This window comes from Candidatus Krumholzibacteriota bacterium, from assembly GCA_016931295.1.
Taxonomy (GTDB): domain Bacteria; phylum Krumholzibacteriota; class Krumholzibacteriia; order Krumholzibacteriales; family Krumholzibacteriaceae; genus JAFGEZ01.
The window spans coordinates 1-56,312 of the sequence record JAFGEZ010000031.1; the positions used below are offsets into that span (position 1 = coordinate 1).

The window sequence follows — 56,312 nt, forward strand, 5'->3', positions numbered from 1 at the left end:
AACGGCCGGCGACCGCGGCCGGCGACCGGAACGCCGCCCTGCGCGCGCTCGCCGGCGAACTCGACGCCAGGAGCCGCGCAAGCCGCGAGGCGGCCGTCGCGCTCGCCTCGGCCGGCGGCTGGGAGACCCGCCTCGTCTCGCCCGACGGGCGCGTCATGGAACTCCAGGGACTCCAGGACGGCCTCCCCCTCTTCTACATCATGGACAACGCCGACGCGGCACGGTCCACCCGGACCGACAGCGTCCAGCTGCTGATCGGCGGCGGCGCGGGGTTCACGATCGGTCTCTGGGACGGCGACGGGCCGCGCCTCACGCACCGCGAGATCGCGCCGCGCGCGACCTGGAACGATCCCGCCTCCTTCTCCGACGGCACGCACGCCACGCACGTCGCCGGCATCCTCATCGGCGCGGGCGTCGACCCGCGCGCCCGCGGCATGGCGCCCGAAGCGTCCCTGAACTCCTGGGAGTGGACCGACGACCTCGGCGAGATGGCCTCGGCCGCGGCCGGGGGGCTGCGCATCTCCAACCACTCCTACGGGCACGTCAGGGGATGGCTCACGTCGTACGATCCGCCCTACTGGTTCGGCGACGTGGCAATCAGCAAGACGAGGGACTACCTCTTCGGCTTCTACAGCGAGGAGACGCGCGGCTGGGACGAGGTGCTGAGCGCCGCGCCCTACTACCTCGCGGTCGTCTCCGCCGGGAACGACCGCAACGACGCCGTCGAGCCGGGCACGCGGCACCGCTACTGGGACGACGTCGCCGGGACGTGGGCCTACAGCACGGACACCCGCGAGCCCGACGGCGGGGCGCTGGGCTTCGACTGCCTTCCCGACGGCAACGGCACGGCGAAGAATACCCTCGTCGTCGCCGCGGCCGAGGACGTACCCGACTACGGCGGCCCGGACAGCGTCGGCATGTCCTACTTCTCCTCGTGGGGGCCGACCGACGACGGACGCATCAAGCCCGACATCGCCGGCAACGGCGTGGCGCTCTTTTCGGCGAGCAACGCCTCCGACTCCTCCTACGTCGTCTACAGCGGCACATCGATGGCCTCGCCGAACGTCTGCGGATCGCTCGCGCTCCTGCAGGACTATTACACCGACGTCCACGGGACGCCGATGCGCGCGGCCACCCTCAAGGCCCTCGCGCTCCACACGGCCCGCGAGGCGGGCCCAGCTCCCGGCCCCGATTACATGTTCGGCTGGGGGCTCCTCGACGCGCTCGCCGCCTGGCGGCTGATCGCGGCGGACGAGGAGGGCACGAAGGGGCTCATCCAGGAGCTGTCCCTCGACGAGGGCGAACAGATCGAGCTGTACTACGAGAGCGACGGCACGGCGCCGCTGCGGGCGACGATCTCGTGGACCGACCCGCCGGGCGAGGTGCCCGAACCGGCTCTCGATCCGCGCGAGCCCCGGCTCGTCAACGATCTCGACCTGCGGATCGCGCGAGACGGCGGCGGTGGTGAGGAGCATCTCCCGTGGCGGCTCGATCCCGACGATCCGGCCGCCCCCGCGGCGCGTGGCGACAACGCGGCGGACAACGTCGAGCAGGTCGTCGTGGATTTCCCCGAGGCGGGCGTCTACATCCTCCGCGTGACCCACAAGAAATCGCTCGAGGGCGGCGCGCAGGATTTCTCCCTCGTCGTCTCGGGGGGCGTGCGGGCGCGCACCTGGCACGTCTTCCCCGACGGCTCCGGGGACGCGCCGGACGTCGCCTCGGCCGTGGCGGCAGCCGCGCCGGGCGACCAGATCTTCCTCTTCCCCGGCATCCACGAGGCGCACGACGTCGTCGTCGACAAGCCCCTCGTCATCCGGGGGGCCGGCGGGAGGGTGGCGACCGTCGTCGACGCCGGCGGACGGGGCCGGGGCTTCCTTCTCGGCGCCGGGACGGGGCCGGTGCTTCTCGCCGACCTCACCGTCCGCGGGGGCGTCGCGCCCGCGGCGGGGCGCGGCCGCGGCGGCGGCGTGCTCGTGACGGGGCCCGGCGTGACGATCGACAACTGCCTCGTCGCCGATTGCCGGGCGGCGGCGGGCGGCGGGATCGCCGCGGTCGGCGCGGCGCCGGCGATCCGCGGCTGCCGAATCGAGGGCAACAGCGCCGGCGAGGGCGGGGGGATCTATCTTCTCGGCGCCGACGCGGCCGTCTCGAAGTGCGTCATCGCCTGGAACGAGGCGACGATCTCGGGCGGCGGCGTGTATGCCGAGGGGGCCGCGCCGCGGATCGCGAGGAGCACGATCGCCCGCAACCGGGCGCGCGCCGGGGGCGGCGTGGCGGCGGGGCCGAACGCCGAGATCGCCGTCGAATCCTCGATCGTCGCCTTCAACGGGGGCGGCGGTCTCCACGCCGGCCGGATGGGCGAGGTGTCGGTCTCCTGCAGCGACGTCTGGGGCAACGAGGACGGCGACTGGACCGGGGAATCGCGCGACGGCACGGGCACGGACGGCGTCATCGCCGCCGATCCCGCCTTCTGCGGCGAGGAGACGATGGACATCGCCGATTCCTCGCCCTGCCGCCCGGCGGGGAACCCCTGCGGCGTCCTCATGGGTGCCGGCGAGGTGAGCTGCCACACGCGGAGCTACTGGTACGTGCGCGCCGACGGCGCGGGGGACATGCCAACGATCCAGGCGGCGATCGACGGCGCGGCGCCGGGCGACACGATCCTGCTCGCGCCGGGCACGTACACCGGCACGGGGAACCGCGAGATCAACTTCATGGGCAAGCAGCTCGTCCTGCGGTCGGAGGCGGGGCCGGAGTTGACCGTGATCGACTGCTTCGATCCCACCGGGGAGGCCTTCCACGGTTTCTTCTTCAACCACGGCGAGGATACCCTCTCGGTCCTCTCCGGCGTCACGGTAACCGGCGCGGCGGGGGGCGGCGTGGTGATCCAGGACGCCAGCCCGCTCGTCACGGGCTGCATCGTCTCCGGCAACCGCTACGACGGCGGCTACCGCGGGGGCGGCATCTACGTGAACAGCTCCTCGGCCGTCATCCGCGACTGCCGGATCACCGGCAACGCCGCGTCGCCGAACGGCGGCGGCATCTACTGCACCGGCGCCGAGCCGCTCGTCGAGAGATGCATCGTCTCGGGCAACACGGCCACCGATTACGGCGGCGGCGTCGGCGTGCGCAGCTCCTCGGCCATCACCTTCCGCTCCTGCCGCATCGAGGAGAACACCGCCACGGGGAATTCGGGCGGGGGGATCCACGGGCTCTATTCCGACATGGTCGTCGAGGACTGCCTCTTCCTCGGCAACCACGCCGGGGCGATCGGCGGTGGGCTCTACAACGGCATGGGCAACACCTGCGTGGTGACGAACACGATCATCGCGTTCAACACCGCGTCGAGCGCCGGGGCCGGCGTCTACAGCGCGAGGGACCTCTTCATGGAGGCGTGCACCGTGGCCGGCAATTCCTCGCCGTGGTACGGCTCGGGGCTCGAGCTCTACAACGGCGCGGACAACGAGATCGTGCGCACGATCGTCGCCTTCAACGGCCCCGCCCAGGGGATCTACTCGATCTCGGGCGAGGCGGTCGTCTCCTGCTCGGACGTCTACGGCAACGAGGGCGGCGGTTACGGCGGCGGCACTCCCGACCAGACGGGGCTGAACGACAACATCGCCGCCGACCCGCTCTTCTGCGATCTCGACGCGGAATCCTTCGGGCTCCTCGCTTTGTCCCCCTGCCTGCCCGTGGAGAGTCCCTGCGGTGAACTCATCGGCGCCCGCGGCGCGGGGTGCGGCCTGTTGCCCGACCTCGTCGTCTCGACGGTCCGCGCGGAGACGACCGAGGCGGCCGGCGAGGACACGGTGGCCGTCGACGTCGTCGTGCGCAACGAGGGCGACGCCGCGGCGGACACCTTTCTCGTGGAGCTCTCCGCCTACGACGTGATCCAGGAGGAGACCCTCGCCGACCCGCCGGTGAACGAACTTCTCGCGATGGTGCCCGGCCTCGCCCCCGGGGAGAGCGCGACGATGCGCTTCCTCCTCGCGAGGGCCGCCCCCGCTTCGTGGTACGGCACGGCCGTCGCCGATCCGAATGACGATGTCGCTGAATCCGACGAGATGCACAACGAGGGAGCGCCGGTGCGGATCGTGTGGGGCGCCCCCGCAGGCGGCGAGCTCTTCACCCAGATGCGTCCGCCCTGGCCGAATCCGACGTCAGGGGAAACCGGCATCCTCTTCGAGATCCGCGAGCGCTGCCCCGTCGAGATCGTCGTCTACGACGTCGCCGGCCGGCGCGTCCGCGTGCTGCAACGCGGCGTCGTCGAGGCGGGGCGGCACCATGCGGCGTGGGACGGCCGGAACGAGGCGGGACGCGCGGCCGCGCCGGGGATCTACTTCGTCCGGTTCCGGGCGGGGGCGGTCGAACGGACGCGCAAGGTCATTCTCCTCCGCTGAGCACGGTCAGTCTCCGCGCATCTTCGCCTCGCGCGCCGCCTTCCGTTCGCTGTAGCGCTCGTCCAGTTCGTTGTGGAGGAACTGGATGTAGAGCTCCGTCTCCGGCTTCTTCGTGATGCGGCGAAGCGTCACCGACATTCCCGGCGCCTTGAGCCAGTATGTCTTGTACGCCATCTCGATCGTGCCGTCCGGCGAGGTGGCCTCCATGCCGTACCATTCCTCGAGACGCCGGCGCAGCGTGTTGAGCGTGGAAACGTTCGTGTTGCGGAAGTAGACGATCACCTCCATCAGGCAACCGTCGAGAAAGGTGAGACGGGCGTGGTCGATGCCGCGCACGTCGGCCAGGGGCGCCGAGAAGCGATACATCTCGCCGCGCGGGCCGCTGCGCGGATCGGGGAGCCGCTCCCACGAGGCGCGACCCTTCGCGCGGGCGAAGACGTCCGTTTTCGACTCACCGAGATAGAAGCCGTAGACGGCGTTCTCGAGCCGGGCGGCATCGCACGCCGGCTCCCCTTTGCAGGAGGGGAGGAGGAGCGGGAAAAGGGCCAGGAGGATCGTGCCCGTCGCCGCGCGTCTCATGCCGTTTCCTCCCGAGGCTTGCGAAGGAGGGTGAAGAGCCCGCCGACGCCGATCGAGAGCATGATGAACGCCTGGATCCACGTCTTCGGCGGGATCAGGCCCTTCGAGCGCCAGACAAACCAGGGCATCAGGCCGGAGAGGACGATCAGCAGCCCGTAGATGAAGAACATCGCCCCGCGGGCTTTCGCCCGCGTCGCCGTCGTGTCCTCGCCGAAGACCCGGTTGTAGAGCAGCAGCAGCAGCATCGTCGCCACGCCGAGGACGGCGAAGACGAGCCAGAAGTTCCTGAGCGTCGAGACGATCTCCGGCGAGAGCATCCCGAGGGCCGGGTTGAAGTCCGGTCGGCGCAGGAGCGGCTTGAGGATGGCGTTGTAGGCCTCGCCGCCGACGTTCGAGCCGACGAGCGAGCCGATCACGCCGTAGAGGAATGCGTATCCCATGTAGACGGCCTTCTTGTCCTGCGGGGCGACGAGGCCGATGTAGCTGTAGTACTTTGGATGGCAGGTCATCTCGCCGATCGAGAAGACGGCGATACCGAGGATGAAGATCCACGCGTGCTGCGATGAGGCGAGCACGAGGAAGCCGAGCGCGCCGATCAGCACGCCGCCCACCATCGTCGGCAGCGCCTTGAAGCGCTTGACGACGAGGTTGACGAGGACCTGCAGCACCACGATCGTGCCCGCGTTGATCACCGTGACGTGCTCGGGCCCGAGGGCGAACCCGCCGAGCCCGATCCGGGCGAAGAAGCGGTTCACCGGCGCCGGATCGATGAAGTCGCGCAGGTACCAGAGCACCGAGCCGAAATTCTGGAAGTAGAGGATCCAGAAGCAGGAGTAGACGAAGATGAGGAGCATGAACCGCGCGTCGGAGAGGACCATGATCGCGCCGCCGAGCACCTCGCCGAGCGATTTCGTGCTCTTCGGCTTCGGCGGGTCGCGGTAGATGAAGATCGTGGGGATCAGCATCGCGAAGCAGTAGAGGGAGCTGGCGATGAAGACCCACCGCCAGGAGAAGCCGCGGTAGAGCCAGCCGGCCACGAGCGGCGCGACGAGGGCGCCGAGGTTGATCATCCAGTAGTAGACCCCGAACCCGAATCCCGAGTTCTTCTCGGTCGTCGACCGGGCGATCGTCCCCGAGATGATCGGCTTGAAGAGGCCGGAGCCTGTGGCCATGAGGAGCAGGGAGGCGAAGATGATGCCGTAGCTCGTCACGTGACCGGAGATGAAATATCCGGCGGTGAGGAGCGAGAATGCCGCCAAAAGCATCCGGCGGTAGCCGTAGCGGTCGGCGAGCGCCCCCCCGAGGATCGGGAAGACGTACGTGACGGCGTAGACGAAGCCCTGGAGCAGCCCGACCATGTCCTCCCGGAAACCGAGGCCGCCGTCGGCGACCTTGCCGGACAGGTAGATGGCGAGGACGGCGTTGAGGCCGTAGTAGGCCCCCCGCTCGAAGAGCTCCATGACGTTCGCCACCCAGAAGGTGCGCGGGAAGGATCCGATCCCTCCGCTGTTCTCGGTGCGTTCGGGCACGGCAGACACATCCTTTCGCCGGCGGCGCGGCCGCACGGGCGGCGCCCGGCCGATACGGCTGGGTATGATGGCGTTCCGGCACGCCTGAACGTGCCGGGAATGGTCAAGGATACCAGATGGACGCGGGCCGGGGAAAGCGGAATTCCGCCCGGTTTACCGGCCGTGTCGTCGATGGGCGGCCTGATCGTCAGCAGTGGAAGCGGAGCTCGAAATTCCCGATCCGGATCCGGTCGTTGTTCTGCAGGTCGTTCCGGTGAATCTCCCGGCCGTTCAGCGCCGTTCCGTGACGGGTGTTCAGATCCTCGATCTGGTAGCCGCCGCCCCGGCGCCGGATGACGGCGTGCTGCCCGGCGACGAAGGCGTGGTCGAGACAGATGTCGTTGTCGACGGAGGATCCCAGGGTCGTGGCGTCCTTCCGGATGGCGATCTCGAGGCCGGCAAAGCAGCCATTCGTGATCGTCAATCGAGCATTCCGCGTCGCTTTGCGGCGGTTCATCACCGCGGTGCCGTTGCCGCGAGAGCCTTTCTTTCCAGACACTTGCACACCTTTCGAACGAGCGTGGCCGTCGTGCGGCGGGTGGGTTCGGGATGACGGAACGGCAAATACCGCAAGAAACGTACCATCCGGGAACACGGCGGCCTCCCGCGGAGGGCTATCGGGCCGCCGGCTCGAAGACGACCTCGCTGCGGCGGCCGGAGTGGTCGAAGGAGATGCGGGCCTCGCCCCGTTCGAACAAGCGGCGCCAGGTGAGGATGCTGTCCGGGCGCCCCTCCCGTGCGGCCGGCCCGAGGGGAAGGCCGCAGTCCACGGCGAGCTGCCAGCCGGTGAAGACCGATCCCTCGTAGTGCTCGGTATAGCAGCAGCCGGCGATGAGGCTCGCCACGAGGCAGAACCAGTTGTTCTGCTCGAGCTCGTCGTTGGTCGTGATGCTCCAGGTGCGGCCGCCAACGGGGCGCAGCCACCCCTCGGCGCAGTTCTCGACGAGTCGCTCGAGGCCCTCGCAGTCGGTGAAACCGGACCGGTTGTTCGGAAAGGCTTCGTAGTAGATCCCGTTGAGCATGCCGGCCAGCTCGGCGTCGACCTGTGGCAGGTGACCGTTCGCGACCTGGAGAAAGGAGGAGCCGAACCGCTCGTCGAAGGCGCGGACGTATTCCTTCTGCCAGGCGACGAGGAGCGCCTGCTCGTCGGGATCGTCGGCGAAGGGGACGCCGTCGTCGTCGAGGTCGGGATCGCCCTCGACCGTCTCCTCGAGCATCCAGTTCACGTAGAGATAATCGGTGAAGTAGTCGTGGAAGACCCCGTCGAGCACGTACCCGGTGGCCTGCTGGTAGCGTTCGTAGAGCGAGACGATCTCGTCGATGAGGTCGCGGTTCAGTTCGCCGCCGGTGATCGGGTCGAGAAAGATCGCCTCCGGCCAGATCTGGAAGGTGTCGCCGGTGTCGGTCCACGCCCAGTCGTCGCGGACGGCGCGCCAGATGTCGAGCGCGAAGGGGAGGGTCGTTTCGAGGTAGACCGTGTCGGGCCAGAGCAGCCCCTGGTTGAGGACGCCCTGGTAGCCGAGAACCCGGATGTCGGGATTCAGTTCGCGCAGCCTCGCGAGGATCGGGACGCCGACGGGGGAGAAGCAGTATGCGGTGGGAACGACGATGTACTCGGCCTCGGCCGCTTCCGACAGCGTCTTTTCGTCCCAGTCGAAGAAGGAGCGCCAGTGGACGACGCCCTTCCGCGGCCAGGAAACGTTTTCCGGTGCCCCTCCCTGCGCGAGGGGATTGTCGGCCCTCTCCGCTCCGCAGGCGGCGGCGGCGAAGGCGAGCGCGAGCACGAGCGCGACTCTGAGACGCATTATGCGGTCCTTCGATGCGAGCAGTGCAACCTCGGGGCCCCGGGATGCTTCCCGTCCCGCCCCGGGGAGGGCTCTACCAGGAAGTATGGGGAATTCCGGGAAACCGTCACCCCCGATGCCGTACGGCCGTTTGTTCCCCCACGCGGGAGGCTGCAATGGCCGTGCCCGAATTCGGCCGTGAACGGAAGCCCGCTCTCGTGTACAATAGTGCTCCGGCTCGCCGGGGGCAAACGGAACGTCGGCCCGGCCTGGCGCGAAGGGCAACGAAAGGAAGGTTGCATGCAGCAGTATCTCCATCTCGTATACGGATGGCTGCTCTCGAGCGGCCTGCGGATCCTCGTGATCGTCGTGGGATCGTTCATCGTGATCCGCCTCTTCTCGCTCCTGATCCGGCGGTCGAAGCGCCGCATCGAGTCGATGCACGCCGAGGACATCGAGCGCCAGAAGCGGGCCGAGACCCTCGGGCGGATCCTCGAGACGACGATGCGCATCGTCGTGCTGACCGCCGTCCTGCTCATGATCCTCAAGGAGATCGGGATCGACATCGGGCCGCTCCTGGCCGGCGCGGGGGTCGTCGGCCTCGCCGTCGGCTTCGGCGGGCAGAGCCTCGTCAAGGACGTCATCGGCGGCTTCTTCATCCTCCTCGAGAACCACATGAACGTGGGGGACGTCGTCGAGATCGCCGGCAAGAGCGGCCTCGTCGAGTCGATCAACCTCCGAGTGACGACGCTCCGCGATCTCGAGGGGAAGGTCCACGTGGTGCCGAACGGGGAGATCACCACCCTCACCAACATGACGAAGGAATGGTCGCGGGCCCTCGTCGAGATCGGCGTCGCATACAAGGAGGACATCGACATGGTGATCGGCATCCTCGGCGAGGTGGCGGCGGAAATGAGGGAGGACGCCGAGTACGGACCGATGATGCTCGAGCCCCTCGAGGTGCTCGGCCTCGATTCCTTCGGCGATTCCTCGGTGAACATCAAGGTGATGATGAAGACGCTGCCGATCAAGCAATGGGCGGTCGCGAGGGAATTCCGCCGCCGCGTGAAGAAGACGTTCGACGAGCGGGGGATCGAGATCCCCTTCCCGCACGTCACCCTCTACATGGGAGAGGGCGAGAACACCGGCGTTCTCACCGTGGCGAATCGTCGATCGCCGGACACGGAAGGCGGCGCGTAGCGTCGTCGGCTCGTCCGGCGCCGCCGGACCCCGTGCAGCCTCACCCGTATCGGATGTAGACGATCGAGAGGGCCGGCCGGCGCGCCGGGGCGCCCGATTCGCGCATCCGAACGACCGCCGACGCCCCCGGGGCGGGATAGGCGGCGCGGAGCGCCACGCCGTGGTTCGACGCGGGGATCGAGATCCACGACTGGACGAGCGATGCGGGGAGCGTGAAGACCGCCGCCGTGTCCCCCGGCGCGATCGTCGCCTGCGCGATCACGCCGCCCGCCGTATCCCCTCCCTGCACGTTCCACGGCACGAGGCCGTCGATCGTGTTCCAGGAGACTCCGCCGGCCGCTCCTCCCGTTCCCTCGACCCACGTGCCCGGCACGAAGCCGGGGACGGTCGTCTCGTAGAGACTCGCGACGAAAGGTTCGTCGATCGATTCGATCCAGACGGCGAGATCGGCGGAGACGACGTACCAGCAGTTGGTGAGGGAGGCGAGGTCGAATCTCACAAGGACGCGGCTCTCGAAGAAACCGTCGCCAGCCTCGCGCGTTCCGAGCGTGTCGAGGGCGGCCGTGCCGAAGTTGCCGCCGCGGATCTCCTCGGTCGGACCATCCTTGATCGCCGCGTCGCGCGTGCCGGCGTAGAGGGCGGAGGGAAGCAGCCCGTCCTGGAAGGCGACGCGCGTGGTGTCGCGCTCCTCGGCCACGGGACCGGCCGGATCGTCGCTCCCGCAGGCGGCTATCGCGAGCGCGGCGGCGATGAGGACCGTCCTGGCGGCGGCCTGTCGGGCGCGGATGGTGAACGGCATAGGTCTGCTCCCTTCTTCGCGGCAGGACACAGGTATACACCAGGCGGGGCGTGCGGGGCAAGGGGGAAGAAACCGCGGGCGGGCGCCGGTGGGCCGGATGCGCGCCGGCCGGGCCCGGAAGCCCGGCCGTTCGCGCGTACGGACGGAACGGGGAGGGTTTCAGAACCCGTTCCGCGTGCGGGGACGTTGCGGCGCCCCCGAAAAAAAGATGCCCGGTCGGCTCCTCAACGCCGGGCGCCCCTCGGGCGGGCCGCCCGGTAGGCCGGGCGCGAGGCGGTGCGGCGCGTGCTGCTGGCGCCGCCGATTCGCTGTCCCATCGCGGGGGACTTGCGCGGGGCGGAGGCGCGCCGCGTGAAGAACCCGCGTTTCGTCATGCGGGCGTCGGGTTGGCGGAGCCGATCGAACGAGAGTCCGTGGGAATCGCTGGCCGGATTCCGCAGGACCCTCGTGCCGCGGGTCGCGCCGTCGCGCGTCCTCGCGGTGATGGGGAAGTATCGCTCGGTCTTCCCCTTGTGGATGAATCCGGAAGCGTCGACCGTGTGCCGGGCGTGGGTCCGCCGTCCGGTTGTCGAGCGCTGCATTACGGCGCCACCGGATCTCCGTCCGACGGTCGAAAGCCCCTGGAGGGCGTTCCCCCGGCCGCCGGCGATCTCTGACCATCGCGCGTCGAGGCCGTCGCCCGCCCGCATCGCGAAATCGACGAAGGACGTTCCGTCCGGCGTCTCGGCGAACGCGGGGGAGACAGGCGACAGCAACAGCACGATCGATGCAAGGAAGAGATAACGCATCATCGTTTCCTCGTGTGTATCTATCTCGAATAGACTGGTAGACGGATTTAGAAATATCAGAAACGTCGCGCAGAGAAGAAGAGGAGGGTCGTTCTGATTTCTAAATCTATTCTATCATATCGGCGGAAGCGGTGTCAATGGGGTGCTCGTCCGCGGGCGCGGCGGGCGAGCGAAACGGGAAACGCCGGTGATTTGATGCATGGGCTAGCGGGGACGCGGGCGGCGGTGCGTCCGCGCCCGGTTGACAGCCCCGCCCCTGTCGTGCGCATAATGACGGCCATGGAACCGCGACGCGTACTGGTCCTCGGTCCGGCGCCGCCTCCGATCGGGGGGGACACCGTCTCCACGCGCTACCTTCTCCGCAGCCGGTACTGGGCGGAGAACGGGTTCGCGCTCGACCACGTCGACACCTCCGGCGGCGGCGCGGTCCGCCTCACCCACGATCCCCTTTCGGCGCGGGACCTCGTGCGCGGCCTGCGGATCCTCGCGCGTTTCCTCCGGCGGCTTCCCGCCGCGGATGTCGTCCTCTTCTGGGGGAACAGCCGCTTTCTCTGCACGCTCGGCGTTCCCGTCATCCACGCCTGCCGCCTCCTGCGCCGCCCGGTTGTCGTCAAACCCTTCGGCTCCTTTCTTCCCGAGCGGCTGCGGGGGATGCCGGCGCCGTGGCGCGCCGTCGCGCGGGGCGCCCTGCGCCGCGCGGACGCCCTCCTTCCCGAGACGGAGGATCTCGCGGTGGAGCTCGCCGGTCTTCTCGAAATCGACCGCGCGCGGCTGACGGTCTACCCGAACGTCGTTCCCGACGACGCCTTCGCCGCCGACTTCGATCCCGGCCGTTTCGGCGGGCGATGCGTCTTCGTCGGGCAGGTCAAGCGGGAGAAGGGGATCTTCGACATCCTCGCGGCGATCGGCGGGCGAACGGATCTCTCGTGCGACGTCTGGGGGCAACTCGCCCCGCGCGACGCGAAGGAGTTCCTCAGGGCCGTCGAGCGCCTGCCGAACGCCGCCTACCGGGGTGAGACCGAGCCGGGGGAGGCCGCCGCGACGATCGCCGGCTACGACGCGCTGCTCTTGCCGACCTATCACGAGGGGGAGGGGAATCCGGCGGTTCTTCTCGAGGCCTTCGCCGCGGGGGTGCCGGTGGTGGCGAGTCGGTGGAAGAATCTCCCCGTCCTCGTCGGCGAGGAAGAGCGGGGGTTGCTCGTGCCGCCGCGCGACCCGGCGGCGATCGCAGCCGCCCTCGACCGCTACCGCGACGAGCCCGGCCTCTACCGCGCCGTCGCCCTGGCCGCCCGCGCCTGGGCCGAGCGCTTCTCCGAGCGCGTCGTCATCGGCGGGCTTCTCGTCGGCCTCGTTTGCGAACTGATCGGCCGGCCTACAAACTGAACCACTTGTTGAACTTCACGAGGAACGTGTTGTCGCTCGGGGCGGTCCACATCCGGTCGAGGTCGCGGCCGAGCGAGTAGCGCCCGTACTCCTCCTCGTAGTCGGTCGCGCCCCGCGACCAGACGAGGTAGAGGGTCGAGCCGGGGCTGTACTCCCAGCGGAAGACGACGTTCGAGCGAAGCTGCTTGAAGTTGAAGTCGGGGTCGTTTTCGTAGTCGTACGGGGCGAACCGGTCGTCGTAGCGGTCGGCCCGGGGATCGGTCACCTCGCGGAAGTCCCGGTACGTCCCGGCCGTGACGAAGGGCATCGCGTAGAGCTGGAAACTCATCCTCGGCGTGATCGTGCAGTTGAAGCGCGTCGTCAGGCGGAAGACGCGCTGGTCGAGACGGGCGACGACGTAGCGCCCGTTCACCTCGTCGACGTACTGCTGCCCGAAGTGGCGGTCGTTCCACTCGGTCCTCACGGTCATGTCGAAGCGGTCCGACGGCTTGAACTGGATCCAGGGGGAGGCCCAGTAGCGTCGGACCGATTCGTCGTCGACGTTGAATTCCCCGTCGTAGCCGAGGACGATCCGCTTTCTCGTGTCGGTGTTGATCCCGTGCCAGCCGGACCAGTAGCCGGGGACGAGCACCGACGGGCCGCCGCGGAGCAGCGTGAGGCTCGGCACCGACTGCTCGCGGTTGAATCCGCCGTAGATCTCCCACTCGTTGACGAACATGCACGAGCCGTTCACGTTGCCGCCGAGATCGTACATCTCCCCGTCGAAGTTCCAGCTCCGCCAGAGGTTGATGTTGGTGCTGTACTTCTTGACGAACCGCCCCGGTTCCCAGCCGCGCCACTGCATCCAGTAGACGCCCATGTTCCGGTCGGCCCGCTGCATGTAGCCGAGGTCGTTGCACTCGAATCCCGGGCTGCGCGCGATGTAGCCGAGGCCGAAACGGAAGCGTCCCTGCGAGAACCTGCCACCCCAGATCTTCGCGGCGTAGCCCTCCATGTGGGTCAGGGAGGAGTCGACATCGACGTGGCTTGCGTCCGGGCGCTGGAAGTAGCGGGCCGACGAGGTCTGCGCGTCGAGGATCGCATCCGTGGAGCCGCGGAGATGGCTGCCCATCACCGAGACGTCGATCTCGTAGCCCGAGTCGCCCCAGCGGTGGGTGAGGTCGAGCCCCCCCGTCCACGCGTCGCGGTTGAGCCATGACATGTCGTCGTTGGAACGGTCCCTGCTCACGCTCGTCAGGATCGCGCCGACGGTGCTCTCGCCGTCGTTGAAGTCCCTCCTCGCGCGGCCGACGAGGTAGTTGGTCATCGGCTCGACGGCGACGGCCTGCCGCTCGCCGCCGGGAAGCGCCACCCGGGCCTCCTCCTTGTCGGTGACCGCGTCGAGGAGGCCGATCGACCAGCCGCTCTCCGTGCGTCCGGTGACCTTCGCGGCGCCGAGGATCGTCGTGAATCGCGGCGTGAACTCGTGAAACGCGTCGGTGTCCCGCCCCTCGTACCGTTTCGAATCGAGCGGGTGGAACTGCGGCGCCCGGCCGATCCGGCGCGAGTAGAAGAGCCGCTCTGAATCGCCGTCGCCGAACATCAGCCGGAACTGGAAGAGGCTCGAGCCCTCGATGAAGAAGGGGCGCTTCTCCTCGAAGAAGCTCTCGTAGGCGGTGAGGTTGAACTCGCTCGGGTCCTGCTCGACCTGCCCGAAATCGGGATTGATCGTGGCGTCGAGGGTCATGTTGCTCGTCAGGCCGTACTTGATGTCGATCCCGGGGCGGAAATCGCCGTCCGGATCCCGCCGGAAGGGATCGTCATCCCGCGCGCCCCAGGCGTCGACCGAGGTCACCGCGTAGGGCATCACCTCGAGGCGCCGAACGTGCGGCAGATGGTCGAGTCCCGTGACCGATCCGAAGATGGAGACGAACTGGTACGTGTTCTTGGGCTTCCGCGCCCAGTGGGATTCCTCGCTTTTCCGGTCGATGACCCGCCGGACCTGGAATCCCCAGGAGGGATTGCCGTTGTAGCGGAGCTGGCTGAAGGGGATGGCGAACTCGGCCGTCCAGCCGTCGTCGTCGATCGAGGTGCCGACGTCCCAGACGGCGTCCCAGTTCATGTCGAGGCTGTTGTCGTCGAAGACCAGGCCGTCCATCCGGGAGCCGGCCGGGTTGACGCAGAAGCAGAAGGCCGTCCGGTTGTCGTCGTACGAGTCGAAGTAGACGTAGACCCAGTCGGAGCGGCACTCGTCGTCGCGGCGCGCGAGCCGCGCGCAGATCCGTTCCGCCTCGTCGTCGAAGGCGCGGATGCCGACGTAGATCGCGCGGTCGTCGTAGAGGAGGCGGACGGATGTCCTCTCTGTCGCCGGTTCGCCGTCGTGCGGCTCGGTCTGCGTGAACCCCGTGCCTTCCGCGGCCCCCCGCCAGGCCGCCTCCTCGAGGAGGCCGTCGATGGCGAGCTTGCCGCCGTCGATGCGGACCGCGCGGATGCGTCGCGCAACGTCGATCCCGATCGCCTTCGTTTGTTCCGGACTGTCGGCGGGGTTGCCGGCCAGGGCGGGTTCCGCCGCGCACGCCGCGATCGTTCCCGCCAGGATGAGTTGCCTCGCGATTGTCGTTCCGGTCATCGTCCTCGTCTTTCGCCTGTCGCCCACGGCGAATGTCGCGCCTCCGGCATCATGGATGACGGATCGAGATATCGGAATGTTGCAGGGAAAATCGCGGAAGGTCGCGCGCGTGTCGATCGCACGGATTCTTTCGTGTTGACAGGGTGATCGCGCTGCCGGAAGAATCGGGCCGAAAGCGGGATGGGAGAAGGGTTCACCGGAGAAGTCGGGATCGTGATGACCTTCGACTTCCTGTTCGTCATCGTGGGGGCTACCGACAAGCAAGCGCCTTGGGGATTCGCGCCGATCGTGGGCGCCATCCCGGGCGGGTTCGTGTGCCGGCCGATCGATACGGCCGGGTAGCGGCGTTTTCCGGGAAGGGAGTGCGTGATGAGCATCCTGTGGTTTCTGCTGATCGGCGGCGTTGCCGGATGGATTGCCGGCCTGATCATGAAGGGGCGGGGCTTCGGAATCCTCGGCAACATCATTGTGGGTATCATCGGGGGCATCGTCGGCGGCTGGTTGTTCGGCCTGCTCGGCATCGGCGGGGAAGGTGTCATCGGATCGCTTTTGACCGCCCTGGTCGGGGCGATCGTCCTCCTGTTCATCATCGGCCTGATAAAGAACAGGTAGGAACGAGCACACGGGACTGACGGCGACCCGGAGCGCTCAGCGCAGGAGGACCGCCTTGCGGGAGACGCGGGTCCCGTCCGCGCGGAGAAGGTAGAAATAGACGCCGCTCGGCAGGTTGTCGGGGCGCCAGTCGATCGCGTGGCGCCCGGCCGGGTACTCGGCGCGCACGATCCGTTCGACCTCCCGCCCCGCCGCGTCGTAGGCCCGCAGATCGACGAGGCAGTTGCGCGACAGCTCGAAACGGATGACCGTCGACGGGTTGAAGGGGTTCGGCGCGTTCTGGAAGAGCGCGACGGCGGGGGGCGGCGTCTCCGCCGCGGTGGCCTCGTCGATGGCGATCGTGCCGCGGTAGACGTAACGGTCGTGCGCCCACACGTCGAGCTCGACCGCGGCGAGTGTGTCGGGGTAGGGCAGGCTCCGCGGGATCGAGAGGTGCCCCGCCTCGTCGGCCACGGCGCGGCCGTAGACCACGCCGTTCATCCAGAGGACCGCCGTCGCCCCGGGCGCGTCGGTGTCGACCTCGAAAACGTCGTCCCACCTGCCGGCGACGGCCGGGTGCGTGGCGGCGATCGAAGCGGGCGCGGCCGTCCACGCGTCGAGCGCGGGATCGCCGAGGAGGTTCAACGTGTAGAGGCTCCAGCGGCGCGCCCCCGATTCGTATTCGCCCGGGGGATCGATGAAGGGCGCCGTGTCGTCCTTGGAGTCGGCGTTCGCCTCGCCGAGCGTGGTGAGCCCCTCGGTGAAGACGGCGTCGAAGAACTCGCGCTGGAAGTGGTGCGAGGGGCCGTCGGTCGTTCCCTCCTCGAACCAGCCGTAGCGGCTGTTGGCGAGGCAGGCGACGGCGAAGTGGTCGATCGAGACCATCGCCTCGCCGATGCAGTCGACGTCGTTGTAGACGGTGACCGTGCGGTTGTCGAAGGAGCCGGTGTAGCAGCCGGTCGAGTTGACGATCGCGTAGTTGGCAGCGAGGCCGTCATTGGTGAAGCTGGCGTCGTTGATGTCGCCGAGAGAGAAACGCATGCAGTACGAGCTGTTGCAGTGCCCCGAATGGATTACCCAGTGCGTTCCGGCGTTGATCGAGTCGCGCGCCGTGTACTTCGACCAGTAGCCGAGATCGCGGTCGTAGAGGCGATCGACGTCGAAGGCGGGTGGAATCCCCCCGGTGACGAAGCCGTAGTTGCCGCAGACACCGACGAGCTGGTCGAGCTCGTCGCCGCCCCAGGTGAGCGGGTCGTCCCACAGGTGCTCGCCGAGAAGAAGGGCCGACTCGATCTTTTCCCCGACGGGCGTGGAGAGGTAGCGGGTCGTCTTGCCGACGAAGGTGGCCACGTCGCCGGCGGTCTCCACGCAGGCGCGTCCCACCGCCAGTTCGGCGAAGAGGTCCTCCTCGCCCGGTTCCCCCCAGAGGCTGTCGCCGTCGTCGTTCCACGTGCCGTCGAGATTGGAGAAGTACATGTCGGCGGGGATGTTCGGCTCCTCGTAGAGGACGTTCGATTCGACGCCGCAGTAGAAGCCGCGGTAGGGGACGATGGCCTCGCCGCCTTCGGGCGGGCCGTCGCCGTCGCCGCCGAGGAGGACGTGCGTGATCCCGTGCAGGGCGTACTCGTCGGCGATCGCCGTGCGGATCCGCTCGGCGTCGTCGACGCCGTCGTACCCGGCGGCGATCGCCTCCACCGTGAGGATCCGCGCCCGCATCCCGCGCCGCGTGTGGAACTCGGCGAGGGAAGCGAAATCGTCCGCGAGGCTCTCCGTGGTGACGATGAGGTACTCGTAGGATTTCCCTGGCGGGAGGGGGGCCGCGACGGCGGCGGGCGCGGCGCCGGGATTGTCGACGACGCGTTCGAGTCGTGCGATCGTCGCCGGGTCGTCGCGGCGGAGGGCGGTCGCGGCGGCGGCGCGCGGATCGGGCGCGGTCTCGATGACGACCTCGACCTCGGCAAACCAGCCGACCTCGCCCGCTGCGGGGCGATAGCCGAGGGGACTGAAGGCGCCGACGGCGATCGGGTGGCCGCGCAGGAAGTGCGTGCAGAAGACGGGCTCGGGCGGCGAGACCCAGCGGTCGACGCCGTAGGCCGCCTCGTTCACCAGCAGCCGTCCGCCGGCGTCCGCGCCCGTTCCCGGCACGTGGCGCTGCCGGGGCCTGATCTGGTGGCGCCCCTCGAGCAGCCGCCAACCGCGCCGCTCGATCCGCGCCGAACAAACCGATTCGCCGGGGGGCAGCAGGAGGCGGACGCCCCGGAAGGGATAGCCGGGATAACCGGCCGAACCGGAGGTGACCGCGTCGGGAAACCGGAGGACGGTCCATCCTCCGTCGTCCACGGCGACGGCGGGCGCGTCGAAGCGGTAGACGGCGCGGATCTCCGCGCCCCGCAGTCCCGCGGCGGCGAAGCCGAGCATGGTTCCGAGAAGAATGACCGCGGGCAGTCTCCGGGAAAACGGCATGTCGTTCCTTTCGTCGTCAGCGCAGGAGGACGGCCTTGCGGGCGATCCGCCGCCCGCCCGTCTCGAGCACGTAGAGATAGACGCCGCTCGCCGCGCCGGCGGGGCGCCACGGAACCGCGTGCAACCCGGCGTCGAGACGGCCGTCGACGAGGGTGGCGACGCGCCGTCCCCGCACGTCGTAGACGCGCAGGAGGGCGCGCCCCGGCCGGTCGAGGACGAAGCGGATGACCGTCGACGGATTGAATGGATTCGGCTCGTTCTGTTCGAGGCGCAGAAGCGGCGGCGGCGCGTCCGCGCCGGTGGCCGGATCCCTGAAGAAGACGAGGCCCCGGTACGCCTCGCGGTCGTGGGCCCACGCGTCGATCTCGATCGAGGTGAGCGAGTCGGGGATCGTCCGGCAGCGTTCGACGGTCGCCGTGCCGCCGGCGTCGGCCACGCCCCGGGCGAAGCACTCGCCGTCGGCCCAGAGGGCGACGAGGGCTCCCTCGACTCCCGTGTCGACGACGATCGAAGCGGCGCCGCGGCTCATCAGGATCGGGTGCGAGACGCTCATCGGATTCGGTTCGTCGGTCCACGTCTCCATGACCGGGTCCCCGAGCAGGTTCAGGCAGTAGTAGACCCAGCGGAGACCGCCCGTCTCGTAGAGGTCGGGCGGGACGAGGAAGGGCGCCACCTCCTCCTTCGAGCGGTTGTTCGCCTCGCCGAGGGTGTTGCAGCCCTCTGAGAAGACGGCATCGAAGAACTCGCGCATGAAATGCTGGTTGGGCCCGTCGGTGCCGGGGGCGTCGGCGAGTCCGAATCGCGAGTTGCCGATGAAGGCGACGGCGCAGTGGGGCGTGGTGACGAAGATCTCGCCGATGCAGTCCACGGGATCCCATTGGGTGGAGGACATCCGGTTGTCGAAGGCTCCCGCGTAGCAGCCCTGCGAGTAGAAGACGGGAAAGGGCGCAGCGGATCCGTCGTTGGCGAAGGTGTATTCGTTTATCTGGTCGGGCCTCAGGTGCATGCAGTAATGCGTGTAGGAATGCCCGAGATGCGCCAGCCAGAGCGTGCCGTCGTTCACCTCGTGACAGACGTCGGCATTGTACCAGTAGTCGCCGTCGCGTTCGTAGCGGCGCGTCACGGCGAAGCCGACCGGGTAGCCGCAGGTCTCGTAGCCGTTCGCAACGCACGTGCCGACGAGCTCGTCCATGCAGTCGCCCCCGTAGACGAGCGGTTCGTCCCAGAGCTTCTCGCCGAGGAGGACGACCGAGCGGTTCATGCCGGCGACCGGGCTCGACTGGTAGAGGATCGTCTTGTTCACGAAGTCGGCCGCCTCGGCCGGGTCGTCGACCGGCGCGCGGCCGACGGCGACCTCGGCGAAGAGGTCGTCCTCGCCCGGCTCGCCCCACGCCGTGTCGGCGTCGTCGTTCCACGAGCCGTCGAGGCAGGCGAAGTAGATATCGGCCGGGATGTTGTTGTCGTGCTCGAAGGTCGGGTCCGCGAGTATCCCCTCGAGGAGGAAGCCGCAGTAGAGGGGACGGAAGGGGACGGTCTTCGGGTCGTCGGGATGGCCGTCGGCGTCGCCGCCGAGCAGGACGTGCGTGATCCCGTTGTGGATGTAGGCGTCGCGGATCGCCCGCCGGACGTTGTCCGCCGGGTCGATCCCGTCGAAGACCTCTTCGACGCTCTCCCAGGCGACGATCTTCGTGCGGATGCCGCGCCGGTTGTAGAATCGCCTGAGCGGCTCGAAGGAGGAGGCGAGGGTCTCGTTGGTGAGGATGAGGTACTCGTAGCGCTCGAAGCCGAGTTCCTCGGCGCGGGAGTCGGCCGGCGCCGGCGCCGCCCCCGGATTGTCCACGAGCGCGGAGAGCCGGGCGATCGTTTCGGCGTCCGTCCGGCGGAGCTCGGCCGCCTCGGTTGCGCGCGGGTCGGGCGACGTCTCGACGACGAGCTCGATCTCGCCGTACCAGCCGACGAGACCGCCTCGCGGATGGAAGGCGGCGGGACTGAAGGAGCCGACGGCGATCGGGTGCCCCCGGTAATGGAAGGTGCGGAACCGTGCCGTCTCCGGCTCGACCCACCGGTCGACGCCGTAGGCCGCCTCGTTCACCCGCAGGTCGCTTCGACGCGGGGCGCTGACGGGGATGAAGGCCTGGCGGGGGGCGAGACGGCAGGTGCCGGCGACGGGGGTCCAGTCTCGTCGCTCGATGCGCACCGACGCCGCGCGTTCGCCCTCGGGCAGGAGGATGCGGGCGCCGCGGAAGGGAAAGGCCGGCTCGCCGACGGGGCCGAGCCCGATCGTGTTCTCGAAGACGAGCGCGGAGAATCCGCCGCCGCGCGGCTCGATGCGCGGGGCGTCGAAGCGGTAGACGGCGCGCACTTCGCCGGCCTGGGCGGCGCCGGCCGCGAAAAGTACGGCGAGCAGGGCGCAGGAAAGCAGACTCGTCGACCTCATGGAGGGCTCCTTTCGGAGGAGCGCCTGCTCTCGACCGGGTGGGATTCCGTCACGGGACGGTGCGAGCATGGCGTATCCGTTCTTCGCTCGGGACGCGTCGGCCGGCCACACTTCGAATATACTACGCAACCGCCTGTGAGGAAAGGACTCCCGCGCGCGCCCGGTCACCGCAGCAACACGAGTTTCCGCGACCGCGTCTCGTCTCCCGCGCGCAGCACGCAGAAGTAGACCCCCGAGACGGCCTCGCGGCCCGCCTCGTCCCGTCCGTCCCACATGACGCTGTGCGCCCCGGCCTCGTAACGCCGCTCGCGGAGAACGCGCACGAGCCGTCCGCGCACGTCGTAGATCCTGATGCTCGCCCGCCCGTCCGCGGGGATGTAGAAGGGGATCCACGTCACGGGATTGAAGGGGTTGGGCCAGTTGGCGTCGAGGACGAGCCGCGGCGGCCGGTCGCCCCTCTCGATCTCCCCGACGGCGACGGCGACGCCCAGCGCGTCGAGGATGCGGAGCTTGCCCCAGCCCCACGTGTCGTTGTAGACGGCGCCGGTGAACCCGTCGGCCAGGGCGGCCGCGGCGATCCGCCCCTGGATCCCGTCGGCGGTGAGCGTCGTGTCGGACTGCTTCACGAGGGCGACGGCGGCCGCCACGTGCGGCCCCGCGGCGCTCGTGCCGCTGAACTGGCGGTAGCCGCCGAGCGGATAGCCGCCGGTGTCCTGGCTCGTCCGGGTCGAGTAGACGTCGTAGTTGCCCGGCGAGGCGATGTCGAGCAGGTGCTTGCCGTCGATCCTCGCCCCGCGGCCGCTGAAGGCGCTGATCTCGCCCGGCGGGATCGACCCGGCGCCGACGCCGCCGTACCCCTCGAAGCCGCGCGTCGAGTAGGAGGCGTTGCAGAAGGCGCTGTCGGCGGTCGCCGGCCAGGTGACGTTGCGGTCGTTGGAGACGTCGTCGAGCCACTCGGCGCCGCCGGCCCACGAGGAGAGATTGTCGGCGACGTTCTCGATCGTCTCTATCTCGCCGGCCGTTTCGTTGACGATCGTGAGCTCCCACGTGCCGAGGACGTTCGGATTGTTGTTGTAGGCGACGTAGAAGTCGAACTCCATCGTCCCGCGGTCGCTCTCGTACCAGTCGAACCAGAAGTAGTAGCCGTCGAATTCGTACAGGCCCGGTTCGAAGGTGAATCGCCCGCCGAGCGGCGTCTCCATGCGGAAGACGAGGTCGTCGATCGCCGTCCGCCAGAGGACCGTCCCGTAGAGGTAGCCGATGTCCTGGCCGTTGTACTGGGGGACGCCGATCCGCACGGTCGTCGAGTCGTTCGCCGGAACGTTCGAGATTGCGTGCTTGCCGCCGCGGGCGAGGTTGCCCGAGGGCGTCACCTGGACGATCGTCTCGTTCTCGATCGAGATGATCTCGGCGTCGAGGGTGGAGCCGTCGAGCGGCTCCCAGACGAACCCCCCGAACTCGTAGAGCATCGCGTCGGCCTCGCGGGAGCGGGCCCAGGGCACGAGGTAGGAGATGGGGAGCCCCGAGAAGAAGTAGCCGGCGAGGATCTCGGCATCGGGGGCGACGCCGGTGAAGCGGTGGCGTCCCGGCCAGCCGCCGGCGAGGATCCCCGAGACGGCCGTGCCGTGGCCGTTCGTGTCGTTTTCGTTCATGATGAGGTCGACGCCGCGCTCGCGTTCCACCTGGTCGGCGTTCGCCGTGGCCCGCACCTTCGACGTGCCGAGGGCGACGAGTCGCTCGCCCGGGTCGAGTTCGCCGTCGGCGTCGTCGTCGAGAGCGATGAAGAGAAGCTCGCCGTAGGTCGGGTCGCTTTCGGCGAAGCCGTCGCCCGGACCGTATTCGCGTTCGCCGTTGCCGTTCGCGTCGTTGTAGAGCCAGTCCCACCAGGTCTGGCAGACGCCGTCGTCGTTGCTCGGGTAGCCCGCGCCCCAGACGTGGGCGGGATCGTAGATCCACCCGTCCAGGAAGTCGAGCGTCTCGCCGGCGTCGGCGAAACCGTCGCCGTCCAGGTCCACCGCGTCCGTTCCCGCGGTGAAATCGCCGGATTCGTCGGCGTCGATCCAGTCGAGCGTGTCGCCGTCGGCGCGGAAGAAGGAGGGATGGAAGACATCGATCCCCGTGTCGAAATCGGCGATCCGCATCCCCGAGCCGGCGATCGGGGCGCCGAGCGGGTCGTCGTAGCCCCGGGCGGCCGCCGCCTCGATCTCGACCGCGCTCACGTCGAGCAGGGGAAGGACGACGGGGTTCCAGGCCGCCTCGACGCGCAGCAGCTCGCGGCGCGCGGCGAGGCCGTCGAGGGCCTCCCACGGCACCCTGAGGGGATAGATCGCCCCGGTGCGCGCGATGTCGCCGCCGGCCTCGAAGAAGCGGACGCCGTCGGCGCGGAGCGCCTCGATCTCGGCGCCGGAGAGGACGTGGTCGAACTTCGCCGTCACGACGACCGATTCCCCGGCCCCGGCCGCGAGAAAGGGACGCCCCGCCATCCCGGCGAGGAGGGGGGCGGCGCGGTGGTCCGCGAGAAAGCGGAGGGAGGGGTCGAATTTCCCGCCGGCCGCCGGCGATCCAACCGCGGCGGTCAGGAAAACGAGGATGCAGGAAACGGCGACGAGCGGTCTCATGAGGCGTCTCTCTTCCCGGCGGGCCGGCCCGCGCGTGATTTGATGGAACTGCAGCGGTTTCCCCGTATGATACCACATCGGCGCGCCGCGTTCAAACGGGGCGCGGAGAACGGCGGCGCGACACGACGATCGGCGAATGCGGAAATGAGGGCGTCGGGGCGGGCTGGAGCGCGAAGCGGCGATCGGGGGCGCGGGCGGTTCGAGACGGAAAGCGACGGGGGAGCGCCGCGTGCGGCGCCCCCCCGCGAAGCGATCCTGCTGCGGATCAACTCTTGTCGGGATCCTTCGGCTTGGTGTACTTCGTGCGCGGAGGATCCTCCGAAATCTTCTGCATCAGGTACTCGATCGTCCGCTCGAGTTGCGGGTCACGGCCCTTGACGACCTCGTCGGGCATGTTCTCGACCTCGATGTCGGGGGCGATCCCCTCGTTCTCGACGTCGTATTCCTCGTCGAGGTTCATGAACCCGACCGTCGGCACGGTGACCATGCCGCCGTCGACGAGCGGCAGGTTGCGGTTCATGCCGACCAGTCCGCCCCAGGTCCGCTTGCCCACGAGGGGGCCGAGCTTGTTCTGGCGGAAGAAGAAGGGGAAGGCGTCGCCTCCCGAGCCGGCGCGCTCGTTGATGATGCAGGCCATGTGGCCGACGGGCGCGGCGACGGGGAAGGGGTTGACGCGGCCGTACCGCTCGCCCCAGAGACTCGAGATCCTGCGGCTGAGCCGGTCGGTGAAGAGGGTCGGCATCCAGCCGCCGCTGTTGTAGCGGACGTCGACGACGATCCCCTCCATCCGCGCCTGCGCGTAGAACTGCCGCGCGAACTCGACGAGTCCCCAGACGGCCGTCGACGGGACGTGGATGTAGCCGATCTTCCCGCCGGAGGCCTCGAGGGTCTTCAGGCGGTTCCCCTCCACCCAGTCGTCGTAGCGGAGGTTGATGTCGCTGGCGACGGGGACGACCGTGTAATCCTTCGGGTCGTCGTCGCCCGGCGTCGTGCCGACCGTGACGATCGTCTGCTCGCCGGCGAGCCCCTCGAGGAGCTCGTAGGGGTTCGTCGGGTACTTCAGGTCGACGCCGTTGATCGCGAGAAGAAAGTTTCCCTCCTCGACGGCGATCCCCGGCTGGGCGAGCGGGGCGATGAACTGGGGATCCCAGTTGCGGCCCCCGTAGATCTTCGAGATGCGGTACCGGCCGCTCTTCGAGTCGATCTCGAGATCGCAGCCGAGCTTGCCGCCGCCGATGAACGAGGCGCTCGGGTAGTAGTCGCCGCCGCCCACGTAGGAGTGCCCGACGCACAGCTCGGCGATCAGCTCGCCGATGACGTAGTTGAGGTCGTCGCGGCTCGTCAGGTAGGGAATGAACTGCTCGTAGCGCTTCTTCATCGCGTCCCAGTCGACGCCGTGCATGTTGTCGACGTAGAAGAAGTCGCGCTCGAGCCGCCACGCCTCGTTGAACATCTGCGCCCACTCGGCCCGCGGATCGAGCTTCATCGTGAGCCCGGCCGTGGAGATCGAGCCGTCGCCGACCTTCTTGCCGGGGGCGACGTCGATGATCCCGTACTGGCCGCGCGCGGAGTAGATGATCTTCTTGCCGTCGGCGGAGACGTCGTAGCCGTTGATCCCGGCGATGACCGTCTTCGCCTCGCGCTCCTTGAAGTCGAAGAACTTGAGCTCCGCCGAGCCGGGCATGCCGTTCAGCGAGATCGGCGTGCTGGGGACCTCGGCGAAGAGGAGCTTGCCCTCGAGGGCGTAGAGCCCGATGAAGTTGCCCGTTCCGAGGGGAAGGGCGACGACGCGGTGCTCGATCCCGTCGAAGTCGATCTTGATGCCCTCTTCGTCCTTCTTCTCCTCGTCGGTCTTCTCCTCGTTCTTCTTCTTCTTCTCGTCGCCGTTTTCGTTCTCGTCCTTCTTCTCCTCCTCCTTCACCTCGACCTCGTCGCTCTCGGGAGCGAGGAGGCTCGGCGTGTCGGCCGCCAGCGTGAGGACGCAGACGGTGGAGGGGTAGGGGAAGTCGACGTCGAACTCGCGCGAGTGGAACCGGATGTTCTGCGAGCGGTCGGAGACGAAGAAGAGGTACTTGCCGCCCGGGTCGAACGTGGGATCGTAGTCGTTGTACATCCCGCTCGTGACGCGCTGCGAGCGTCCCTCGTCGAGGGAGTAAAGCCAGATCGAACTGAGGGCGCTGTCGAAGTCGCGCTTCGAGTAGGCGATCCACTTGCTGTCATGCGACCAGGCGAAATCGTTGAGATCGCCCCAGTCGTCCTCGTCGATCACGTGGAATTTCTTCGCCTCGACATCGGCCCAGTAGAGCTTGAAGGTCTGGTCGTAGAAGAGGATCTTCTTGCTGTCGGGAGACCATTTCAGCAGGAAGGGGTAGTTGTGGAGCCCCTTGGTCACGCGCACGGGATCGCCCGTGCCGTCCGCCGGGCGCGTGTAGAGCTCGTATTCGCCCGTTTCGTCGGCGAAGTAGGCGATCCATCTGCCGTCGGGGGAGTATGCGGGCGACCGTTCCCGTACGCCGGAGGTGCGGCTGATGTTCCTGGCCACGCCCTTCTCGGCCGGCACGGTGAAGATCTCGCCCCGGGCGCCGAAGATCGCGCGCTTGCCGGAGGCGGATAGATCGAAGGTGCGGATCATCCCCGCGGCGTTCACGAAATGCGGCCGCGTGGAGTTGAGCTCGCCGGGCACCTGTACCTTGATCCGCTCGGCCTTCTCCGTTGCCAGGTCGAGGACGTACAGGAAGCCGCCGTTCTCGTAGACGATCCTGCCGTCGCCGAGGCTCGGCCACTTGACGTCGTATTCCCTGTGGCTGGTGATCTGCCGGATCTCCCTCGTCTTCATGTCGAGGCAGAAGATGTTCATCGCGTGGGAACGGTCGGAGACGAAGTAGACGCGGTCCCCGAACCACATCGGGAAGGCGTCGGTGCCCTCGAAGTCGGTGAGCTTCTCCGAGACGTTCTTCTTCAGGTCGTAGAGCCAGATCTCCTGCGCCATGCCGCCGCGATAGCGTTTCCACGTGCGGAACTCGCGCGACATGCGGTTGTAGGCGATCTTCGTGCCGTCGGGGGAGAAGGAGGTCAGCTCCCCCTCGAAGAGGGGCAGGGCCTCCGGGTAGCCGCCGTCCACGCCGACGAGGAAGAGCCGGCGGTAGCGTGGTCCGGGGTTGGTCTTCGATTCGCGGGACGACCGGAAGAGGATCTGTTTGCCCGAGGGATGCCAGTCGACGACGAGGTCACCCATCGAATGGTAGGTCAGCCGCTTCGGCACGCCGCCGCCCACGGGGATCGTGTAGACGTCGTTGTTGCCGTCGTAGAGGCCGGTGAAGGCGATCGTCTCCCCGTCCGGGGAGAACTTCGCGAAGCCCTCGTTCCCGCCGTGCGACGTGAGCCTCGTCGCCGTGCCTCCTTCGGCCGGCACGAGCCAGAGATCGCCGCCGTACGTGAAGACGATCCTGTCGCCGTGGATGTCGGGAAAGCGCATGAGACGGCTTTCCGGCTCGGCGTGCGCGACGCCGGCGACCATCAGGGCCGCCACGACCAGGAACAGCAGTTCCCGTTTGCCCATGGGTCCTCTCCTTTCGAATGACTGAAGGACATATCGAGACATGCGCCCGATCCGCGCATGGTCTTCTTGTATACTGTCCGCGCGCCGATAAGTTTCACGGCCGGCGCTCTTTTTTCCGCCCCGCCCTTCCGGCCGCCCCGCGTGGGGGATATCACTCATTTGAACCGCCTGTTTGAAACCGGTCCGGAAAACCGGCCGTAGACAAGAGCGTGTGCCGCGGCCGAAGAGGGCGCGGCGACCGACGCCGGACGGAAGACGGCCGGAAGGAGGTGGATCCGCCGTCACCGCCGCCGCCCCGCGACCGATACCGGAGACGATACAAAACGAGAAACGACAACGACGAAAGGTGCTTCGATGAGACACGCTATCGCATTTCTCCTGGTGCTGCTGGTTCCCGCCGCGATCCTGGCCGATCCCGCGATCGGCTTCTTCTTCGACGCGGAAGCGTCGGTGAACACGCTCGACGATCCCCTGCCGATGGTCGCGATGGACGGATACGTCTTCGCGGTCGGATTCGAATGCTACGTCACGGCCGCCGAGTTCAAGGTGACCTATCCTGCCGCCATGATCTGGACGGGCGAGGAATTCACCGCCTCCCTCTCGATGGGCCAGACGACCTCGGGCGTCTCCCTCTCCTTCTGGCCGCCCCTGAACGGCTGGGTGCCCGGCTACAACCTGATGGCGACCGTCCATTTCATTCTGACCGGCGATTGCGACGCGATCGGGAACGATGTGCCGATCGTCGTCGGGCCGCACCCCGACACGGGGCTCGTCCAGGCGGCGATGTGGCCCGACAACGTCCTCTTCGATGCGGTCGGGCTGACCGCGACGATCTGCCCGTCATCGATCGGCGTGGAGGAGGAGAGCTGGGGAGCGATCAAGTCGATGCTGAAATAGCGGGATAGAGACGGTGATCTCTCCTGCCGGTCGGGCGTTCCCCCCGGGGAGCGCCCGACTCGCGTATTCTCCGCCGCGGAGGCGGGCGTCGCCACCGGCGCGAAGGGCACACAACCGGCGCCCGGCGGCGGGTCCGTCACCGCTCCGGGTGGTCGGATTTCCCGGGCGGGCGGCGTTCCGGGACGAAGACGCGGGGGATCGTGCCCTCGTTCCATTCCCGCGAGACGTAGAGGTTGCAGAAGCAGGAGCCGAACTCGGCGACGTCGGGTTTCCGGTAGTCGCAGGGACACATGATGTCGGCGTCCCATTCCCGGTTCCCCGAGGCGAGCCGGCAGGGGCAGGCCAGGTAGCCGTACCGTTCGCGGTTGACGAGCAGCCCCTCGAGGAGCTCGAGGGTGCGCTCGCGGTCGTCGTTGAAGCAATACCCCTTCTTCTCCTGCAGCGGCTTGAGCCGCTCGTAGAGCTTTTCGGCCTCGGTCATGGCAGTTTCAGCGCCTTCCTGATCTCGTCCTCCCTGAATCCGACGATGACGACGTCGCCGCCGATGACGATCGTCGGATAGGAACGGCGCGGGTTGAGTTCTTTGATCTCGTCGACTGCCTTCTTCTTCTCGTCCTGTTCGAGGAGGTCGACGTCGACGAATTCGTATGGCACGCCGCACTCCTCCATGAAGCGCTTGGCCGCCCTGCAGTGGCTGCACGTGCTGATCGTGTACATGAACACCGACGGGGTGTCGCTCACGCCGTTCCTCCTTGCCCGCTGTTGATGATCGGGAGTATCTTCGCACAGTCGGCGCCGCGGGGCAACCGGTAATCGCGCCCGGACGCCTCGGGCCGCCGGCGGGAGGAATGTCGATGGAACGACTCGCCGAACTGATCGAATCGTCGGTCCACGTCGTCGCATTCACCGGCGCGGGGGTGTCGACCTTGTCGGGGATCAGGGATTTCCGCGGGGAGAACGGCCTCTACCGGACGCTCGACGCCGACCGCGTCTTCGACATCCGCCATTTCGTCGACGATCCCGCGTACTACTACCGCCATACGAAAAACTTCATCTACGACCTCGACGGGAAGACGCCGAGCATCGTCCACACCGAGCTCGCGCGGCTCGAGGAGGCGGGGATCGTCCGCGCCGTCATCACGCAGAACATCGATCTTCTCCACCAGAAGGCCGGCTCGCGGACGGTCATCGAGGTGCACGGCACCCCGTCGGTGCATCGCTGCCTCGACTGCGGCCGGGAGTTCTCCTTCGCCGAGATCGCCGCGATCGTCCGCCGCGACGAGGTGCCGTGGTGCGACTGCGGCGGCGCGATCAAGCCGGACGTGACCTTCTTCGGCGAGGCCCTGCCGGCGCGGGCGATCGAGGGGGCCGTCCGGGAGTGCGCGCGGGCCGACCTGCTGCTCGTCCTCGGCTCCTCGCTCGTCGTGACCCCGGCCGCCCATTTCCCGCTTTATACGATCGAGCACGGCGGCAGGATCGTCATCGTCAACCGCATGCCGACCCCGCTCGACCGCTACGCCGCGCTCCGCTACGACGAGCTCGAGACGGTCTTCGCCTTCCTCCACGATCGGCTGTGAGACCGGGCCGGCGGAAATCCCCGGCCGGCGCCCGGCGCGTTTTCGCTTGGATCGATCCGGCGCGCGTGCGATGATTTCGGCCGACGGAACGCGTGGGTGCAAGTTATGTCCAGGCCGCGGCCATCCCGACTTGCGGGGTGGCCGTGTCCTTTTTCCGCGGGAGGGTATCGATGGAGACCGGGATCGTCGTCATCGCCGTGTATCTCGCCGCCGTCGTCGCGATCGGGCTCGCGGCGCGCACGCGCTGGCGCAGCGGGCCCGAGGAGTACTTCCTCGCCGGGCGCACACTCGGCGGGCTCGTGTTCCTCGGGACGATGGCGGCCACGAATTTCTCCGCCTTCACCGTGTTCGGCGCCTCGGGCGCCGGGTATCGCGACGGCTACGCCTTCTTCCCGATCGTCGGGTTCGGCACCGGTTTCATGGCGCTCTCCTTCTGGGTCGTCGGCCGGAAGATCCACCTGATCGGCAGGGAGCGCGGGCTGGTCACCCCCGCCGAGCTCGTCTCGTTCCTCTACGGAAGCCGCCCGCTGGCGGGGCTCTTCGCGCTCGTCATGATCGTCTTCACCGTGCCGTACATCGCCCTCCAGCCGATGGCCGGCGGCTATGTCCTGCGCGAGCTCTTCGGCATCCCCCATGCGGCCGGGGCGGCGCTCGTGACCGTCGCCATCGTCCTGTACGTGCTCCGCGGCGGTCTCCGGGCGGTCGCCTGGACCGACGTCTTCCAGGGACTGCTGATGGTCGGTCTCCTCGTGGCGGCGTTCGTCACGGTCGCCGGCCGCCTCGGCGGCTTCGAGCGGATACACGCCTCGCTGCGCGATGCGCATCCCGCGCTGCTCTCGCGTCCCGGCGGGGAGGGACGGTTCACGCCGGAGATCTGGCTCAGCTACCTTCTGCTCTGGTTCCTCTGCGACCCGATGTTCCCGCAGCTCTTCCAGCGGTTCTACGCGGCGAGGGACGTGGCCGCCATCCGGCGCGCCATGCTGTGGTATCCGGCCGTCTGCACGGGCGTCTTCTTTCTCCCCGTCGCGCTCGGGGTCATGGGACGCCTCGCCGTTCCCGGCCTCGAGGGGGCCGCGGCCGACCAAATCCTTCCCGCGATGCTCGGGCCGCTCTGCGGGGAGACGATGGCGGCCCTGATCATGACGGCGGGGCTCGCCGCCCTCATGTCGACGATGGATTCGCAGCTCCTCACGCTCGGTTCGATCTTCGGACGCGACGTGTGGCCGCTCGTCTCAAGGTCGCCGGGCGCGGGCGAGAGCATGGCCGGGCGGATCTTCGTGCCGGTTCTCGCGGCGGCGGGGTTGCTTTTCGCCGTCGATCCGCCGGGGACGATCCTCGCGATCGCCACGCAGGCGTTCACCGGCCTCGCCGTCCTCTTTCCGACGGTCCTTTTCGGCCTCTACCTCGAACAACCGAGCGCGCCGGCGGCCATCCTCTCGATCATCGCCGGCGAGGCGGTCGTTTTCCTCGCCATGGCGGGGATCGTTCCCACGGGGGGGTTCCTGCCCGTTTTTCCCGCCGTCGCCGCCGCGGCCGGCGTCTACGCCGCCGTCGCCCTCGCCGCAAGCCGGCGGATTCGTCTCCGGGCGCCGGTCTCGCGCCGGAACGCCGCGTTCGGTGCGGCATTCGCGCTTCTTCTCGCTCTCGCCGTCGACCGGTGGTGGTGGAACTCGTCGCGGCCGTCGTTGGGCGGGTTCCCCGCGTGGTTGTGGTTCTTCCTGTTGCTCTCCGGCGTCCAGACGGCTCTCATGGCCGTGTGGACGCGCCGGTCAGGCCACACGACGGGCGATCGCGGTTGCCTTCGCCGGCCCGCCGGGGTAGAGTGAGACCGTTACGGGCCTTTACAGGGAGAGCGCCATGTCGAGGGGCAAGAAATCCGCGTTGATCGTCGTCGCCGTCATCCTGTTCCTGGTCGTCGCCGCGAGCGTCGCCATCAGGATCGTCCTCACGCCGGAGAAGCTCCGCACGCTCGTCGTGCCGCGGATCGAACGCGCCACCCGGGCGAGCGTCGCCTTCGAGACGATCGGCGTCAGGTTCCCTTTCGGTTTCGGCGTGGATATCGGCGAGCTCTCCGTCGAGAAGACGACGGCCGGCGGCGAGACGATCGCGCTCGTGGCCCGAAAGACGATCGTCCGGGCGAAGCTTGTGTCCCTGATCCGGCGGCGGCCGGAGATCGACCGCGTCGAGATCGACGGCGCCTCGCTCGGCGTCTCCGGCGCTCCGGGGGGCAGGAAGATCGACGTCCGCGGTCTCTCGGCCGTTTTGTCGGCCAGGCCGGCAGGAAACGCCTTCGACGTGCAGGCAGGTTTCCGGGCCGATACAATCGCCGTCCGCCGCGGGGCGGGAGCGGCCCCGATCGTCGCGGAGCGACTCCGCCTCGAGGTGGATGCGGCGGTCGACGCCGATTACGAGAACGTCTCGATCCGCGAGGCGACGATCTCGTGGGACGACCTGGCGACGGTCGTCGTCACGGGCACCGTGTCCGAACTGCACGACCGGCGCGTGGTCGATCTCGACGCGACCGTGCCGCCGGCGCCGGCCGCGCCCGTCGCGGCGAAACTCGCGGCCCTCCGTGCCGCGGCCGATCTCGACCGCGGCGAGCGGGAAATCGCCGACAGGCCGGCCGCGGAAGTGACCGCGGGCTCGTTCAACGCGACGGTGAAGGCCCGGGGCAGCATGGCCCTTCTCTCCGACATGGGCATCGACGGCGAGATCTCGCTCGCCGGTGTCCAGGTGACGCACCCGGCGCTCGCCGTTCCAATCCGTATCGACGGGACGGTCTCGATGACCGACCGCGGTCTCGCGGCCGAGGAACTCGACGTCGTGCTCGGGCGCTCGACGGCGAAGGCCGGGTTCCGCATCGAGACGGCGAACGGCCTCGATCCGGAGACGGCGGCCGTCTCGGTCGACGCGGCGATCGACGCGGCCGACCTGGCCGCGGCGTTGCGCGTCGAGGGCGCGGCGATCTCCGGCGCGGCCCGGTTGCGTCTCGAGGTCTCGGGCCGCCCGGCGGCCCTTGCGGCGCTCTTCCCGGCCGGAACCCGCGAGATGGAGCCGAAAACGATCGGCTGGGCATGGCGCAACGCGGCCGTCGCGGGCTCGATCGAGACGGAGAAGATCGCCCTGTCGCGCGAGGGCGCCCCGCTCGGCGTCGCGGATCTCGACCTGTCCGCGACGATCGCGGGCGGCGACATCGATAACGTCGACGCGAGGTGCACTGTCGGCGGCCGGCCATGGCGCCTGACCGGCGGGATGAAGAACGCCTTCCCCGCCCTCGCCGAACTGGCCCTCGTCCTGCGCGACAGGCCCGACGCTCCTCTCCTCGATGTCCTCGACCAGATGGAGAACGTTCCCGACGCTCGATTCGATCTCTCCGGCCGCGCCTTCGACGCGCGTCCCTTCCAGCGGACGGGGGCCGAACGGATCGCCGCGCGGCCGCCGGCCGGGGGCGGGACGGCGGGCGCCCTCTCCGCTTCGCCCGCGGCGGGACCGGCGATCGTCCTTCTCAAACGCACCGCCTTCTCGGTGCGGATCGACACCCTGCTCGCGAAGGGGGCGACGGCCACGCAGATCGATTCGCGCGGCCGCGCGGCGAACGGGCAAATCACCGTCGATCCCGTCCGTTTCCGCTACGCCGGCGGGGAGGGGAGCGCCGTCGCGACGGTCGATCTGCGCGATCCGGCGAAGGTGAAGACCGATCTCCGGATCTCGCTGAACGAGATCGATGCCGCCACGGCCCTCGCGCCCTTCCCGGTCGCGGCGGGCGTTCTCTCGGGGACCTTCTCGATCGAGTCGACGGCGACTCTCTTCGCCGGCGAGGGGATCGATCCGATCGCCACGCTGACCGCAGCGGGCAACGCCGCGTCGAGCCGGGGATCGCTCAAACTCGACCGGTTCATCGCCCCGCTCGCGTCGTCGGCGCCCATCGACCTCTCCAGCATCCAGTCGGTCGACATCCGGCAACTGGCCGGCGCCTTCGACATCGCCGGGGGGCGCGTGCACGCGGAGGACTGGGCGATCTCGTCGAAAACGGGGGACTGGCTCGTCCGCGGTTCGTTCGGGTTCGACGGCTCGCTCGACTACGACGTCCAAATCAGCATCCCGCCGGCCGTCCAGCGCGACATGAAGGACCTGGCGAAATACGGCGAGCTCGTCGACCTGCTCCGCGACGGGAACGGGAACCTCCTGCTCCACTTCACCGTCGGCGGAACGGTGAAAAAGCCCACGGCGGTCCTCGATCTCGAGGGCGCGAAAAAGAAGGGCGCCGAGAAACTCATCGACCGGTTGCGGGAACGATTCCTCCGGTAGCGGGCGGGGGGAACGACCGGAAGGCAAACGGCGGAAGAAAAGAAAAGCCCCCCGGGAGCGGCGGCAAACCGCCGGTTCCCGAGGGGCCGTTTCTTTTCCGGTTCTCTTCGGACTAGAAGGTCATGTCGTAGTTGACCGCTGCCTTCCTGCCGCCGACCGATACCGTCGGGTAGCCGTCCTCGCAGGTCGCGATGCCCAGCAGACCGCTGCTCGGCATGGGCTCGAAGTTGAAGTTCAGGTCTTCGAGGTTCTGCATGAGAAGCAGGCCGAAGCTCGCGACGTGGATCGGTTCGTACGCCAGCATCGGGCGGTTGAACGAGATCGCGATGCCGTTGAACGGGTCGCCCATCGTCAAGGCGACATGGTCGGGATGCGTGACGTTGACGATACCGTACTGGGAGCCCGCCTCGAGCGAGACGCCTTCCCTGTCGGTCAGCGTCAGCATGAACTCGCAGGCGCGGGCGCAATCGACCCCGCTGCCCTCGAGCATGATGTAGACGTAGCAGTCGAGCTGGGTGAACGCGGACGTGTTGGCCGCGCAGACCGTGGCGTCGCCGTCGAAGAAGATGGCGAGCGACGGGTTCTCGGGCACGTCGATCGTCAGCGTGTACGGCATGGAGACCGTCTCGCTGCCCGCGTCGGTGCACTCGATCGTGAACGTCCATTCCCCGGCGTCGTCCGTCATGCCGACGATCTCGCCGTCAGCCGTCATGCTGAAGCCCGCGGGAAGCGAGCTGCCGATGGCGAGCGACCACGAGTAGGGCTCGGAACCGTTGACGGCCTCGAGCTGCATGGCGTACGGCGAACAGGTGTAACCCGCGGGAACCGTGGCCGTGGTGATCTCGAAATCGGCCGGTTCCGGGGTCGGCGTCACCGTGGAATCGTCATCTGAGCACGACATAACGAGCACGCTCAGCATGAGACCCATCAGGACTACGAAGACTTTCCTCATGGTGAGACCTCCTTCTCTCCAGTGAGTCCTGTACGTCCCCTCGGACGAGCGTTTCAGCAAGGGGTATGCCATACGGTCGCGGGGCCGGCCGGGGCGACTCATCACCTTGTTTCACAGGCGGTTGCATTTTGCCGGCGCTGCCCCGGGCGAGGGCGGGACGTTCCTTCTCGATTCTCATTCTGCCACGGACCGGTGTATCGGGCGGCGACATGGCGCCTTATGTCCAGTACTCCCTTGGATTTCCGGTTGTTCGCGTTTTCCAACGCCACGGATCGTCGCAATGCGCACGAACGCGGTTGGACGTGCAGCGCGCGGCTTGCGCGGGGGAATCCGCCGCCGGGGCGCTAATAGGTTGAATATCCACGGCCGGACGCGGTATATATCGGCAGACGCAGACGGCCGGCCCGGCCGTCCGCCCCGGAACGCAAACCGGAGGTATCCGATGATCGGCTGGATCGTCCTCATCGTGCTCGTTGTACTTCTCTTCGCCGCGATCGGCATCTACAACACCCTCGTCCGCCTGCGGAAACGCTGCGACAACGGGTGGGCCCAGATCGACGTGCAGCTCAAGCGGCGCTACGACCTCATTCCCAACCTCGTCGAAACGGCGAAAGGCTATCTCAAGCACGAGCGAGAGGTGCTCGAGAACGTCACGAAGGCCCGCCAGCAGGCGATCGACGCGAGCGGCGTCGCCGACCAGGCGAAGGCGGAGAACTTCCTCTCCCAGACGCTCCGCTCGCTCTTCGCCGTCGTGGAGAACTACCCGGACCTCAAGGGCAACCAGAGCATGATGGCCGTGCAGGAGGAGCTCGTCTCGACGGAGAACAAGATCTCCTTCGCGCGCCAGCACTACAACGACACGGTGATGGTCTACAACACCCGCACCGAGGTCTTCCCCTCGAACGTCGTCGCCGGCATGTTCGGATTCAAACCGCGCGATTTCTTCGAGCTGGAGGACGCCGCGCAGCGGGAGGCGCCGAAGGTCGACTTCTCGTAGGGGGTCCGGCCCGGTGCGGCGGGATCGTTTCGCCGGGGAAAGGAACGCACGGTGTACGCGGAAATCGCGCGGAACAGGCGCAACTCGTGGCTGCTCGTCGTCGTCGTCTCGGCGGTGCTTCTCCTGCTCGGCTGGGCGCTCGGCGAGTACTGGGGCAACTCGTGGTTCGGCGTCGGCCTCGCCGTGGCGGTCGCCGTCGTCACCTCGCTCGTCTCCTTTTTCGGGGGCGGTTCGATCATTTTGACGATGAGCCGGGCGAAGAAGATCGAGAAGAAGGACGCCCCGCAGCTCTTCAACGTCGTCGAGGAGCTCTCGATCGCCGCCGGGCTGCCGATGCCCGCCGTCTACCTCATCGACGACACGGCCCCGAACGCCTTCGCCACGGGGCGCGATCCCGAACACGCCGCGGTGGCCATCACCTCCGGGCTCCTCGAGAAGCTCACGCGCGACGAGCTCCAGGGGGTGATGGCGCACGAGCTCTCGCACGTGCGCAACCGCGACATCCTCTTCTCGATGATGGTGGGGATCATGGTGGGCTCGATCGTCCTGCTGAGCGACTTCTTCATGCGCTCGTTCCTGTGGGGCGGCGGCCGCCGCCGGAAGAGCGGGGGGAAGGACGGGGGCAATGCGATCTTCGCCGTCGTGGCGATCCTGCTCGCGATCGTCGCGCCGATCTTCGCCAAGCTGCTGCAACTCGCCGTTTCGCGACAGCGGGAGTATCTCGCCGACGCCTCGGCGGTGCAGCTCACCCGCTACCCGGCCGGGCTCGCCGGCGCCCTGCGCAAGATCTCCGGCGACCGCGAGGTGCTCGAGGCGGCGAACCGCGCCACGCAGCACCTCTACATCGTCAATCCGATCAAGCCCTTCGAGAAACGGGCGAAATCCCTCTTCAGCACCCATCCGCCGATCGAGGAACGCATCGAGCGCATCATGTCGATGTGAGCGTATCGGCGCGAAACGGCCGCCGGCGGGGCCGGCGGCCGTGTATCGCCTGTCATCGCGCGTCGATCGGTCAGTCCACGAGGAGCTTCCCGTTTTTCATGATCGCCGTGCCGTCGAGCTCGACGGTCGGATCCCTGACGATCCCGTCGAGATGGATCGGCACGTCGATCGTTCCTCCCATCGACATGTTGTTGCCGAGGGCGATGTGGATCGTCCCCATCACCTTCTCGTCCTCGAGGATGTTTCCGATGATCCGGGCGGCGTCGTTCGTGCCGATCCCGAGCTCGGCCGCGTTGCGGGCCGGTTTGCCGAGCGGCTCAAGCTTCGACTCGAGGAGGGCCGCCTCCGGGCCGCCGGTGATCTCGACGGCGTAGCCGTCTTCCACGCGGATCGTGATCGGCGTCTTCCCGGTGAGATCGCCGATGCCGGCCATCGAGCCGTCGACGACGAAGACGCCGTTCGTTGCGCCTTCCTTCGGCATCATGTAGGACTCGCCGGAGGGGAGGTTGCCGAAGGAGCCGGGCTCGTGCATGAGGCCCGTCGAGGAGATGGCGTCGATCCCGTCGATCGGGATCGTGATGTCGGTCCCCGCGGCGGTGGTGACGCGAGCGACCTTCGCCGCGTCGAGGAGCGCGGTGACGCGCTTCGTCCGCTCGGCGATCGCGTAGTAGTCGGCGTTGAGGCAGCGGACCATCGTGTCGACGGTGATCCCCGGCATCGTCGCCACGCGGCCGCCCCTCGCGCAGGTCGCGCGCCGGGCCGCCGTGTGGGTGAGCGATTTCGAGGTGGGGGCGACGACGACGTCGGAGGAGAGCATCGCCTCGAGCACCGGCGCGGGAGGCTCCTCGCCGTTCCGGCTCAGGGGGTACATCTTGATGAGCATGGCGAGCGCGCCGAGCTCGTTGCCCTGGACGAAGAGGGCCTCGCCGATGTCGGCCAGTTCGGTGTCGGTGACGACGAGGAGCTTCTCGCCGGCGGTCACCTTGAGGCAGTCCCTGACGGCGATCATCGCCGCGTCCATCAGTTTCCTGTCCATGGATAATCCTTTCGTCACGTGTGCCGCCGGCGGGAGCCGGCTTCCGTCCCGTTCGCCCCGGGCGCGCCGACCATCCTACCAGATGACGAACGATCGTTCACGGTTTTTCCCCGCCGTCGGCCTCAAGCGGCGGGAAGACGGCCGGGAGGGGGGCCTTGACCGCGACCGTCCTTCCCGTCGCGGGATGCGGGAAATCCAGTTGCCGCGCGTGGAGGAGCAGGGGGCCGCCGCCGTGCCCGTAGAGGCGGTCGCCCGCGACCGGACAGCCGATCGAGGCGAGGTGGACGCGGACCTGGTGGGTCCGTCCCGTCTCGATCGCCGCCTCGACGAGCGCCCGCCCGCCGGGAAGGCGGCGGAGAAGGCGGTAGGCCGTGCGGGCGGGGCGGCCCTCCGCGTCGACGCGCGCCAGGGACGACCGGTTCTTGCAAACGGCGATCGGCGCGTCGACGGTCCCCGCCGGCGGATCAGGGACGCCGTCGGTGACGGCGACGTAGATCTTGCGTACCCGCCCCTCCCGGAAGGCCGCCGAGAGCGACCGGGCGGCCACGCGCGTCTTCGCGCAGACGAGCACGCCGGTCGTGCCGATGTCGAGCCGGTGGACGGGTGTCCAGGGGAAGGGGGGCGTTTCCGCTTCGTCGCCGGCCGAGGCGGCCCGGCGGGCGGCGAGAAGATCGAGCACCGAGCCGAGGGCCGGCTCGTTGCCCGGCTGGACGGGAAGCCCCGCCGGCTTGTCGATGACGATCACCTGCCCGTCCTCGTAGAGAGCGGAGACCCCGCGTTCGCCGGGGCCGAGGCGCGCCGGTCCGCCGGCCGCGCCGCCCGCCCCTGCGCCAGGCGGTTCCGGAGCTCGCGGACGGGCCAGGCCGGATCCGGCCGGCGCCGGGGCGTCGGCACGGCCGCCGCCGGCGAGGGCCGCCTCGTCGATCTCCACGACGTCGCCGGCGGCGAGACGCTCGCCGCCGCGCGCCCGGCGCCCGTTCAGCGTGACGGGCCCGCGCCGCAGGAAAGCCTGCGCGCCGGCGAAGGAGAGGCCGGGCGCGAGGGCCCGCACGAGGCGATCGATCCTCGTTCCGGCCCACTCCTCGCCGATCTCGATCCGCCGCATTTCGTCTCCGTTCCCCGGCGCCGGCAGGCGCCGGTCGTTTCGTTCCGCCGCCCCGACGGGGGCGGCGGTCACTCGATCGCCTCGATCCGCATCCGTTTCGGATACGTTCCCTCGTAGCGGATGTAGAGGCAGGGGCGCCGTCGCCGCACGGCCTCGTCGCCCGCCACCTCGACGACGTCGAGTTCCGGGCGCTCGAGGCGGACGGCGTCGGCGAGATAGGGGAAGGCCATCGGCGGGTCCTCCACGCAGATCCTGGCCGTGCCGGGGCGCGCGTCGGCCTCGGCGACGATCGCCGCGACCGTGTGGCGGTACATCCCGGTGAACTCGTCCCATTTCTTCTCGAGCCGGTCGATCCGCACGAGGGAGCCCGCGACGACGGCGGCGAGAAGGAGCAGGCCGGCGATCCGCCGCCGCCCGCCCCGATTGACGAGCAGCGAGAGGAGGAGCGCGACGATCAGCGTCGAGCCGACCGATGAGAGGTAGTAGTATCGGCCCTGCGTGATCGATTCGCTCGAGAAGAACCGGTAGCGGAAGGGCGCCGCCGGCAAAAGGGCGATGACGGTCCAGCCGACGGCGAAAGCGAAGGCGCGCCGCCGTCCCGTCTCCTCGCCGGTCCACAAGAGGAAAAGCAGCAGTGGGAGGGCGACGATCTCCGGCGCGAAGGGATGGGTCGACGCGGCAACGTGCGTCCCGGCCGGCCAGGCGAGGCTCAGCAGCGGCCACGGGTAGAGCTGCGCGAGGACGCCGCCGGCGAGATTGCGGAGGGCGTGCGGGCCGGGGCCCCAGTCGCTCTTGAGGAAGCCTCCCATCACCGATTGCCGCAAGGCGAGGTAGAGCGCCGTCGCGACGAGGGCCGCCACGATCGTTTCGCGGCCGACGAACCGCCCGCCGGCGCCTGCCGGCGCGAAGCGCAGGAGCAGGAGGAGGAAAAGGCCCGCCACCGCCGTCTCCTTCGCGGCGAGGGCGAGAACGAAGAGGATCGTGAAGAGGGCCGTCCTGGCGCGCGGACCGGGCCGTTCGCCGGTGGCGGCGAGGAGCGCGAAAAGCAGGAAGGCCGTCGAGAAAAGCGTCGTGCGGGCGCTGATCCAGAGGATCGCCGCCGCGTGCACGCTCGAGACGGCGAAGAGGACCGCCGCCAGCGCGGCGGTCGCCCGGTCGCAAAGCAGCCGCGCGAGGAGATGGAAGACGAGGACGGCGCAGACGACGTGGAAAAGGAGGTTGATCGACGCGGCGAGGGGGATCTTCCCCGGCGCGAGTTGTTCGAGGCCCCAGAAGGAGAGGTTGACGAGGGGCCGGAAGAAGGAGACCACCTGGAAGGTCGCGAGGTTCCCCGGCGTCATCTCCTCGCGGGCCGCCCGCATCCACGAGAAATCGTCGTTGAAGGGGTAGTTGTCGCCGATGCCGTGGTATGCGGCGGCGCAGAGGAGGTAGAGGAGGAGGCAGAGGGCGAGCGTCCCCCGCGTCGTGCCGAGCGCCCGGTCGAGGGCGCCGGCGTCCATGTTGCCGGTCTGCGTCGCCATGGTCGTGCCCCGCATTCTAGCGGAGAGGCCGGATCGCGTCATGCACCTTTTCGGCATTCATTTCTTGCCAGCGCCCGGGCGTCTGCTATCCTGTCCCCGCCGGATGACGGAGAGAGAACGTATCCATGACGCCGGGAGGTGCCGCATGAGGGCCGGGAAGATCGTGCTGTCGACGGCAATCGCCGCCGCCGTCCTCCTCGGCGCGTCGCCGCGCGCCTCGCGCGGAAGCTGTTTCGACGCCGCCGACCTGTACCGCCTGCGCCTGGCGGTCGACGTGGCGATCTCGCCGGACGGCGGCTGGGTGGCCTTCATCGTCGCCGAGCCGCCCGATACGCTCCGCGGCGAGCGCCGTTCCCACGGCGATCTCTGGATCGCCCCGGCGGACGGTTCGCGTCCCCCGCGGCGATATGCCTCCGGGCCCTCGATGGAACGGATGCCCCGGTGGTCGCCGGACGGGTGGAGCGTCGCCTTCCTCTCCGATCGCGACGAGAGCGGGACGGCGCAGGTCTGGGTCGTCCGGCGGAACGGGGGCGAGCCCCGGAAAATCACCGGTTTCGGCGAGGGCGTCGGCTTTTTCGCGTGGTCGCCGGAGGGGCGCCGGCTCGCCGTGACGGTCGTCGACACCCTCTCCGCGGCAACCGAGGCGGCCCGCGCGCGGGGAGACGACGAGCGGGTCGTCGACCAGGACGACCGCTTCGCCCGCCTCCGGATCGTCGACCTGGAGACGGGAGCCGGCGATGCGGTGACGCCCCCCGGTCTCCACGTGACCTCGGCCGCCTGGTCGCCCGGCGGCGAGCGGATCGCCATCGTCGTCGCCGACCGACCGACGAGCGGCGAGACCTACTGGAACGGGCGCCTGGAGATCCTCTCGCTGCGCGACGGCGAGCGGACGGCGCTCGCCGGCCATGCGGTCGGCACGCCCTCGTGGTCGCCCGGCGGCGAGCAAATCGCCTTCGAGCTGCGCGAGGCGCACCCGGAGATCACCGTGCCCGCGCCCCTTGTCGGCGTCGTGCCCGCTGGTGGGGGAGAGGTGCGGCGGATCGGCGCGCGTCACGCGGGCGCATTCCGCGCGCCGCGCTGGCTGCCGGACGGCGAGCACATTGCCGTCTTCGAGATGGCGGGGGTCCGCGGAACCCTCTCCGTCGTCGCCGTGGAGGACGGAGAGGTGGATCGCCGCGAGGAACTGCTCGTGCCCTACTCCTTTCTCGCGTCGCCGTTCGACGTTTCGGCCGACGGCCGGTGTTTCGCCTTCCTCCGGGGCTCGGCAAGCAAGCCCCCCGAGGTCTGGGCCGACGACGGGGGCTGGTTCGGCGGGCCGAAGCGCCTGACCGACCTCAATCCCTGGCTCGGAACCCGCCAGCTCCCCGACATGCGCGTCGTCCGGTGGACGAGCCGTGACGGTACGGCGGTCGAGGGGGTGCTCGTGACCTCCCCGGATGCGAAGCGCGACGGACGGGGCGCCGCCGTCGTCATCGTCCACGGGGGACCTTCCTGGGCGTGGTGGCTCGGCTGGCACGGCACGTGGCACGAATGGGCCATTCCGCTCGCCTGCCGCGGGTTCACCGTCCTCCTGCCGAACCCGCGCGGCAGCGTCGGGTACGGCACGGGCTTCGCGCGCGCCAACTTCGACGACTGGGGCGGCGGGGATTTCGAGGACGTCATGGCCGGGGCCGACCTTCTCGTCGACGAGGGCTGGGCCGATCCGGCCCGCATCGGGATCGGCGGGTGGAGCTACGGCGGCTACATGGCCGCCTGGGCCGTCACGCAGACCGACCGCTTCGCGGCGGCGGTGGTCGGGGCGGGCGTGACCGATCTGTTCTCCTTCCACGGCACGACCGACATCACCCCGCAGTTCCTCGAGCAATACCTCCGCGACGTGCCCTACCGCCGTCCCGAGGCCTATCGGAACCGGTCCGCCGTCGAGTTCGTCGCACGGGCCTCGACGCCGACGCTCGTCCTCCACGGCGCCGCGGACGTCCGCGTGCCGGCGGGGCAGGGCTACGAGCTCTACCGCGGCCTGCGACAGACGGGAACGGAGACCGAACTCGTCGTCTATCCGCGCGAGGGGCACGGTTTCGGCGAGATCCGCCACCAGGTCGATCTCGTCGAGCGGATCGTCGACTGGTACGAGCGGCGCCTGCGCTGACTTCCCGCGGCGCCCCGACCTGCCCGGTTCCGGGCGTCCGAATATTCCGCTTGAGCAGGCCGCCAGGCGGCGGTACACTCCCTTTTTCGCATCCGCGACGAAACCAGATTCACGACAGCGGAGGTATCGGATGAGCGGACTCTTCGGCGTCGTCTCGAAGGAGGATTGCACCAGGACGCTGCTGTACGGGACGGACTACCACTCGCACCTGGGCACCCAGTTCGGCGGAGTCGCGGTCCTCGGCGAGGACTTCGAGCGCCAGATCCACAACATCAGCCAGAGCCAGTTCAAGTCGAAATTCTACGAGGATCTCGACCGGATGAGCGGCTCGAGCGGCATCGGCGTCATCAGCGCATCCGAGGAGCAGCCGATCTACCTCAACTCGCGGTTCGGCCCCTTCTGCATCGTCACCGACGGATTCATCGACAACGCGCACGAGCTCGCCCGGCGGATGCTCGAGGAGGGGATCACCTTCAGCGAGGTCGGCGACGGCGTGGTCAACACCACCGAACTCGTCGCAAAGCTCATCACGAGCGGCAGGAGCCTCATCGACGGCATCGAGCGGATGTTCGACGCGATCGACGGCTCATGCTCGCTCCTGATCCTCCACCGCGACGGGATCTACGCCGCGCGCGACCGGTACGGCTACTCCCACCTCGCCGTGGGGAAGGGTCCGTCCGGGTGGGCCGTCACCTCCGAGACGACCGCCTTCCTCAACAACGGCTTCCGCACCCACGTCTGCCTCGGCCCGGGGGAGATCGCCCTCGTCACCCGCGACGGGCTCCAACAGCAGCGCGCCGGCGACGGCGTCGAGCAGATCTGCGCCTTCCTCTGGATCTACACCGGATTTCCCTCCTCCGACTACGAGGGGATCAACGTCGAGACGGTGCGCGAGCGCTGCGGCCGCTGCCTCGCCCGCCGCGACGGCGACATCGAGGCCGACGTCGTCTGCGGGATTCCGGACTCGGGCGTCGCCCACGCGATCGGCTACGCGATGGAGTCGGGCATCCCCTACCGGCGGCCGCTCGTCAAGTACACGCCCGGCTACGGCCGTTCGTATATCCCGCCCACGCAGGAGACCCGCGATCTCGTCGCCCGGATGAAGCTCGTGGCGAACCGCGACATCATCGACGGGAACAGCATCGTCGTTTGCGAGGACTCGATCGTCCGCGGCACGCAGCTCAAGAACCACACGATCGGCAAGTTCCTCGACCGGGGTGCGCGGGAGATCCACGTGCGCCCCGCCTGTCCGCCCCTCATGTATCCCTGCCGGTTCAATCTCTCCACGCGTGGTCTCCACGAGCTCGCCGCCCGCCGCGCCATCAGCGATATCGAGGGCGGTGACGTCGAGGACGTCTCGCGCTACCTCGACCCCTCGAGCGACGAGTACGCGCGGATGGTCGAATGGATCAGGCGGGACATCGAGGCGACGACGCTGCGCTACCAGACCCTCGACGACATGATCGAGGCGATCGGTTTGCCGCGCACGCGTCTCTGCACCTACTGCTGGACCGGCGAGTACCCGCGCCCGCGGGGGGATCGCGCGGCGGCGGGCGAGAAGACCTCCGCGGCGGCGCGGTAGCGTCCGGGAACGCCAAAACAGGAAATACAAAATAACGGTTCTCGCCTTGGTTTCCGGTTGTGTCCCGTCCGGCGGCGGAGTATGCTGTCGCCCGGTCTATCCATCTTCAGGATACGCAACACGCGTCATGATGGCGGACGCCCGCCTCGACGGCCGCCGGTCACGGCGGCACGCACCGAGTGCCCGCATGCACCCCGGCACGGGAGGATCGGCATGAGGTCGCGGCTTCCTTCGTTCTGTTGCATCGTTCTCGCCTGCGCGGCGCTTCTCGCTTCCTGCAGCGACGACGCCTCGTGCCCCGTCTGCGAGACGAAATCCTCCGACGCCGTCTCGACGGCGCCCCTCTTCGACGTGGCGACGGATTACACGACCGGCAACGGTCCCGTCGCCGTCTGCGCCGGCGATTTCAACGGTGACGGGGCCCTGGACCTGGCGACGGCGAATTTCACCCAGGGCACCGTCTCGGTCCGGTTGAACGAGGGCGGCGGCGTGCTGGGCGAGCAGAGCGACGCGGCCGCCGGCACCGGGCCGCGCGACATCGCCGCGGGCGACATCGACGGCGATGGGGCGATCGATCTCGTCGTCGCGAGCAACGGGGACGCCCCGCTCTTCGCCGTGCTTTTCAATCACGGTCGCGGGGAATTCGCCGCCGGCGTCAACACCGGCCTCGGGACCGGCGCCAACGCGGTCATCGTCGAGGATCTCGACGGCGACGGCGATCTCGACGTGGCCGTCTCGTGCGATGACGAACCGGCCGTCGTGTCTGTCTGCCTGAACGACGGCGGGGAATTCTCCGCGCAGGCCGACTACGCCGTCGGTGACGGGGCCCGGTCCCTCACGGCGGGCGATCTCGACGGCGACGGCGACATCGATCTCGTGACGGCCGACCGCGACGACAACACCGTCTCGGTGCTCCTCAACGGGGGCGACGGCACCTACGCGTCGCGCGCGGCGTACGCGACGGATCCGGGACCGACCGGTGTCGGACTCTGCGACATCGACGGCGACGGCGACCGGGATCTCTACATCGGGGCCGGCTCGAACGACGATTACCTCTACAACGGGGGAGACGGGACCTTCGGCGGGCTGCACTCGATACTGATCGGAACGCAGGCGGCCATGCGACTGCGCGTTGCGGACATCGACGGCGAAGGCCGCGACGATATCGTCAAGATAATGGAGCACGGCGGTTGCATCGTGCAGCTCTCCAGCGGGTTCGGCTTCCATGTCTATTCCCGCGGAGACTGCATGGGAGGGTGCGCCGCGGATGTCGACGGCGACGGCGACAACGATGTCGTCGTCGTGGACCATGGAAGCAGCCGGATAAACATCTTCCCGAACGACGGCGCTGGGTATTTCCCCGGCTCCGAATGGACACTCGCCCAGTGCGCGTACGATCTTCTCGCCGCGGATCTCGACGGGGACGGCGATACCGATCTGGCGACGACCGATCGATGCGACGACGAGGTCTGGATCTTCAAGAACGACGGGAACGGCGGCTTCGCTGATACGTTGAGACGCGGTGCCGGGGACGGACCCGTATCGCTCTGCGCGGGGGATTTCGACGGAAACGGATCCATCGATCTCGCGGTGGCGAACAGGGAGTCGCAGGACGTCAGCGTGCTCTCCGGTGTCGGCGGCGATTTCATCGCCGCGGGAACCTACGATGTCGGCGCGGGATTGGCGGGGATCTGCGCCGCCGAACTCGACGGCGACGGCGACATCGATCTGGCCGTCATGTCCCATTATGGCAATCTGGCCGTGTTGCCCAACGCGGGGGGCGGGGTGTTCGGCGCGGTCTCGCCGCTGTTCGCGGTTCTCAATGGAAGCACGAAGGCGATCGCCATCGATCCCGACGGGGACGGCGTCATGGATCTCGTGCACGGTTCCCTGAGCGGCAATGTCGTCCACCGGTGGCGCAACCAGGGGGAGGGCGCGTTCACGCTGTCGACCCTGGCCGGTGGAGCCGGCTGCTGCGCCGTATGGGCCGGCGACCTCGACGGCTACGGTGACGACGATCTCGTCGCGATCAACAAGGACGACAACACGGTGAGCGTGTGGCTGAACCTCGGCGACGGGGAATTCTCCGCATCCGAGGCATTCGGGGCCGGGTACGAACCAACGGTGGTCTGCGGGGGCGATTTCGACGGCGACGGCGACGTCGACCTGGCGATCGGCAGCTCCGGCGACAAGGTCGTCACCGTGCTCCTGAACGACGGCACGGGAGCGTTCGGGGGACGGGTGGATTACCTCGTCCAGAGCATCGCGACGGCGCTCCAGCCGCTCGACGCCGACGGCGACGGCGATCTCGATCTCGCCGTCGTCAGGAACTCGACTGCCCTGGTGATCCTGGAGAACCTGAAGAAGTAGGAACGGACCGGTTGACCGGCGCTCAGTTGTTCGCCGCGTCGTGCGCCTCGAGCGCTGCGGCGAAGGCGTCGGCCGTCTCCTCGTCCGCTGCGACGAGGATGACGCTCGCCGGGGCCGCCGCCTGGTGCGCGGCGAGGGCGCGGACGATCGCCCCGGCCGATGCCTCCGGCGACAGACCGCCGTCCACCGTTCCAACCCCCGGGATCGCGACCGATTCGAGCGACAATTCCGCGGCGAGGGCGAGGGCGGCCGCGACGGCCCGCTCGACACGCTCGGGCGACGCGGGACCGCCCGGCTCGCCGGCAGCCGGGGCGTGGATGACGTTGACGTGCGGCAGCGAGCCGGGACCGGTCGCGACGGCGCCCGCGAGGGGGGCCTTCGAGACGGCCTCGGCCTCGATCCCGTCGCCGCCGGCCTCGCGTATCGCGTCCGCCGCGCCCGAGCGCATCCTGCCGTCGGGGCCGGTCGGGGAGAGGATCGCGTCGGCGAAGACGGCCGTGACGTCGCCCAGGCGCACCGAGACGGCCGTGTCGCCGATCTCCGTGATGTGGCGGTTCTCGTCCATCGCGATCCCGGCGAGGATCACGTCGGGGCGCTTGCGGAAATCCGAATCGATCCGCTCCGCCTCCCGCGCGCCCCGCCTGATGGCGGCGATGGCGTCGTCGGGGGAGGCCCCGCCGTCGACGAAGGCCTCGAGGCGATCGAGGATCGGACAAACGAGGGCCATGGTCCGCCGCTTCTTCAGCGCCTTCACGAAGATCGTCTTCCGGTCGTCGGCCTCGTCGGCGAAGATCATCGGTCACCTCCCGGGCGTCGCGTTCGTTTGTGTTGTCCGCAGGCGATATTTCGCATACACTACCACCTCGCCGGTTCGAAGGCCAGACCGGATTCGGGACGCACATCAACCGAAAGGAGCGCCATGAAGCGCACGATCATCGTCCTGGCGGCCCTCCTTCTCGTCGCGGCGGGCGCCGTCGCGGAGAAGGCCCCGTGGACGCCGGACGACCTGCACAGGATGAAGCGCGTCGGCTCGCCGGCGCTTTCCCCCGACGGCGCGTGGCTCGCCTACGTCGTCACCGTCACCGATTTCGAGGAGAACCGCGGCGACTCGGACATCTGGCTGATGCCCGCCTCGGGCGGCGAGGCCAGGCGTCTCACGACGAGTTCGAAGGGCGACGGCCATCCCGTCTGGTCGCCCTGCGGAAAGCTCATCGCCTTCCTTTCCTCGCGCGAGGAGGGCAACCAGATCTGGGTCATCGCCGTCGACGGCGGTGAGGCCCGCAAGGTCACCGACGTCCCCGGCGGCGTGGGCGACATGGTCTGGCTTCCCGACGGCTCGGGCTTCGTCTTCACCGCGCGCATCCATCCCGGCTGCGCCGATTTCGACTGCGTGCGCGAGAAGGACGAGGCGAAGGAGAAGGAGAAGGTGTCGGCGATGGTCCACGAGCGGCTCATGTACCGCCATTGGGACACCTACGACGACGGCAAGGTCCAGCATCTCTTCGTCGTCGACCGCGACGGCGGGGAACCGCGCGATCTCACGCCCGACCTCCGCTTCGACGCCCTCACCTACTGGCTCGCCTCGGCGGGGCGCGATTTCGACCTCTCGCCCGACGGGACGACGCTCTACTTTTCCGGCAAGCAGGACGAGAACCAGGCCGTCTCCTACAACGAGGAGATCTGGAAGGTCTCCTTCGCCGGCGGCCCCGTCGAGCGGATCACCGACAACCCGGCGGCCGATTCCCACCCGCGCCTCTCGCCCGACGGGAAGCGCCTCGCCTGGCGCGCCACGCGGCGCCCCGGCTACGAGAGCGACCGCTACGAGCTGATGGTGAAGGAGCTGCCCGGCGGCGAGCCCCGCTCGCTCACTCCGGACTGGGACCGTTCCGTGGGATCCTTCTTCTGGGCCGACGATGGCAAACAGATCTACATCTCCGCCGAGGACCGGGCGAACATCGATCTCTTCGCCGTGCCGGCGAAGGGAGGCGAGGTGCGCCTCGTGATCGGCGGCGACGGACCGGCGGGGCGCGGTTATCACCTCGGCGTCGACGCCGGGCCGAAAGAGAATTTCTTCGTCTATCTCTACCGGCCGATGACGCACTACTACGAAATCTTCCGCTGCGACCGGAAGGGACGCGGCGTGAAGCAGCTCACCGACGTCAACGGCGAGCTCTACGCGGCGCACCACGTTCCCGACGCCGAGGAGATCTGGTACGAGGGGGCCGGCGGCGCGAAGGTGCACGGCTTCCTCGTCAAGCCGATCGACTTCGATCCGTCGAAGCGATACCCGATGATGGTCCGCATCCACGGCGGTCCGCAGCAGATGTTCGGCTACGCCTACCGGCACGAGTTCGCCGTCTTCTCCGGCGCGGGCTTCGCCGTCTTCTTTTGCAACCCGCGCGGCTCGACCGGTTACGGGCAGGAGTTCACCGACGGAATCAATCTCGACTGGGGCGGCAAGGTCATCGAGGACATCAGGGCAGGAGTCCGGCGCGTCCTCGCCGACAACGAGTGGATCGACCCGGAGCGGGTGGGGGCGTGGGGCGGCTCCTTCGGCGCCTTCGTCTGCAACTGGCTCCAGGGGCACAACGAGGACGGGATGTTCTCCTGTCTCGTCTCGCACGCCGGCGAGGCCGAGCAGTGGTCGAGCTGGGGCTCCACCGAGGAGCTGTGGTTCCCCGAGTGGGAACTCGGCGGCACGCCGTGGGACAACCCCGATCTCTACGACGAGATGGCGCCGATCCGCTACGCGAAGAACTTCTCGACGCCCCACCTCATCATCCACGGGGAGCTCGACTACCGGGTGCCGATCACCGGCGGCGAGACGATGTTCACCGCCCTGCAGCGGCTCGGCGTACCCTCGAAGATGATCCGCTTCCCCGACGAGAACCACTGGATACTCCAGCCGCACAACGCGCGGTTCTGGTACGCGTCGATCCTCGACTGGATGGAGCAGTGGCTCGTCCGGGACGGGGCGCCGGCGGAACCGGCCGAAGCCGTGGCGGAATAGCCGCCAGGCGGGCGGATGCGATCGATACGACGACGGGGCGCCTTCGGGCGCCCCGTTCCTTTCGGCGGCATGCGGGCGGCGGAACCGGGTGCCCGTCACCGGCCGAGACGTTCGAGGGCCTGCCGCGCCGCCTCGTTCGACGGATCGACGAGGAGCGCCTCCCGCCATGCCGCCTCGGCGCCGGCCGTGTCGCCGCGGCGGGCGAAAACCGTGCCGAGGCGCACGAGACCGCCCGCCTCCAGCCCCGGCGTGTCGCGAGCGACCGTCCTGTTGACGAAGAAGGCGCAGAGGACGAACGCCGCGATCATGAGGACGAACTCGGCGCGCCGGCGGTCGCGGATCATCCGGAGCAGCTCGGTGACGGCCGCCCCGGCGAAGGCGGCCAGCGCCGGGACCGCGGGGAGCCGGTAGCGGGCGAGGACGTAGAAGATCACCGCGGCGGCGAAATAGGCGCCCACGAGCCCGTAGAGGAGCCAGAGGCGGCGCCAGCGGCCCGCGGTGAGGAAGATGCCGAGGATCGCGAGGGGCGCGGCGACGCCCCAGCCGGGGAGCCGGGCGGCGACGATCCCCGGGAAGCGGCGGTGGAAGGCGATGCTCTCGACGTTCGCCCGTTCGTAGCGGTTCCAGAAGAAGAGCGTCTTTTGCCACGCGAGCGCCGCCCACGCGCCCGGGTTGCCGCGCGCCCAGTCGAGGCCGCGGTCTCGCCAGAAGTTCGACATCTCCGCGTGAGAGACGGGCCGCCCCGTCACGGCGGCCGCCACCTCGTACATCCGCTCGCACTGCTCGCCGGGCGTCGCGCCGAGCGATCGCCCGTCCCAGTCGGGGACGGCGTAGAAACCGTTCGCCCCGGCGTTGTTGCCGATGTAGAAGTTGATCCCGCCGCCCGTCGTCAGCGGGATGAAATCGCCGGTGACCGCAAGGTTGCGGATCGCGAGCGGCGATGCGCCGAAAACGAGGCCGGCGGCGAAAACGGCCGCCCGGGCGGACAAGCCCCGCCCCGGCCGCCGCGGCGCCTCGCTGCGCGCGTTCACATTCCCGGGTCCGCCGCCGCCGAAGCGCAGGTGGAGCAGCGCGAAGGGCAGCAGGAGGAGGGCGACCGGCTTGGCGACGACCGAGAAACCGAGCACGAGCCCGGCGGCCAGCAGCCTGACGCGTGGCGGGGGCCCCGACTCGGTCGTCAAGAGCAGGACGAAGAGCAGGTTCAGGAAGACGACGAGCGTCGCCGGCACGAGCACCCCCTCGTAGAAGACGAGGGGCAGGTAGCAGGCCATGAGAAGCCCGGCGAGGATCCCCGCGGCCGAGGAGCCGAGGAGCCGCCGGGCGATCGTCACCGTGAAGCCGACCGAGGCGGTGCCGAGGATCGCCTGGACGACGCGAACCGCCGTCGGCGAGGGGCCGAAGATCCGGTAGACGATCGAGACGAACCAGGGATAGAGGGGGGCCTGCATGAGCCGCGTGGCGGGGAGCTCGCCGCCCCAGACGAGGACGCGCGCCCACCGGTCGTAGCCGGCCGCGTCGAGGACGAGGTCGGCGGCGAGGGGGTTGTATTTCGCGGTGAACCACGCGTGGAGCAGCCGGATCACGAGGGCGACGAGAACGACGACGAGGGCGAGGAAGCCCTCGTCGACGAAGAGTCCGGTCTCCCGTCGGCGCGCCATGCATCCATTGATACGCCGGACGCGCGGGCCGGCTCAAGGATTATCGCGGTCGTGGCACGAAAACAAGTCCGGTAACACGATTTTCTCTTGCGTCCGTGTTACGGAATCCGCTACCGTGTCACCGGCGCGGCGACGGGGACCGCGCGGCAGGAACGAACGGGAGGTCTCGGGTGACGAGGCTGCGCAGGTGCGCGATGGCGGGGATCATCATCGTCTCGGCGGCGATGGTATTGGCCTCGCCGGCGGGGGCCGCCGGCGGGGAGAAACGGAAGCAGGGGCGGAAGGCGAAGAAGGCGGACAGCCTGCGGGTCTGGCCGGGTCCGGAGATCGTCGTCACGGGGAAGCGGTTCCGCTCGCCGGTGGAGGAGTGCGCGCGCTCCGTCAGCGTCCTCGGACGGCGCCGCGTGCGCGGCTCGCACGCCAACTCCTCGACCGATCTCGCCGGCCGCTGCCCCGGCGTCTTCGTCCACCGCACCGGCCGGTTCGGACGGAGCGACGTCTGCATCCGCGGCCTCGGCTCCCGCGGGCGGCGCTCGCTCGTCCTCGTGGGGGGACGACCCGAGACGATGGCGCTCTACGGCTGCACGATCACCCACTCCTTCCTCCTGCACGACGTCGAGCGGATCGAGGTGGTCCGCGGGCCGTCATCCGTCCTCTACGGCTCCGGCGCCATCGGGGGCGTGATGAACATCATCCCGCGCGCCGTCGGCCCCGGGCTCGATCTCGAGATGCGCGGGGGCGGGGGCTCAAACGGGACCGGCGTCGCCACCGGCCGCCTCGCCTGGGGCGGCGAGCGCTTCTACGCCGCGGCGAGCGCCGACCGCCGCGTCTCCGACGGGCACGTCGAGCACAGCGGCTACCGCGGCTACGACGTGATCGGCCGCGCCGGGGCGCTCCTCTCGCCCTCGCTGCGCTTCGAGATCGGCGGCAAGTTCTTCGACGGCTACAAGGAGGAGCCCCTGCGCTCCACCGACGACCCCGCCACGATCGCCCGCACGTGGAACGACTACGAGCGGGGCAGCGCCGAGGCCTCTCTCGCCGGGCAGGCGGGAGAGATCGACGTCGAGGCTCGCTGGTACCGGAATTTCGGCGAGCACCGGTTCGACGACGGCTGGCATTCGCGCGACCGCACCGACGGGCTCGCCGTCCACCTCTGCGGCAGGCCCGTCGACGGACTCGAGGTGGGCGGCGGCGCCGACCTGCGCCTCCTCTGGGGCGAGAGCCTCGGGGCGCCGGTGGGCGAGTGGGAGAAGCGCGACGGCGGCATCTTCGCCACGGCCGAGTACCGGCCCGCCGCGGCGGTCATCCTCTCCGGCGGCCTCCGCCTCCACGCCGACCAGTACGCCGGCCGCGAGCTGTGCCCCTCGGCGGGGATCGTCCTGCACGCCGGCGGATCGACCGTTTTCCGGGCGAGCGTCGCGCGCGGCTTCCGCGTGCCGCAGCTGAACGAGCTCTTCATGTTCCCCGTCTCCAATCCCGATCTCGAGGCGGAGCGCGTCTGGAACGTCGAGGCGGGCGTCCGCCGCTCGTTCGGCGACCTCCTCGCCGTCGACCTCTCCGTCTTCCGCATGACCGGCGACGGCTTCGTCGATCTCGCCCCGAACCCCGACGCCCCGCCCCTCTTCCGCTTCGACAACGTCGGCGAGGTTTTCTTCACCGGCATCGAGGCATCGGCGGACGCGCAGTGGCGCGGCCTCCTCTCCGGCGGCCTCTCCCTCTCCCTCCTCGACACCGACGGCCGCACGCGCGGCCGGCCCGGCGTCACCGCGGGGGCCTGGATCGCCGTCGAACACGAGCGGGGGACGGCGCGGCTCGAGGGACGGCGCATCGACGAGTACTATGCCGGCGACGACGAGACGCTGCCGATCGACGCATGGACCGTCCTCGATCTCGACGTCGGGATCCCCGTCAGCGGCGGCGCGGTCTTCTGGGTCGGCGTCGACAACCTCGCGGGCGAGCGCTGCGACGTCTTCGTCGACCTGCCGAGCGGGCAGGCGGGGCTCTACCGGATGCCGGGCCGGACCTTCGTCGCCGGGCTGCGATGGAGCGGCCCCGGCCGCTGATCTAGAAGACGTACCTGATGAAGAGGACGATCACCGTGGCCGAGACGACCGCCACGATGGAGCCGGCGCGCATCATGTCCCGCACCGAAACGAGCCCCGTGCCGTAGGCGATCGCGTTCGAGGGGGTGCTGATCGGCAGGATCATCGCGGCCGAGGCGGACATCGCCACGACGACCGCGCTCGTCACCGGCTCGATCGCCGCGATCCCCACGACGACCGGCAGGAGGAGATTGGCCGTCGCCGTGTTGGAGATGAAGGTGGTCATCGCCACGGCCGCCCCGGCGAGGACGAAGAGGATCGCCGCCGTGCCGAGTTCGGAGAGGGGCAGCTGCGAGACGATCCACGCGGTGAGGCCGCTCTCGCGCATCGCCACGCCGAGGCTCATCCCCCCGCCGATGATCAGCAGCACGCCCCAGCCGAGCTTCCCCAGGTCCTCTCGGTCGAGAAAGCCGAACCCGAAGAAGACGACGAAGGGCAGGAGGGCGACGGCCGCGGCCGGCACGCCGTGCAGACCGCCCGTCAGCCAGAGGACGACGACGATACCGAAGACGCCGAGCACGAGCCACGACCGGCGGTCCATCGGCGGCACGGCGGCGTCGGGCAGCCGGATCGACGCCGCGCGCGGCCGGTAGAGGAGACGGAGCAGCGTCCAGGCTACGAAGAGCAGGAGTATGACGACGGGGATGCCCCGGGCCATCCAGTCGAGAAAGCCGAGCTCGGCCCCCGTCTGCCGGAGGATCCCCATGGCGATCGCGTTCGGCGGCGTGCCGATCGGGGTGCCGATCCCGCCGATGTCGGCGGCAAAGGGGATGCCGAGGAGGATCGCCGTGCGGAAGGGCTCGTTTTCGGGGAGCGAGTGGACGACCGGCAGGGCCACGGCGATCATGAGCGCGCAGGTGGCCGTGTTGGAGATCCACATCGAGAGGGCCGAGGTCGTCACCATCATGCCGAGGAGGACCATCTGGGGCCTGCCGCCGACCCGCGAGAGGATCCCCCGCGCGATCCGCTCGTCGAGGCGGTAGCGCGTGACGCCGCGGGCGAGGACGAAGCCGCCGAGGAAGAGGGCGACGACCGGGTCGAAGAAGGGGCGCATGAAGATCGCGTATCCGCCGGCCGCGAGGCCGAGCGGCCCGCCGGGCCGGCCGAGGAAGACGACCTCGAGGATCACGACGACGAAGGAGGTCACGTAGAGGGGGAAGGGCTCGGCGATCCAGAGGATCGCCGCGACGGCGAAGATGCCGAGGGCCCGCCGTCCCGCCTCGCCGAGGCCGGGGAGGGAGAGCGACGATACGACGAACCCCGCCGCGAGAGCGGCGGCGAGCAGGATCGCGGCCCTGCAAATCTGCCTGTCGGGGCTGCCAGTGCGCATCGCGCCTCGCCGGTTGCGGATGATCGCGAACGAACCGTCGCGCCAGTATACACCGGCGCGGCGGAGGTCTCAAGGGATTGTCGCGGCCCGCCCGAGGGGAAACGGGGGGCGTTTCCGCCGCCGGCTTCCCGCCGCCGCCCGAATCGCCGCGGGTCGCGCCCGCCCGCCCCTTTCGCCTTGACACCCCCGGCGCGCGCCCGTAGCATCGGTCGCGGGGATGCGGTGGTGGGGTGGATCGCAACAGGCCTGTAATCAACATGTTATCGAATGCGAGGGGGTCCACGATGCCCGGAGTCACGAAGGTCCTCTTTCCCACCGATTTCTCGGAGCTCGCCAACCACGCCCTGCCCTACGCGATCCGGATGGCGAAGCTCTTCGACGCCGAGCTCGTGATGCTGCACGCCGTCACCCTCTACGAGCACGATCCCAACGATCCCGAGCACCGCTTTCCCGCGCTCGGGGCCTACTGCGACGAGGTGCGCCGGATGGCCGGCGAGGATCTGCAGGTCTGCATCGAGCAGCTCGGCGACCACGGCATCGCGGTGCGCGAGGAGATCGTCCAGGGGGTGTCGCCGCACGCGTCGATCCTCGAGTTCCTCCGCGACGAGGGCGATGTCGGCCTCGTCGTCATGTCCACGCACGGCCGGAGCGGCCTGCGTCACGTTCTCCTCGGGAGCGTCACGGAGAACGTCATCCGGTACGCCCCGGCCCCGGTCCTCGTCGTCAAGCAGCCCGAGCACGAGTTCCTCGATCCGGCGACCGGGGAGGTGCGCATCGAAAAGATCCTCTTCCCGATCGATTTCTCCGAGGAATCCTACAAGCCCGTTCCCTGGGTGAAGGCGGTGGCCGGGATGACCGGCGCCGAGGTGATCGTCTTCCACGCCGTCGACGTCGAGATCCCGCCCGTCTACTACACCTCGGGCATCACCTCGATCCTCGAGCTCGACCCGCAGCTCAACGAGCGCGTCGAGGGCAAGATGCGCGACGTCCTCGGGGCGAAGTTCGACGAAATCAGGGTCCGCTACGTCGTCGAGGAGGGGCGGGCGATCGACCGGATCCGCGCCTTCGCCGCGGCGGAGAAGGTGGACCTCGTCGCGATGGGGCAGGCCGGCTCGCACGGGATCGGGGACTTCCTGCTCGGCTCCACCGCGGCGCGCGTCATCCAGCGCGCCGTCTGCCCCGTGCTCGTCGTGTAGAAAAGCGATCGACCGCGTCTCAGGCGGGTCCGTCCGCGTCCCCGGGCGGGCCTGTCCGCGTTGCCGGCGCGGGCGGCGCCATCCTGTGGTGAAGCGACACCGCTCCCCACGCCAGCGCGGCGCCGAGGGCCATCCCGAAGAGGACGTCGCTCGGCCAGTGCACCCCCACGTAGACCCGGGACAGGGAGACGAGGACCGCGACGCCGACGAGCCACCACCGGGCGCGCCGGTAGAGCGCGGCGAGGAAGAACATCGTGGCGGTGATGTTGGCGGCGTGGCTCGAGGGGAAGGCGAACGAGGACTTCCACGACCGCGTCACCTCGAGGGGCGTCTCGATCCATCCCGCGTCTCCGCGCCACATCCGGACGCCGCCGAGGATCTCGCAGGGCCTGGCGCGCGCGACGAGGGGCTTGAGGAGGTTGCTCGAGAGCTGGTCGCTCGCCGCGACGAGGAGGATCAGTCCGAGCGCGGCCCAGCGCCCCTTCGCCCCGCCGAAAATGACGAGGGCGGCCCAGACGAGGAGAAAGAGGACGCGCCAGCGGTCGAGGTCCGTCGCGACCGGCATGACGACGTCGAGGACGGGATTGGCGGCGGCGCCGTTGACGAGGCGGAAGAGCGCCTCGTCGGGCCCCGTGGCGGCGACGCCTGCGCCGCGCGCCGCCAGCGCGGCGCCGAGGGCCAGCGCGGCGCAGGCGGCGAGGAGGATGGCGGCGACGATCCGCGGTCGCATCAGAAGCAGTATCCGACCGTCAGGGCGAAGAAGGTCGAGGAATCGCCGTCGGTGAAGATGATGTTGTACATCGGGCG

The 56,312-nt window shown here is 69.1% G+C and carries 37 protein-coding genes and 1 pseudogene; 17 read left to right on the plus strand and 21 right to left on the minus strand.

Annotated features, from left to right (window positions below):
- A partial coding sequence (locus tag JW876_07765) for a S8 family serine peptidase (GenBank protein MBN1885402.1) occupies positions 1-4,400 on the plus strand: 4,400 nt, incomplete at its 5' end.
- Positions 4,401-4,406: 6 nt separating this feature from the next.
- Here JW876_07765 and JW876_07770 read toward each other — a convergent pair.
- The 4 genes from JW876_07770 to JW876_07785 all read right to left on the minus strand — a co-directional run bounded on the left by JW876_07770 (position 4,407) and on the right by JW876_07785 (position 8,352).
- Positions 4,407-4,979 (minus strand): hypothetical protein, encoded by a 573-nt coding sequence (locus tag JW876_07770; GenBank protein ID MBN1885403.1) that lies wholly within the window; start codon positions 4,977-4,979, stop codon positions 4,407-4,409.
- Complete coding sequence (locus tag JW876_07775; protein ID MBN1885404.1) at positions 4,976-6,439, minus strand: MFS transporter; 1,464 nt, start codon at positions 6,437-6,439, stop codon at positions 4,976-4,978. The genes JW876_07770 and JW876_07775 overlap by 4 nt, the downstream gene beginning before the upstream one ends.
- A gap of 256 nt (positions 6,440-6,695) precedes the next feature.
- The gene (locus JW876_07780) at positions 6,696-6,971 is read right to left on the minus strand and encodes an FHA domain-containing protein (protein ID MBN1885405.1); all 276 of its coding nucleotides are present in this window, start codon (positions 6,969-6,971) and stop codon (positions 6,696-6,698) included.
- Between the two features lie 190 nt (positions 6,972-7,161).
- The gene (locus JW876_07785) at positions 7,162-8,352 is read right to left on the minus strand and encodes a hypothetical protein (protein ID MBN1885406.1); all 1,191 of its coding nucleotides are present in this window, start codon (positions 8,350-8,352) and stop codon (positions 7,162-7,164) included.
- Between the two features lie 279 nt (positions 8,353-8,631).
- On the opposite strand from JW876_07785, the gene JW876_07790 reads away from it, so the two are divergent.
- A complete protein-coding gene (locus tag JW876_07790) occupies positions 8,632-9,531 on the plus strand; it encodes a mechanosensitive ion channel family protein (GenBank protein ID MBN1885407.1) in 900 nt (299 codons plus the stop codon).
- A 40-nt stretch (positions 9,532-9,571) separates the two neighbouring features.
- Here the strand turns inward: JW876_07790 and JW876_07795 are convergent, their stop codons facing one another.
- The gene (locus JW876_07795) at positions 9,572-10,330 is read right to left on the minus strand and encodes a DNRLRE domain-containing protein (GenBank protein ID MBN1885408.1); all 759 of its coding nucleotides are present in this window, start codon (positions 10,328-10,330) and stop codon (positions 9,572-9,574) included.
- Positions 10,331-10,554: 224 nt separating this feature from the next.
- A complete protein-coding gene (locus tag JW876_07800; GenBank protein ID MBN1885409.1) occupies positions 10,555-11,121 on the minus strand; it encodes a hypothetical protein in 567 nt (188 codons plus the stop codon).
- 276 nt (positions 11,122-11,397) lie between these two features.
- On the opposite strand from JW876_07800, the gene JW876_07805 reads away from it, so the two are divergent.
- The gene (locus JW876_07805; protein ID MBN1885410.1) at positions 11,398-12,501 is read left to right on the plus strand and encodes a glycosyltransferase family 4 protein; all 1,104 of its coding nucleotides are present in this window, start codon (positions 11,398-11,400) and stop codon (positions 12,499-12,501) included.
- Here the strand turns inward: JW876_07805 and JW876_07810 are convergent.
- Positions 12,491-15,109 carry a carbohydrate binding family 9 domain-containing protein gene (locus JW876_07810; GenBank protein ID MBN1885411.1) on the minus strand — a complete coding sequence of 873 codons (2,619 nt, stop codon included), beginning with the start codon at positions 15,107-15,109 and terminating at the stop codon, positions 12,491-12,493. The two genes, JW876_07805 and JW876_07810, sit on opposite strands and share 11 nt — an antisense overlap.
- Before the next feature lie 210 nt (positions 15,110-15,319).
- Here JW876_07810 and JW876_07815 point away from each other — a divergent pair.
- Both JW876_07815 and JW876_07820 read left to right on the plus strand, forming a co-directional pair.
- Positions 15,320-15,397, plus strand: a pseudogene (locus tag JW876_07815) (aquaporin).
- A gap of 81 nt (positions 15,398-15,478) precedes the next feature.
- Entirely contained in the window at positions 15,479-15,721 is a 243-nt protein-coding gene (locus JW876_07820; protein ID MBN1885412.1) for a GlsB/YeaQ/YmgE family stress response membrane protein, read from the plus strand.
- Positions 15,722-15,757: 36 nt separating this feature from the next.
- Here the strand turns inward: JW876_07820 and JW876_07825 are convergent, their stop codons facing one another.
- The 4 genes from JW876_07825 to JW876_07840 all read right to left on the minus strand — a co-directional run bounded on the left by JW876_07825 (position 15,758) and on the right by JW876_07840 (position 26,777).
- Positions 15,758-18,163, minus strand: coding sequence for a hypothetical protein (locus JW876_07825; GenBank protein ID MBN1885413.1), 2,406 nt, complete (start codon positions 18,161-18,163; stop codon positions 15,758-15,760).
- A 16-nt stretch (positions 18,164-18,179) separates the two neighbouring features.
- Complete coding sequence (locus tag JW876_07830; protein ID MBN1885414.1) at positions 18,180-20,600, minus strand: T9SS type A sorting domain-containing protein; 2,421 nt, start codon at positions 20,598-20,600, stop codon at positions 18,180-18,182.
- A gap of 164 nt (positions 20,601-20,764) precedes the next feature.
- Positions 20,765-23,218 carry a S8 family serine peptidase gene (locus tag JW876_07835; protein MBN1885415.1) on the minus strand — a complete coding sequence of 818 codons (2,454 nt, stop codon included), beginning with the start codon at positions 23,216-23,218 and terminating at the stop codon, positions 20,765-20,767.
- 265 nt (positions 23,219-23,483) lie between these two features.
- Positions 23,484-26,777 carry a PD40 domain-containing protein gene (locus JW876_07840; protein ID MBN1885416.1) on the minus strand — a complete coding sequence of 1,098 codons (3,294 nt, stop codon included), beginning with the start codon at positions 26,775-26,777 and terminating at the stop codon, positions 23,484-23,486.
- A gap of 354 nt (positions 26,778-27,131) precedes the next feature.
- Between JW876_07840 and JW876_07845 the strand changes: the two genes are divergently transcribed.
- Positions 27,132-27,674: a hypothetical protein gene (locus tag JW876_07845; protein MBN1885417.1), complete on the plus strand. Its 543-nt coding sequence runs from the start codon at positions 27,132-27,134 to the stop codon at positions 27,672-27,674.
- 136 nt (positions 27,675-27,810) lie between these two features.
- Here JW876_07845 and JW876_07850 read toward each other — a convergent pair whose 3' ends face one another.
- Positions 27,811-28,155 carry a ferredoxin:thioredoxin reductase gene (locus tag JW876_07850; GenBank protein ID MBN1885418.1) on the minus strand — a complete coding sequence of 115 codons (345 nt, stop codon included), beginning with the start codon at positions 28,153-28,155 and terminating at the stop codon, positions 27,811-27,813.
- Complete coding sequence (locus JW876_07855) at positions 28,152-28,391, minus strand: glutaredoxin family protein (protein MBN1885419.1); 240 nt, start codon at positions 28,389-28,391, stop codon at positions 28,152-28,154. The genes JW876_07850 and JW876_07855 overlap by 4 nt, the downstream gene beginning before the upstream one ends.
- 137 nt (positions 28,392-28,528) lie before the next feature.
- On the opposite strand from JW876_07855, the gene JW876_07860 reads away from it, so the two are divergent.
- The 3 genes from JW876_07860 (at position 28,529) to JW876_07870 (ending at position 33,559) form a co-directional block, all read left to right on the plus strand.
- Entirely contained in the window at positions 28,529-29,251 is a 723-nt protein-coding gene (locus JW876_07860; protein ID MBN1885420.1) for an NAD-dependent deacetylase, read from the plus strand.
- A 170-nt stretch (positions 29,252-29,421) separates the two neighbouring features.
- On the plus strand, positions 29,422-31,077 hold the full coding sequence (locus JW876_07865) for a sodium:solute symporter family protein (protein MBN1885421.1): 1,656 nt from the start codon (positions 29,422-29,424) through the stop codon (positions 31,075-31,077).
- Between the two features lie 31 nt (positions 31,078-31,108).
- Positions 31,109-33,559 (plus strand): hypothetical protein, encoded by a 2,451-nt coding sequence (locus tag JW876_07870; GenBank protein MBN1885422.1) that lies wholly within the window; start codon positions 31,109-31,111, stop codon positions 33,557-33,559.
- A 112-nt stretch (positions 33,560-33,671) separates the two neighbouring features.
- Here JW876_07870 and JW876_07875 read toward each other — a convergent pair whose 3' ends face one another.
- Entirely contained in the window at positions 33,672-34,511 is an 840-nt protein-coding gene (locus JW876_07875) for a hypothetical protein (GenBank protein MBN1885423.1), read from the minus strand.
- Positions 34,512-34,953: 442 nt separating this feature from the next.
- Between JW876_07875 and JW876_07880 the strand changes: the two genes are divergently transcribed.
- Positions 34,954-35,508: a LemA family protein gene (locus tag JW876_07880; protein MBN1885424.1), complete on the plus strand. Its 555-nt coding sequence runs from the start codon at positions 34,954-34,956 to the stop codon at positions 35,506-35,508.
- Positions 35,509-35,559: 51 nt separating this feature from the next.
- Positions 35,560-36,450: a M48 family metallopeptidase gene (locus JW876_07885; GenBank protein ID MBN1885425.1), complete on the plus strand. Its 891-nt coding sequence runs from the start codon at positions 35,560-35,562 to the stop codon at positions 36,448-36,450.
- 70 nt (positions 36,451-36,520) lie between these two features.
- On the opposite strand, the gene JW876_07890 is transcribed toward JW876_07885, so the two are convergent.
- The 3 genes from JW876_07890 to JW876_07900 all read right to left on the minus strand — a co-directional run bounded on the left by JW876_07890 (position 36,521) and on the right by JW876_07900 (position 40,153).
- Complete coding sequence (locus tag JW876_07890) at positions 36,521-37,486, minus strand: aminopeptidase (GenBank protein ID MBN1885426.1); 966 nt, start codon at positions 37,484-37,486, stop codon at positions 36,521-36,523.
- A gap of 97 nt (positions 37,487-37,583) precedes the next feature.
- Positions 37,584-38,591, minus strand: a complete 1,008-nt coding sequence (locus tag JW876_07895) for an RluA family pseudouridine synthase (protein MBN1885427.1) — start codon at positions 38,589-38,591, stop codon at positions 37,584-37,586.
- 68 nt (positions 38,592-38,659) lie between these two features.
- Entirely contained in the window at positions 38,660-40,153 is a 1,494-nt protein-coding gene (locus JW876_07900) for a hypothetical protein (GenBank protein MBN1885428.1), read from the minus strand.
- 103 nt (positions 40,154-40,256) lie between these two features.
- Here JW876_07900 and JW876_07905 point away from each other — a divergent pair, with 103 nt between their 5' ends.
- The 3 genes from JW876_07905 (at position 40,257) to JW876_07915 (ending at position 46,209) form a co-directional block, all read left to right on the plus strand.
- Positions 40,257-42,257, plus strand: a complete 2,001-nt coding sequence (locus tag JW876_07905) for a S9 family peptidase (GenBank protein ID MBN1885429.1) — start codon at positions 40,257-40,259, stop codon at positions 42,255-42,257.
- Between the two features lie 130 nt (positions 42,258-42,387).
- Complete coding sequence (locus JW876_07910; GenBank protein ID MBN1885430.1) at positions 42,388-43,839, plus strand: amidophosphoribosyltransferase; 1,452 nt, start codon at positions 42,388-42,390, stop codon at positions 43,837-43,839.
- Positions 43,840-44,052: 213 nt separating this feature from the next.
- Positions 44,053-46,209 (plus strand): VCBS repeat-containing protein, encoded by a 2,157-nt coding sequence (locus tag JW876_07915; protein ID MBN1885431.1) that lies wholly within the window; start codon positions 44,053-44,055, stop codon positions 46,207-46,209.
- 22 nt (positions 46,210-46,231) lie between these two features.
- Here the strand turns inward: JW876_07915 and JW876_07920 are convergent, their stop codons facing one another.
- Positions 46,232-47,005 carry a macro domain-containing protein gene (locus JW876_07920; GenBank protein ID MBN1885432.1) on the minus strand — a complete coding sequence of 258 codons (774 nt, stop codon included), beginning with the start codon at positions 47,003-47,005 and terminating at the stop codon, positions 46,232-46,234.
- Between the two features lie 123 nt (positions 47,006-47,128).
- Between JW876_07920 and JW876_07925 the strand changes: the two genes are divergently transcribed.
- Complete coding sequence (locus JW876_07925; protein MBN1885433.1) at positions 47,129-49,219, plus strand: S9 family peptidase; 2,091 nt, start codon at positions 47,129-47,131, stop codon at positions 49,217-49,219.
- A 95-nt stretch (positions 49,220-49,314) separates the two neighbouring features.
- Here the strand turns inward: JW876_07925 and JW876_07930 are convergent, their stop codons facing one another.
- On the minus strand, positions 49,315-50,877 hold the full coding sequence (locus JW876_07930) for a glycosyltransferase family 39 protein (GenBank protein ID MBN1885434.1): 1,563 nt from the start codon (positions 50,875-50,877) through the stop codon (positions 49,315-49,317).
- A gap of 170 nt (positions 50,878-51,047) precedes the next feature.
- Here JW876_07930 and JW876_07935 point away from each other — a divergent pair, with 170 nt between their 5' ends.
- A complete protein-coding gene (locus JW876_07935) occupies positions 51,048-52,940 on the plus strand; it encodes a TonB-dependent receptor (GenBank protein MBN1885435.1) in 1,893 nt (630 codons plus the stop codon).
- A 1-nt stretch (position 52,941) separates the two neighbouring features.
- On the opposite strand, the gene JW876_07940 is transcribed toward JW876_07935, so the two are convergent.
- Positions 52,942-54,309, minus strand: coding sequence for a DASS family sodium-coupled anion symporter (locus tag JW876_07940; GenBank protein ID MBN1885436.1), 1,368 nt, complete (start codon positions 54,307-54,309; stop codon positions 52,942-52,944).
- 284 nt (positions 54,310-54,593) lie between these two features.
- Between JW876_07940 and JW876_07945 the strand changes: the two genes are divergently transcribed.
- Entirely contained in the window at positions 54,594-55,505 is a 912-nt protein-coding gene (locus JW876_07945) for a universal stress protein (GenBank protein ID MBN1885437.1), read from the plus strand.
- 19 nt (positions 55,506-55,524) lie between these two features.
- On the opposite strand, the gene JW876_07950 is transcribed toward JW876_07945, so the two are convergent.
- Positions 55,525-56,312 (minus strand): phosphatase PAP2 family protein (locus JW876_07950; protein MBN1885438.1); only part of this gene is annotated, 788 nt, incomplete at its 5' end.

Bases quoted from the DNA above. Each gene is read 5' to 3' on its own strand.
- JW876_07930 (MBN1885434.1), bottom strand. From the start codon at position 50,877: ATGGCGCGCCGACGGGAGACCGGACTCTTCGTCGACGAGGGCTTCCTC.
- JW876_07855 (MBN1885419.1), bottom strand. From the start codon at position 28,391: ATGTACACGATCAGCACGTGCAGCCACTGCAGGGCGGCCAAGCGCTTC.
- JW876_07870 (MBN1885422.1), top strand. From the start codon at position 31,109: ATGTCGAGGGGCAAGAAATCCGCGTTGATCGTCGTCGCCGTCATCCTG.
- JW876_07790 (MBN1885407.1), top strand. From the start codon at position 8,632: ATGCAGCAGTATCTCCATCTCGTATACGGATGGCTGCTCTCGAGCGGC.
- JW876_07800 (MBN1885409.1), bottom strand. From the start codon at position 11,121: ATGATGCGTTATCTCTTCCTTGCATCGATCGTGCTGTTGCTGTCGCCT.
- JW876_07840 (MBN1885416.1), bottom strand. From the start codon at position 26,777: ATGGGCAAACGGGAACTGCTGTTCCTGGTCGTGGCGGCCCTGATGGTC.
- JW876_07910 (MBN1885430.1), top strand. From the start codon at position 42,388: ATGAGCGGACTCTTCGGCGTCGTCTCGAAGGAGGATTGCACCAGGACG.
- JW876_07810 (MBN1885411.1), bottom strand. From the start codon at position 15,109: ATGACCGGAACGACAATCGCGAGGCAACTCATCCTGGCGGGAACGATC.
- JW876_07770 (MBN1885403.1), bottom strand. From the start codon at position 4,979: ATGAGACGCGCGGCGACGGGCACGATCCTCCTGGCCCTTTTCCCGCTC.
- JW876_07845 (MBN1885417.1), top strand. From the start codon at position 27,132: ATGAGACACGCTATCGCATTTCTCCTGGTGCTGCTGGTTCCCGCCGCG.
- JW876_07795 (MBN1885408.1), bottom strand. From the start codon at position 10,330: ATGCCGTTCACCATCCGCGCCCGACAGGCCGCCGCCAGGACGGTCCTC.
- JW876_07905 (MBN1885429.1), top strand. From the start codon at position 40,257: ATGAGGGCCGGGAAGATCGTGCTGTCGACGGCAATCGCCGCCGCCGTC.
- JW876_07875 (MBN1885423.1), bottom strand. From the start codon at position 34,511: ATGAGGAAAGTCTTCGTAGTCCTGATGGGTCTCATGCTGAGCGTGCTC.
- JW876_07805 (MBN1885410.1), top strand. From the start codon at position 11,398: ATGGAACCGCGACGCGTACTGGTCCTCGGTCCGGCGCCGCCTCCGATC.
- JW876_07920 (MBN1885432.1), bottom strand. From the start codon at position 47,005: ATGATCTTCGCCGACGAGGCCGACGACCGGAAGACGATCTTCGTGAAG.
- JW876_07895 (MBN1885427.1), bottom strand. From the start codon at position 38,591: ATGCGGCGGATCGAGATCGGCGAGGAGTGGGCCGGAACGAGGATCGAT.
- JW876_07820 (MBN1885412.1), top strand. From the start codon at position 15,479: ATGAGCATCCTGTGGTTTCTGCTGATCGGCGGCGTTGCCGGATGGATT.
- JW876_07775 (MBN1885404.1), bottom strand. From the start codon at position 6,439: ATGGAGCTCTTCGAGCGGGGGGCCTACTACGGCCTCAACGCCGTCCTC.
- JW876_07915 (MBN1885431.1), top strand. From the start codon at position 44,053: ATGAGGTCGCGGCTTCCTTCGTTCTGTTGCATCGTTCTCGCCTGCGCG.
- JW876_07925 (MBN1885433.1), top strand. From the start codon at position 47,129: ATGAAGCGCACGATCATCGTCCTGGCGGCCCTCCTTCTCGTCGCGGCG.
- JW876_07825 (MBN1885413.1), bottom strand. From the start codon at position 18,163: ATGCCGTTTTCCCGGAGACTGCCCGCGGTCATTCTTCTCGGAACCATG.
- JW876_07860 (MBN1885420.1), top strand. From the start codon at position 28,529: ATGGAACGACTCGCCGAACTGATCGAATCGTCGGTCCACGTCGTCGCA.
- JW876_07850 (MBN1885418.1), bottom strand. From the start codon at position 28,155: ATGACCGAGGCCGAAAAGCTCTACGAGCGGCTCAAGCCGCTGCAGGAG.
- JW876_07890 (MBN1885426.1), bottom strand. From the start codon at position 37,486: ATGGACAGGAAACTGATGGACGCGGCGATGATCGCCGTCAGGGACTGC.
- JW876_07865 (MBN1885421.1), top strand. From the start codon at position 29,422: ATGGAGACCGGGATCGTCGTCATCGCCGTGTATCTCGCCGCCGTCGTC.
- JW876_07900 (MBN1885428.1), bottom strand. From the start codon at position 40,153: ATGACGCGATCCGGCCTCTCCGCTAGAATGCGGGGCACGACCATGGCG.
- JW876_07940 (MBN1885436.1), bottom strand. From the start codon at position 54,309: ATGCGCACTGGCAGCCCCGACAGGCAGATTTGCAGGGCCGCGATCCTG.
- JW876_07880 (MBN1885424.1), top strand. From the start codon at position 34,954: ATGATCGGCTGGATCGTCCTCATCGTGCTCGTTGTACTTCTCTTCGCC.
- JW876_07835 (MBN1885415.1), bottom strand. From the start codon at position 23,218: ATGAGACCGCTCGTCGCCGTTTCCTGCATCCTCGTTTTCCTGACCGCC.
- JW876_07785 (MBN1885406.1), bottom strand. From the start codon at position 8,352: ATGCGTCTCAGAGTCGCGCTCGTGCTCGCGCTCGCCTTCGCCGCCGCC.
- JW876_07830 (MBN1885414.1), bottom strand. From the start codon at position 20,600: ATGAGGTCGACGAGTCTGCTTTCCTGCGCCCTGCTCGCCGTACTTTTC.
- JW876_07945 (MBN1885437.1), top strand. From the start codon at position 54,594: ATGCCCGGAGTCACGAAGGTCCTCTTTCCCACCGATTTCTCGGAGCTC.